The organism is Nocardia sp. NPDC057455, assembly GCF_042802775.1.
In the GTDB taxonomy this organism is placed as follows: Bacteria; Actinomycetota; Actinomycetes; order Mycobacteriales; family Mycobacteriaceae; genus Nocardia.
On the sequence record NZ_JBHVDM010000016.1, the window covers coordinates 57211 to 102716 of the forward strand.

41 protein-coding genes (1 of these 41 running past the window's edge) are annotated in these 45506 nt (G+C 69.5%); 33 read left to right on the forward strand and 8 right to left on the reverse strand.

Features of this window, described 5'->3' with window-relative positions; genetic code table 11:
• A protein-coding gene (locus ACFU5M_RS09385; protein WP_379046409.1) for an ATP-binding protein crosses the window boundary here: on the reverse strand, positions 1–470 show its beginning. It extends 2071 nt beyond the left edge of the window; only the first 470 of its 2541 coding nucleotides appear in the window; the start codon lies at positions 468–470; its stop codon lies off the left edge, out of view.
• Between the two features lie 384 nt (positions 471–854).
• Between ACFU5M_RS09385 and kdpF the strand changes: the two genes are divergently transcribed.
• From kdpF to ACFU5M_RS09405, 4 genes are read left to right on the forward strand one after another with little or no spacing between them, the layout of a single operon-like run.
• The gene (gene kdpF, locus ACFU5M_RS09390; protein ID WP_379046411.1) at positions 855–1163 is read left to right on the forward strand and encodes a K(+)-transporting ATPase subunit F; all 309 of its coding nucleotides are present in this window, start codon (positions 855–857) and stop codon (positions 1161–1163) included.
• Positions 1164–2834: a potassium-transporting ATPase subunit KdpA gene (gene kdpA, locus ACFU5M_RS09395; RefSeq protein ID WP_379046414.1), complete on the forward strand. Its 1671-nt coding sequence runs from the start codon at positions 1164–1166 to the stop codon at positions 2832–2834. It begins immediately after the preceding gene.
• A 1-nt stretch (position 2835) separates the two neighbouring features.
• Positions 2836–4992, forward strand: coding sequence for a potassium-transporting ATPase subunit KdpB (gene kdpB / locus ACFU5M_RS09400; RefSeq protein WP_379046417.1), 2157 nt, complete (start codon positions 2836–2838; stop codon positions 4990–4992).
• Position 4993: 1 nt separating this feature from the next.
• A complete protein-coding gene (locus tag ACFU5M_RS09405; RefSeq protein WP_379046420.1) occupies positions 4994–5863 on the forward strand; it encodes a potassium-transporting ATPase subunit C in 870 nt (289 codons plus the stop codon).
• 48 nt (positions 5864–5911) lie between these two features.
• Here ACFU5M_RS09405 and ACFU5M_RS09410 read toward each other — a convergent pair whose 3' ends face one another.
• The gene (locus ACFU5M_RS09410; protein WP_379046422.1) at positions 5912–6538 is read right to left on the reverse strand and encodes an MBL fold metallo-hydrolase; all 627 of its coding nucleotides are present in this window, start codon (positions 6536–6538) and stop codon (positions 5912–5914) included.
• Positions 6535–7620, reverse strand: coding sequence for an S-(hydroxymethyl)mycothiol dehydrogenase (locus ACFU5M_RS09415; protein WP_379046535.1), 1086 nt, complete (start codon positions 7618–7620; stop codon positions 6535–6537). Before ACFU5M_RS09415 ends, ACFU5M_RS09410 begins: the two co-directional genes overlap by 4 nt.
• Before the next feature lie 228 nt (positions 7621–7848).
• Here ACFU5M_RS09415 and ACFU5M_RS09420 point away from each other — a divergent pair, with 228 nt between their 5' ends.
• On the forward strand, positions 7849–8277 hold the full coding sequence (locus tag ACFU5M_RS09420) for a DUF1707 domain-containing protein (RefSeq protein ID WP_379046424.1): 429 nt from the start codon (positions 7849–7851) through the stop codon (positions 8275–8277).
• A 57-nt stretch (positions 8278–8334) separates the two neighbouring features.
• Here the strand turns inward: ACFU5M_RS09420 and ACFU5M_RS09425 are convergent, their stop codons facing one another.
• Positions 8335–9987 (reverse strand): hypothetical protein, encoded by a 1653-nt coding sequence (locus ACFU5M_RS09425; protein WP_379046426.1) that lies wholly within the window; start codon positions 9985–9987, stop codon positions 8335–8337.
• 441 nt (positions 9988–10428) lie between these two features.
• On the opposite strand from ACFU5M_RS09425, the gene smc reads away from it, so the two are divergent.
• A complete protein-coding gene (gene smc, locus ACFU5M_RS09430; protein WP_379046430.1) occupies positions 10429–14049 on the forward strand; it encodes a chromosome segregation protein SMC in 3621 nt (1206 codons plus the stop codon).
• 12 nt (positions 14050–14061) lie between these two features.
• Here the strand turns inward: smc and ACFU5M_RS09435 are convergent, their stop codons facing one another.
• Both ACFU5M_RS09435 and ACFU5M_RS09440 read right to left on the reverse strand, forming a co-directional pair.
• Positions 14062–14223, reverse strand: a complete 162-nt coding sequence (locus ACFU5M_RS09435) for a hypothetical protein (protein ID WP_379046433.1) — start codon at positions 14221–14223, stop codon at positions 14062–14064.
• Between the two features lie 43 nt (positions 14224–14266).
• Positions 14267–15184, reverse strand: coding sequence for an NmrA family NAD(P)-binding protein (locus tag ACFU5M_RS09440; protein WP_379046436.1), 918 nt, complete (start codon positions 15182–15184; stop codon positions 14267–14269).
• 169 nt (positions 15185–15353) lie between these two features.
• Between ACFU5M_RS09440 and ACFU5M_RS09445 the strand changes: the two genes are divergently transcribed.
• Complete coding sequence (locus ACFU5M_RS09445; protein ID WP_379046439.1) at positions 15354–16064, forward strand: TetR/AcrR family transcriptional regulator; 711 nt, start codon at positions 15354–15356, stop codon at positions 16062–16064.
• 130 nt (positions 16065–16194) lie between these two features.
• Here ACFU5M_RS09445 and ACFU5M_RS09450 read toward each other — a convergent pair whose 3' ends face one another.
• Positions 16195–16584 carry a DUF2237 family protein gene (locus ACFU5M_RS09450; RefSeq protein ID WP_014987060.1) on the reverse strand — a complete coding sequence of 130 codons (390 nt, stop codon included), beginning with the start codon at positions 16582–16584 and terminating at the stop codon, positions 16195–16197.
• Positions 16585–16777: 193 nt separating this feature from the next.
• Between ACFU5M_RS09450 and ftsY the strand changes: the two genes are divergently transcribed.
• From ftsY to trmD, 13 genes are all read left to right on the forward strand, one after another.
• A complete protein-coding gene (gene ftsY / locus ACFU5M_RS09455; RefSeq protein ID WP_379046442.1) occupies positions 16778–18295 on the forward strand; it encodes a signal recognition particle-docking protein FtsY in 1518 nt (505 codons plus the stop codon).
• Positions 18296–18631: 336 nt separating this feature from the next.
• A complete protein-coding gene (locus tag ACFU5M_RS09460; RefSeq protein ID WP_379046445.1) occupies positions 18632–20011 on the forward strand; it encodes an ammonium transporter in 1380 nt (459 codons plus the stop codon).
• A 4-nt stretch (positions 20012–20015) separates the two neighbouring features.
• Entirely contained in the window at positions 20016–20354 is a 339-nt protein-coding gene (locus ACFU5M_RS09465) for a P-II family nitrogen regulator (RefSeq protein ID WP_040868325.1), read from the forward strand.
• Positions 20355–20438: 84 nt separating this feature from the next.
• Positions 20439–22910 carry a [protein-PII] uridylyltransferase gene (locus ACFU5M_RS09470; RefSeq protein WP_379046449.1) on the forward strand — a complete coding sequence of 824 codons (2472 nt, stop codon included), beginning with the start codon at positions 20439–20441 and terminating at the stop codon, positions 22908–22910.
• A 120-nt stretch (positions 22911–23030) separates the two neighbouring features.
• Positions 23031–23345, forward strand: coding sequence for a hypothetical protein (locus ACFU5M_RS09475; protein WP_040868323.1), 315 nt, complete (start codon positions 23031–23033; stop codon positions 23343–23345).
• A gap of 105 nt (positions 23346–23450) precedes the next feature.
• A complete protein-coding gene (gene ffh, locus ACFU5M_RS09480; RefSeq protein ID WP_379046452.1) occupies positions 23451–25013 on the forward strand; it encodes a signal recognition particle protein in 1563 nt (520 codons plus the stop codon).
• Between the two features lie 175 nt (positions 25014–25188).
• On the forward strand, positions 25189–26283 hold the full coding sequence (locus ACFU5M_RS09485) for an amidohydrolase family protein (protein ID WP_379046455.1): 1095 nt from the start codon (positions 25189–25191) through the stop codon (positions 26281–26283).
• A gap of 54 nt (positions 26284–26337) precedes the next feature.
• Complete coding sequence (locus tag ACFU5M_RS09490) at positions 26338–27321, forward strand: LLM class F420-dependent oxidoreductase (RefSeq protein WP_379046458.1); 984 nt, start codon at positions 26338–26340, stop codon at positions 27319–27321.
• A 49-nt stretch (positions 27322–27370) separates the two neighbouring features.
• Entirely contained in the window at positions 27371–28135 is a 765-nt protein-coding gene (locus tag ACFU5M_RS09495) for a class I SAM-dependent methyltransferase (protein WP_379046461.1), read from the forward strand.
• Positions 28136–28300: 165 nt separating this feature from the next.
• On the forward strand, positions 28301–28732 hold the full coding sequence (rpsP, locus tag ACFU5M_RS09500) for a 30S ribosomal protein S16 (protein ID WP_379046464.1): 432 nt from the start codon (positions 28301–28303) through the stop codon (positions 28730–28732).
• A 94-nt stretch (positions 28733–28826) separates the two neighbouring features.
• Positions 28827–29069: an RNA-binding protein gene (locus ACFU5M_RS09505; protein ID WP_011210690.1), complete on the forward strand. Its 243-nt coding sequence runs from the start codon at positions 28827–28829 to the stop codon at positions 29067–29069.
• Complete coding sequence (rimM, locus tag ACFU5M_RS09510; protein WP_379046467.1) at positions 29070–29594, forward strand: ribosome maturation factor RimM; 525 nt, start codon at positions 29070–29072, stop codon at positions 29592–29594.
• A 73-nt stretch (positions 29595–29667) separates the two neighbouring features.
• A complete protein-coding gene (trmD, locus tag ACFU5M_RS09515) occupies positions 29668–30375 on the forward strand; it encodes a tRNA (guanosine(37)-N1)-methyltransferase TrmD (protein WP_379046471.1) in 708 nt (235 codons plus the stop codon).
• A gap of 56 nt (positions 30376–30431) precedes the next feature.
• On the opposite strand, the gene ACFU5M_RS09520 is transcribed toward trmD, so the two are convergent.
• Entirely contained in the window at positions 30432–31283 is an 852-nt protein-coding gene (locus tag ACFU5M_RS09520; protein ID WP_379046474.1) for a LuxR C-terminal-related transcriptional regulator, read from the reverse strand.
• A 99-nt stretch (positions 31284–31382) separates the two neighbouring features.
• Between ACFU5M_RS09520 and ACFU5M_RS09525 the strand changes: the two genes are divergently transcribed.
• The 13 genes from ACFU5M_RS09525 to ACFU5M_RS09585 all read left to right on the forward strand — a co-directional run bounded on the left by ACFU5M_RS09525 (position 31383) and on the right by ACFU5M_RS09585 (position 45423).
• Positions 31383–33017 (forward strand): AMP-binding protein, encoded by a 1635-nt coding sequence (locus ACFU5M_RS09525; protein WP_379046477.1) that lies wholly within the window; start codon positions 31383–31385, stop codon positions 33015–33017.
• On the forward strand, positions 33014–34672 hold the full coding sequence (locus ACFU5M_RS09530) for an AMP-binding protein (RefSeq protein ID WP_379046480.1): 1659 nt from the start codon (positions 33014–33016) through the stop codon (positions 34670–34672). Before ACFU5M_RS09525 ends, ACFU5M_RS09530 begins: the two co-directional genes overlap by 4 nt.
• Before the next feature lie 181 nt (positions 34673–34853).
• Positions 34854–37244 (forward strand): Tex family protein, encoded by a 2391-nt coding sequence (locus tag ACFU5M_RS09535; RefSeq protein WP_379046484.1) that lies wholly within the window; start codon positions 34854–34856, stop codon positions 37242–37244.
• Positions 37245–37271: 27 nt separating this feature from the next.
• Positions 37272–38183 (forward strand): hypothetical protein, encoded by a 912-nt coding sequence (locus tag ACFU5M_RS09540; RefSeq protein WP_379046487.1) that lies wholly within the window; start codon positions 37272–37274, stop codon positions 38181–38183.
• 146 nt (positions 38184–38329) lie between these two features.
• Positions 38330–38623: a hypothetical protein gene (locus tag ACFU5M_RS09545; RefSeq protein WP_379046490.1), complete on the forward strand. Its 294-nt coding sequence runs from the start codon at positions 38330–38332 to the stop codon at positions 38621–38623.
• Between the two features lie 203 nt (positions 38624–38826).
• Positions 38827–39168 carry a 50S ribosomal protein L19 gene (gene rplS / locus ACFU5M_RS09550; protein ID WP_040780792.1) on the forward strand — a complete coding sequence of 114 codons (342 nt, stop codon included), beginning with the start codon at positions 38827–38829 and terminating at the stop codon, positions 39166–39168.
• A gap of 77 nt (positions 39169–39245) precedes the next feature.
• Positions 39246–40028, forward strand: coding sequence for a signal peptidase I (lepB, locus tag ACFU5M_RS09555; protein WP_379046494.1), 783 nt, complete (start codon positions 39246–39248; stop codon positions 40026–40028).
• Between the two features lie 47 nt (positions 40029–40075).
• A complete protein-coding gene (locus ACFU5M_RS09560) occupies positions 40076–40861 on the forward strand; it encodes a ribonuclease HII (RefSeq protein ID WP_379046497.1) in 786 nt (261 codons plus the stop codon).
• Positions 40862–40907: 46 nt separating this feature from the next.
• Positions 40908–41213 carry a DUF2469 domain-containing protein gene (locus tag ACFU5M_RS09565; protein WP_011210678.1) on the forward strand — a complete coding sequence of 102 codons (306 nt, stop codon included), beginning with the start codon at positions 40908–40910 and terminating at the stop codon, positions 41211–41213.
• Positions 41214–41314: 101 nt separating this feature from the next.
• Positions 41315–41671: a YraN family protein gene (locus tag ACFU5M_RS09570; RefSeq protein WP_379046500.1), complete on the forward strand. Its 357-nt coding sequence runs from the start codon at positions 41315–41317 to the stop codon at positions 41669–41671.
• Entirely contained in the window at positions 41672–43180 is a 1509-nt protein-coding gene (locus ACFU5M_RS09575; RefSeq protein ID WP_379046503.1) for a YifB family Mg chelatase-like AAA ATPase, read from the forward strand.
• Entirely contained in the window at positions 43177–44445 is a 1269-nt protein-coding gene (gene dprA, locus ACFU5M_RS09580) for a DNA-processing protein DprA (RefSeq protein ID WP_379046506.1), read from the forward strand. Before ACFU5M_RS09575 ends, dprA begins: the two co-directional genes overlap by 4 nt.
• A 54-nt stretch (positions 44446–44499) precedes the next feature.
• Entirely contained in the window at positions 44500–45423 is a 924-nt protein-coding gene (locus ACFU5M_RS09585) for a tyrosine-type recombinase/integrase (RefSeq protein WP_379046509.1), read from the forward strand.
• Positions 45424–45506: the final 83 nt, after the last annotated feature.

Sequence of the window (45506 nt, forward strand, 5' to 3'; positions counted from 1 at the left end):
TGATCGGCTTCGCGTACCACCGCGTCGGGCACCGTCTCGCGCTGCTGGATGCCGGTGATCTGCTCCACAACATCGTTGAGGCTGTCCAGATGCTGCACGTTGACCGTGGAGATCACGTCGATGCCCGCGTCGAGCAGCTCCGCCACATCCTGCCAGCGCTTCTCGTGCTTGCCGCCGGGGGCGTTGGTGTGCGCCAGCTCGTCGACCAGCACCACCGCGGGCGCCCGCCGCAGCACCGCTTCGACGTCGAGTTCGGCGAACGTGCTGCCGCGATACTCGATCGGCTTCGGCGGTATCCGTTCGATGCCCTCGAGCAATGTCGCGGTCTTCTCCCTGCCGTGAGTTTCGACCACCCCGGCCACCACGTCGCGCCCGCGTTCCAGTCGCCGGTGCGCCTCGCCGAGCATGGCGTAGGTCTTGCCGACTCCCGGCGCGGCGCCGAGGTAGATACGCAGCTGACCGCGTTTCACGTGTTCATCATCGCGCGTCGCGCTGCTGCGGCCGAGCAAGGCTCGATCACCGCGGCGTGCTGCCACGGACACCGTGCTGCCGCGTCGCGCCGCGGGGCCGCGTCACCGCCGCGCATCCTGTGCCTCGATCACGACCGGGAAGGGCCGCGGCTCCGGCTCACGAGTTCCGAGTGCGCGGATGACCAGCGCGCAGCAGACGAATGCGACGACAAGGACGACTCCCGACATTGCGTTCCTCTCATCTCTCCCGGCCGTAGGCACCGGTCGCGCCGACATCGGTCCGCTCGGTCCGGCTCTCCACTTCTACCGCCGCTCGACCCGGCGACCTCGATCTTTACGGCGTGCTGACGGTTCACCGGCATTCCTTGACGGGTTCCTTGCGGGATGTCGCGCGGCCGTCAACGAAGCGCAAATGCCCGGCATCGGAGCATCAAGAAGTCGTCAGGAACCGGCAGGCAGGGCCGGACGGCCGCTTCACTCGCTCTGACGCGTCGTAGCCCGGCGCGCGAATGGAGGTTGTCGAGTCATGTCGGTCGTAGTGTTCATCGCGCTCACCGTGGCGGCGTTCGCGCTGCTGGGGTTGGTCCAGCGCGGGGTGGAGAAGTTGTGACCGCGAATTCGATCGGTTTGGTACTCGCTGTCGGCGTGGCGATCTATCTGATCGCGGCCCTGCTGTTTCCCGAGAGGTTCTGAGTGAGCACGACCACCGCCGGGGTCGTTTTCGTGGCGGCCCTGATCCTGGCGCTCGCGCTGGTGCACGTGCCGCTGGGCGACTACATGTACCGGGTGTACGAAGGACGTCGGCATTCTCGTGCCGAACGCATCGTCTACCGCGCGATCGGCGCGCAACCCGAAGTCGAGCAGCCGTGGCCGGTGTACGCACGCAGCGTGCTGGCCTTCTCGGCGGTCGGGATCCTGTTCCTGTTCTTCTTCCAACTCGTGCAGGGCAGGTTGCCGCTGCACCTGAACGATCCCGGCGCCGAGATGACGCCCGCGCCGGCCTGGAACACCGCGGTCAGTTTCGTGACGAACACGAACTGGCAGAACTACTCCGGTGAAACCACCCAAGGGCATCTGGTGCAGATGGCGGGGCTGGCGGTGCAGAACTTCGTCTCGGCGGCCGTTGGGATGGCCGTGGCGGTGGCGCTGGTGCGCGGGTTCGCCCGCAGGCACACCGGCGACCTCGGCAACTTCTGGGTAGACCTGGTGCGCGGCACGCTGCGCATCCTGCTGCCGATCGCGTTCGTGTTCGCGATCGTGCTGGTGGCCGGCGGTGTGATCCAGAACTTCCACCTGCACTATCAGGTAGCGCAGACACTGAACGGCACCGAGCAGACGCTCACCGGAGGGCCGGTCGCCAGCCAAGAGGTGATCAAGGAACTGGGCACCAACGGCGGCGGCTTCTACAACGCCAACTCCGCGCACCCTTTCGAGAACCCGGCTGCCTGGACCAATTGGGTGGAGATCTTCCTGCTGCTGGTGATCAGCTTTTCCCTGCCGCGCACCTTCGGCCGGATGGTGGGCAGCCGCAAGCAGGGCAACGCGATCGTCGCGGTGATGGGGACGATCGCACTGATCAGTGTCACGCTGACCAACCTGTTCCAGCTCCGGCACGACGGAACCGTGCCGACCGCGCTGGGCGCCTCGATGGAAGGCGTGGAACAGCGCTTCGGAGTATCGAATTCGGCCACCTTCGCCAGTGCGACCACACTGACCTCCACCGGCGCGGTCGACTCATCCCACGACTCCTACACCAGCCTCGGCGGCATGATGACGATGTTCGACATGCAACTGGGCGAGGTCGCGCCCGGCGGCACCGGGTCGGGCCTGTACGGCATGCTGATCCTCGCGGTGATCACGGTGTTCGTCGCAGGCCTCATGGTCGGGCGAACCCCGGAGTACCTGGGCAAGAAGATCACGCCGCGCGAGATCAAGCTCGCCGCGTCGTACTTCCTGATCAGCCCGCTGATCGTGCTGGTAGGCACGGCCGTGGCGATGGCGATGCCGGGCCAGCGCGCGAGCATGCTGAACTCAGGGCCGCACGGATTGTCGGAGGTGTTGTACGCCTTCACATCCGCCGCCAACAACAACGGCTCGGCGTTCGCGGGCCTGACCGGCAATACCGAGTGGTACAACACCGCACTCGGTCTCGCCATGCTCTTCGGCCGCTTCCTGCCGATCATCTTCGTGCTCGCGCTGGCCGGTTCGCTGGCCCGGCAGGGCACCACCCCCGCGTCGATCGGCACGCTGCCGACGCACCGGCCGCAGTTCGTCGGCATGGTCGTCGGTGTGACGGTGATCCTGGTCGCGCTCACCTTCCTGCCCGCGCTGGCGCTCGGGCCGCTCGCCGAAGGAATCTACTGACATGTCCGGTTCCGTCTCAGCTGAGAAGGTTTCCGCGCGGGCCGAGCCCGAGCGGCCGCGACGGGGCACGAGCGTCCCCAGCGGAGTGCTCGATCCGCGGATGCTGCTGACCTCGTTGCCGGACGCGGTGCGCAAGCTCGATCCGCGCACCCTCTGGCGCAACCCGGTGATGCTCATCGTCGAACTGGGCGCGGTGTGGTCGACCGTTCTCACGGTGGCGGATCCGAGCTTCTTCGCCTGGGCGATCGTCGTGTGGCTGTGGCTCACGGTGATCTTCGCGAACCTTGCCGAGGCCGTCGCGGAGGGGCGCGGCAAGGCGCAGGCCGACGCGCTGCGCAAAGCCAAGACCGACACCGTCGCGCGGCGACTGGTCGAGTGGTCGCCGGAGGCGAGGGTGGTCGAGGAACGCGTCGCGGCGCCGGAGCTGCGACGCGGCGATCACGTCGTGGTCGAGGCCGGGCAGGTGATACCGGGGGACGGCGACGTCGTGGAAGGCATCGCCTCGGTCGACGAGTCGGCGATCACCGGTGAATCCGCGCCGGTGATCAGGGAATCCGGCGGTGACCGGTCGGCGGTGACCGGCGGCACCACCGTGCTGTCGGACCGGATCGTCGTGCGGATCACCCAGGAGCCGGGGCGCAGCTTCATCGACAAGATGATCGCGCTGGTGGAGGGCGCGAGCAGGCAGAAGACCCCGAACGAGATCGCGCTGAACATCCTGCTCGCGGCGCTGACGATCATCTTCGTCTTCGCGGTCGTCACATTGCAGCCGATGGCGATCTTCAGCAAGTCGAATAATCCGGGCGTGCCGGACAGTTCGGCGTTGAACGTGCACGGCGTCACCGGCATCGTGTTGGTCTCGCTGCTGGTGTGCCTGATCCCGACGACCATCGGCGCGCTGCTCTCGGCCATCGGTATCGCGGGCATGGACCGCCTCGTGCAACGCAACGTGCTCGCCATGTCCGGTCGTGCCGTCGAGGCCGCGGGCGATGTGAACACGCTGCTGCTGGACAAGACCGGCACCATCACCCTCGGCAACCGCCAGGCCACGAACTTCGTCCCGGCGCCGGGCGTGAGCGAGGACGAATTGGCCGACGCCGCGCAGCTTTCCAGCCTGGCCGACGAGACGCCGGAGGGCCGCTCCATCGTCGTCTACGCCAAGCAGGCGCATGGGCTGCGGGAGCGGACGGCGGGCGAGTTGGCCCACGCGCGGTGGGTCGCGTTCACCGCGCAGACCCGGATGTCGGGCGTCGACCTGGACGGCCGCCGGTTGCGCAAGGGCGCGGCGGGCGCGGTCACCGACTGGGTGCGGGTCGAGGGCGGTGCGGTGCCCGACGAACTCGGCGCGACCGTCGACGGGATCTCCGCGGCCGGCGGCACGCCGCTGGTCGTGGGCCGGGTCGCCGACGGCGTCGCACGGGTGCTCGGTGTGATCCAGCTCGAGGACGTGGTGAAGCAGGGGATGCGCGAGCGATTCGACGAGATGCGTCGGATGGGTATCCGGACCGTGATGATCACCGGTGACAATCCGTTGACGGCCCAGGCGATCGCCGAGGCGGCCGGGGTCGACGACTTCCTCGCCGAGGCGACGCCGGAGGACAAGCTGGCGCTGATCAAGCGGGAACAGGACGGCGGACGGCTGGTCGCGATGACCGGTGACGGCACCAACGACGCGCCCGCGCTGGCGCAGGCCGACGTCGGCGTCGCGATGAACACCGGCACCTCCGCCGCCAAGGAGGCGGGCAACATGGTCGATCTGGACTCCGATCCGACCAAGCTGATCGAAATCGTCGAGATCGGCAAGCAGTTGCTCATCACTCGTGGTGCGCTGACCACGTTCTCCATCGCCAACGACATCGCCAAGTACTTCGCCATCATCCCGGCGTTGTTCGTGACGCTGTTCCCGGGTCTGGACCGGCTCAACGTCATGCGCCTGGCCAGTCCCCAGTCGGCGATCCTGTCGGCGGTGATCTTCAACGCCGTCGTCATCGTGGCGCTCATCCCCCTCGCGCTGCGCGGCGTGCGCTATCGGCCGTCCAGCGCGTCGAAGTTGCTCAGCCGCAATCTCACCGTCTACGGGCTCGGCGGCATCATCGCGCCGTTCCTCGGCATCAAACTCATCGACCTCGTGGTCCACTTCCTCCCCGGGATGTCCTGACATGCGCCTTTCGACCTGGATCCGACAGCATCTCGCCGCGTTGCGCGCCCTGCTCGTGCTCACGGCCATCACCGGAATCGGCTATCCGCTGGCGGTATTCGCGGTGGCGCAGCTACCCGGGCTGGACAGCAAGGCGGACGGTTCACTGCTCGAGGCGAACGGATCGATCGTGGGCTCCGCCCTCATCGGGCAATCGTTCACCGACGCCGGCGGCATGGCCCTGGCGCAGTATTTCCAGAGCCGCCCGTCGGCCGCGGGTGACGGCTACGACCCGATGTCCACGGCGGCGAGCAATCTCGGACCGGAGGACATCGTGGACACCGCGTCGCGTCCGAGCTTGCTCACCACCGTGTGCGCGCGTAGCAAGGGAGTCGGCGACCGTGAAGGGGTCGACGGCAGTCGCCCGTTCTGCACGAAAGACGGCGTGGGCGCGGTCCTCTCGGTGCTCGGCCCCCGGGGGGTCGACGGAGACGTGGCGCATCCGGTGCAGGTCGTCAGCGTCAACCAGGCCTGCCCCGCACAGCCGTTCCGCGCCACCTATCGCGGCGTGCGTGTCGAATGCGCCGCACCCGGCCAGGACTACGCCGTCGGCCGTATCGTGCCGATTCGCGGTGACGCCCCCGATGCCCCGGCGGTGCCCGCGGACGCGGTATCCGCGAGCGGCAGTGGGTTGGACCCCCATATCTCGCCGGAGTACGCGACCATTCAGGTGGCGCGCGTGGCGAAGGCACGGGGGATCACCGAGGGGCAGGTGCGCGGCCTGGTCGACGAACACACCGGCGGCCGGGCCCTGGGATTCCTGGGTGAGCCACGGGTCGATGTCCTGCGATTGAACCTGGATCTGGATCAGCGCTACCCGTACCGCGGCTGAGCCGGACCGCGGGCGGTCGCACGCGATCCACCCGCGATCCTCGAATGCTCAGTGACCGCGGGCGATCCACTCGGCCAGGAACGGTTTCTCCGCCCCGATGGTGGTGGAATCGCCGTGCCCGGTGTGCACCGCGGTTTCCTCGGGGAGCGTGAGCAGGCGGTCGCGGATCGACTCGATGATCGTGCCGAAATCGGAGAAGGAGCGACCGGTCGCGCCCGGCCCGCCCGCGAACAGCGTGTCGCCCGTGAACACCGCCGTGGCCGCGGGCAGATGGAGAGCGACCGATCCGGGGGAGTGGCCTGGCGTGTGCAGCACATGGATCTCGGTGTCCGCCACGGCGATTCGTTGACCGTCGGTGAGCGGCTGGTAGGCGGCTTCCGGATGGGTCATGCGCCACAGCGGCTCGTCGCCGGGATGCAGCAGGACCGGTGCGTTCAAGCGTTCGGCGAGTTCGGGGGCTACCGTCACGTGATCGTTGTGCCCGTGGGTGCACACGATCGCGCGGACGGCGCGGCCCGCGACCGCCGCGACGATCGGGCCTGCGTCGTGTGCGGCGTCGATGACGACCACCTCGTCGTCGTCGCCGACCAGCCAGATGTTGTTGTCCACCGCCCAGGTTCCACCGTCCAGACAGAAGTCGCCGGAGGTGACGACACGGTCGACACGGGCGCTCACCAGACCACCACCGAGCGCAGCACGTCGCCGGTGTGCATCTCGGCGAAGGCCCGCTCCACCTGGTCGAGCCCGATGCGCTCGGTGACGAAGCGGTCCAGCGGCAGTCGTCCCTGGCGGTGGAGGTCGATCAGGGTGGGAAAGTCGCGTTCCGGCAGACAGTCTCCGTACCAGGAGGATTTCAGCGCGCCGCCGCGAGAGAACAGGTCCAGCAGCGGCATCTCGATGGTCATCTCCGGGGTCGGCACGCCGACGAGGACCAACGTCCCGGCCAAATCGCGGCCGTAGAACGCCTGCTTCCAGGTCTCCGGCCGCCCGACGGCCTCGATGACGACGTCGGCGCCCCACCCGTCGGTGTACTCCTGGATTTTCTCGACCACGTCCTCGGAGGTGGCGTCGATCGTGTGGGTGGCGCCGAAGTCGGTGGCCCAGCGCAATTTCCGGGCGTCGCGGTCCACCGCGATAATCGTCCTGGCTCCGGCCAGCCGGGCCCCGGCGATCGCCGCGTCCCCGACGCCGCCGCAACCGATCACCGCGACGGTGTCGCCGATCGAGACGTTGCCGGTGTGCAACGCCGCGCCGATACCCGCCATCACGCCGCAGCCGAGCAGGCCGGCCACCGCGGGGTCGGCCGCCGGATCGACCTTGGTGCACTGGCCCTCGTGCACCAAGGTCTTGTCGGCGAACGCTCCGATGCCCAGCGCGGGGGTCAACTCGGTCCCGTCGGCGAGCGTCATCTTCTTGCTCGCGTTGCGACTGTCGAAGCAGTACCGAGGACGGCCCCGCTTGCACGCCCGGCACTCGCCGCAGACCGCGCGCCAGTTCAGGATCACGTAGTCGCCCTCCGCCACGTGGGTGACCGCGGCGCCCACGGTTTCCACCACTCCGGCCGCCTCGTGGCCGAGCAGGAATGGGAAGTCGTCGGTGATACCGCCTTCGCGATAGTGCAGATCGGTGTGGCAGACACCGCAAGCCTGCACCCGCACCACCACGTCGTGTGGTCCCGGATCGGGGATCACCACCTCGACGATCTCGACCGGTGCGCCTTTGCTGCGGGCCACGACCCCGCGCACGGTTTCCGACACCTGTTCCTCCTCCAGCGAGTTGGTCGGGACGCGAATCCGGCAGTTCGGCGGACCCACGGGCTGAACACCTGTCCATACAGTTGTTCTCGTCACCCCGAACATTACCGCCGAGAGTTCGAAAGTCCCGAGTTTCGGACGGTGATCACCCGAGGCTTGACATTCCACTTTGGAGGGTTATGCTGGGTATATATTCCACTATGGAGGGTGGAACCGTCGATAGGACCAGGCATGGACATCTCCACCGGCACCCGCGCCTCGAATGCCGAACGCGACGCCGTGGTGCGCCTGCTCGGCAGGCACATGGCAGACGGGCGGATCGATCTGCCCGAATACGACCAGCGCGTCGCCCAGGTGTACGCCACCACCGATCGCGAGGACCTGCGCTCGGTGTTGTCCGATCTGCCCGAACTCGGCAAGGAGGCTGCGGCCGCACCGGCTTTCGTACGCCCGCGCGTCCCGATCTGGCAGCGCATCGAGGGCAGCACTTGGCTCGCCGTGAGCCTGCTGGTGCTCGTCATCTGGGGCGCGGTCTCGCTGAGCGTCGGCGCCTTGACCTACTTCTGGCCGATCTGGGTGATCGGCCCGTGGGGTGCCGTCCTCGCGTTCCGTATGGTGGCCGGTTTCGAGAACGGCCGGTTCACCCACCGCGTGAGCTGAACCCCGTCTCTCGGTGCTGTCACCCGGACCATCGGGTGACAGCGCCGATTTCGTGTCCTACCACCCGCGCCGTGAAGTGGACTCCTGGGAGGAAGAAGGAGTCTCGCGGCGTGGGCGCTGATCGCCGCGATGTCTGCGGCCGGGTGGCGGTTGGTCGTAGGCCCGTTCCGGGGTTCGTTCGGACGGTGTGGGCCGGTCCCGTCGGCCGGTCCTCGGCTCGAAGTCCACAGGCGGCTGGGGTTCACGCCCTGGCTGCCGGCCGGGTCGTGAAATCTCGTCAGGGTGGCGATCCGGCTGTCCGGCGCCGTGGCGGGTGTCGTGCCGGCCGTCGGCGAGTTCCCCGTGTCGACGTCGCGGGAGGTCTGGCCGGCCGGGGGTGGGCCGGGTGGGCACTTGCGGCTCTTGCGCGCCGGTCCACCGATCGCTGTGCCGCGCCGGTTCGGGGTCGCCGCCCCGGCGGCGCGTCGGGCGCGCACCGTAGTCGTTGGAGGAAGGATCCTGCCGCCCGGCTGATTCGGCTGCCTGGTCGTGTGGTCGTCGATCGGCCCGGGCGCGGCCGGCAGGCCTGGAGTCGGCGGCGGTTCGTGGTGCGGAGCGACGCTCCGATGGGGGCTCGGAAGCTTTCGGGGCAGCCGGTGGCCGTTCGCGGACGGCCGGGAACCGGGCATGGTTGTCGTCCATCGCTTCGGCCGACCGGCCTCCGGTGCCGGATGCGTCGCCCGGCGGCTGTCGCCGGGACTTTCCCCCGCGCGGCGGCTGCGGCGGACGTCCGGGCTGGAGTACGGGTAGCTCGCGGGTGGTTTGTGCGGCGTTGACGCCCTTCTCCCGGTAGGTCGCGGGAATGTCGTGCGCGCGCAGCCATGCGCCGGGATCGTGACGCGCACCGGCGTCCAGCCAGGGGATGGTGTCCTCGAGCAGATCGAGAAGGTCGCCGGGCCCGTCGCCGAGTGCGCTGCGGAGAGCGTGGAAGACGTCGGGGTGGAACGTCCACTTCCATTCGGAGGGCGGATGCGCGCCACCGAGCCACCGGCCGTGCAAGACGAGGTCGCCGGAGCGGCCGATCTTGGCGCGCACCGTTCGCCTGCTCGATTCGATGACCAGTTCGCCCGACTCGGTGCGGGTGATCTGCTCGGTCTCGTCGTGGTCGTCGAGATCGCCGGGTTCGGCGTCGTCGTCGGGACCGACGCGGCGCATCCACTTCGTCATCGCGCTCAACGCGGGCAGCGGCAGCCGTTCGCCCGAGGCGCCGGAGCGGGCGACCCGCAATGTGCGCGCAATCCCCGCGACGAGATCGGCGCGCCCCGTCGATTCCCTGGATTCGATCTGGTCGTCGTCCCGGAGGTCGGCCAGGGGAGCCGACCGGGCGGCGGCAGCGGTGCGCCCGGCTTGTTCGCCCCTTCCGTAAGCCGTGTGTGCCCCCCGCCCGGCTCGACCCGCAAAATTCCCAGGACTGGGAGTTTCGTCCGCCTCGGCGTCATCCCACGGCGGGTCGGCGTCACGCTCCAGCGCCCGAAGCTTGATCTCGAACCAGGCCGCGGCCAAGGCGGCCGCACCGAGAGCGGCCGCGACCGCCACCTCGATCCGCACATCGCTGAGCAGCGCGCTCTTGCTGCGCTCGCAGGCGTGCAGGAACACCAGGCTGCCGAGTACCAGTCCCGTGATCCGGGCAAGGCGGAACCGCGTGCTCGTCCCTGGTGAGGGGGCAGACATCGTGGCGCGCTCCCGAACGTTCCGCTGGCGAATCAGAGGGATCGTATGTGGCCGGAGGGCGCTGCGTCAGTGCCAGTTCGAGACCACCCGGATTCGGCGGACCCACGGGCCGGGACGCGGACCGGCGATCGATCCAGCACGCGGGGGCGTCGTCGCGTCGTGGGCGACGGCCGGGAAGCATGCGGCGAGCGCGCCATTGGTCTCGGCCGGGTGCCGCGGACAGCGCTGCGCGCTGTCCGGGCAAACCTCGGGCACATCGAAATGCGCGCGAACCGGCGGCTTGTCGATAACCTACGGTTATCGCCGAACCGCCACTCGGCCGCGTGCGCCGTCGGGGGCGGGAAGCGCCCGGCACGCGACGGATACCATGACTGGTCGCCGGATGCGCTGCCTCGACCGCGCGGAACGCCGGCCGGGCAGAACACGGAAAGGTCGTCGAACTTGCACCTGAAGAGTCTGACGTTGAAGGGCTTCAAATCCTTCGCGTCCGCGACGACGCTGCGGCTGGAGCCGGGCATCACGTGCGTGGTCGGTCCGAACGGATCGGGCAAATCGAACGTCGTCGACGCGCTCACCTGGGTGATGGGCGAGCAGGGTGCGAAGGCGTTGCGGGGCGGCAAGATGCAGGACGTCATCTTCGCGGGCACGGCGGGGCGCGCGCCGCTCGGCCGCGCCGAGGTCACGCTGACCATCGACAACTCCGACGGCGCGCTGCCGATCGACTACGCCGAGGTATCCATCACCCGGCGCATGTTCCGCGACGGCGCGGGCGAATACGAGATCAACGGCAACTCCTGCCGGCTGATGGACGTGCAGGAACTGCTCAGCGACTCCGGTATCGGCCGCGAGATGCACGTCATCGTGGGGCAGGGGCAGCTGTCGGCCATCCTGGAGTCGCGCCCGGAGGACCGCCGCGCGTTCATCGAAGAGGCCGCCGGTGTGCTCAAACACCGCAAGCGCAAGGAGAAGGCGGTCCGCAAGCTGGAGGCCATGCAGGCCAACCTGGCCCGGCTCACCGACCTCACCACCGAACTGCGCCGCCAGCTCAAACCGCTGGGCAGGCAGGCCGAGGTGGCCCGCAGAGCGCAGACCGTGCAGGCCGATCTGCGCGACTCGCGGCTGCGCCTGGCCGCCGACGACCTGGTCACCCGCCGCGGGGAGCTGGCGAGCCAGCAGAGCAAGGAGGCGTACGCGCGTGAGCAGCAGATCACCGTGCACTCCGAGCTGGACGCCGCCAACGCGGCGCTGGCGCAGCAGGAATTCCAGCTGTCCCGGTTGACGCCGAGTGCCGAGGCCGCCGCGCAGATCTGGTTCCAGCTCTCCGCGCTGGCCGAGCGGGTCAACGCGACCATCCGCATCGCGGGCGACCGGGCGCGGCACCTGGACACCACCGCTCCGGTCGGCAGCGGTCGCGACCCCGAGCAGCTCGAGGCCGAGGCCGACCGTGTCGAAGCCGAGGAGGCCGAGCTGCGCGAGACGGTCGAGATGGCCGCCGAGACGCTCGAGGCGGCCAGAGACCAGCTGGCCGAACGCGAACACGCCGCCAAGGCCGCGGAGCAGGCGCATCTGGCCGCCGTGCGGGCGATCGCCGACCGGCGCGAAGGCGTGGCCCGGTTGGCGGGCAAGGTGGACACCCTGCGGGCCAGGGCGCAGTCGGTGGACGCCGAGATAGCGCGGCTCTCGGTCGCCATCGCCGACGCCCGCCATCGCGGCGAGGCCGCCCAAGCCGAATTCGACACGGTGCAGACCGAACTCGACGAACTCGACGCGGGCGAGGCCGGTCTGGACGCCCAGCACGAGCACGCGGTGCAGGCGCTGGAGCTGGCCGATCAGCGCGTCACCGAATTGCGCGAACAGGACCGCGACGCGAGCAAACGGGTCGCCTCGCTGAGCGCGCGCATCGAGGCGCTCGGGATGAACCTGGCCCGCCGTGACGGGGTGGCCTGGCTGGTGGAGCACCGCGAACAGGGCTTGCTCGGTCCGCTCTCGGCGCTGCTGCGCGTGCACGGTGGGTATGAGGCCGCCGTCGCCGCCGCGCTCGGCCCGCTGGCCGACGCCGTCGCCACCGACACCGGCGCGACCGCGCACGCCGCGATCCAGGCGCTCAAGGACGCCGACGGTGGCCGCGCCGCGGTCGTCTTCGGCGCCGACAGCGCCGAGGTGCCGCCGCCGGCCGCATTGCCCGGCGGCGCCCGCTGGCTGGTCGACGTGGTGGAGTGCCCCGACGCCATGCGCGGCGCGATCGCGGCGCTCACCGCGGGAATCGCCGTGGCCGACGATCTGCCCGCCGCCCGCGCGCTGGTCGCCGCGCGGCCCGGCCTGCGCGTGGTCACCCGCGACGGCGACCTCGCCGGAAACGGCTGGCTGCTGGGCGGTTCCGACCGGGCGCCCAGCCAGCTGGAGATCCAGGCCGACATCGATGCCGCCAAGGCCGAGCTGGTATCGGCACAGCGGCGCGCCGAGGAACTCGAGGCGGCGCTGTCCGGTGCGCTGGAGGAACAGGCCGACCGCAAGGACGCCGTCGACCAGGCGTTACTCGCCCTGCATGAATCCGACCAGGCGCTGGTGGCGATCTACGAACGGCTGGGCAGGCTCGGCCAGACCGCCCGCACGGCGCACGCGGAGAGCGAACGGCTGCTGGGCCAGCGCGACGACGCCGAGGCGAACCGGGAAGAGGCGCTGGCCGCGCTGGCCGACCTGGAGGATCGCCTGCGGCACGCGGAACTCGAACAGTCCGAGGTGGACGCCGACGGCGCGGGCGCGGCGGGTACCGAAGCCGCGGGCCGCGCGCGCGAGGAGGCGGCGGCCGCGCTGGCCGAGGCGCGCGCGATGGAGGTCGAGGCCCGGCTCGCGGTGCGCACCGCCGAGGAACGCGCGGAATCGGTGCGCGGCAAGGCGGATTCGCTGCGCCGCGCCGCCCGCGCCGAGCGGGAGAACCGCGCCCGTGCCGAACGCGCGGCAGCCGCGCGCAAGAAGGCGGCCGAGCTGGCTGCCGCCGTCGCCGAATCCGGTGCGAAGATCGCCGCCGAGCTCGAGCGGGTGGTCGCCGAGGCGGGCGCCCGCCGAGACGAGCTGGTGCGCAGGCGCTCGGAGTGCGCCGCGCAGGTCGAGCAGGTCAAAGAGCGGGTGCGTGCGCTCACCGCCCAGCTGTCCCAGCTCACCGACGCCGTGCACCGGGACGAGGTGGCCAAGGCGCAAGCGGCGCTGCGCATCGAGCAACTCGAGGCGACCATCGCCGAGCAGTTCGGCATCGCGCTGGAGGATCTGATCGCCGAGTACGGTCCGGACGTGCCGCTGCCGCCCTCGGCGCTGGAACTTCAGGAGTACGAGCAGGCCAAGGAGCGGGGCGAGCAGGTCAGCGAGCCCGCGCCGATGCCCTACGACCGGCAGACCCAGGAGCGTCGCGCCAAGCGCGCGGAGAAGGATCTGGCCACCCTCGGCAAGGTGAATCCCTTGGCGCTGGAGGAATTCGCGGCGCTGGAGGAGCGCTACAACTTCCTGGCCACCCAGCTCGAGGATGTCAAGAACGCGCGCAAGGATCTGCTCGACGTGGTCGCCGAGGTCGATGACCGCATTCTCCAGGTCTTCACCGAGGCATACGCCGACGTGGAGCGCGAGTTCGTCGGCGTGTTCGCCAAGCTGTTCCCCGGCGGCGAGGGCAGGCTGCTGCTCACCGACCCCTCGGACATGCTCACCACCGGCATCGAGGTGGAGGCCCGCCCGCCGGGCAAGAAGGTCAAGCGGTTGTCGCTGCTGTCCGGCGGGGAGAAGTCGCTGACCGCCGTCGCGTTGCTGGTGGCCATCTTCCGCGCCCGGCCGTCGCCGTTCTACGTGATGGACGAGGTCGAAGCCGCGCTCGACGACACCAACCTGCGCCGCCTGATCGGCTTGTTCGAACAGTTGCGGGAGAAGAGCCAGCTGATCGTCATCACCCACCAGAAGCCGACGATGGAGATCGCCGACGCGCTCTACGGCGTCAGCATGCGCGGCGACGGCATCACCCAGGTGATCTCCCAGCGGCTGCGCGGGGAGAATCTGGCCCCGGTCGGCGCGGCGGGCTGAGCTCCCCGGCGGTCACCCGCCGTGTGCGGGGAGGGTGACCGTGCCGGAGTCCAGGTCGACCAGCGGATCCTCACCCGAGACGCGGTCGTCGAGCTTCGCGACCGCCACCCATTCCTTGCGCTCGTGAATGTGCTTGCGCGACGGGCCGAATATCTCGTCGACTTCCGCGCCCACCGGATTGCGCCGGGAAGGACGGGTTCGAGCCGCGGTGCGCTGATTACCGAGCGGCGGTCGCCTTTTCGTCGTCCAGCAACGCTTTGAGCTGGGTCGCACCGGTTTCGGCGAGCCAGGTGTCGAACGTCCGCAGGCCGGGATGGATTCGACGGATCTCATCGACGTCGGCGCGCCAGCCGCCGGTGTGGCGCATCAAACGCCAGGTATTGCCGATTTCCGCGCCGATCGCGTCCGCCTCGGCTTCGCCGACTTCCTGGTAGCGGACCGGGTGGCCGGTGGCCGCGCTGATCGCCGCGGCGGCCTTGGGCGGGGTGAGCACGTCACCCGCGAGTTCGAGGACACGACCGTGGAATAGATCCGGATCGGCGAAAACGAGAGCGGCAATATCGCCGATATCCGCGAGGGCGATGACCTTCATCGGCCCTTCGGCCGGGAAGAGGTGCCGGTGCACGCCGTCGAAGATGCCGTCGACCGGTGACGTGCGCAGCAGGTAGTTCTCCATGAAGCGCACCGGGCGCAGCAGGGTGTAGCGGGCGCCGCTGGCGATGACGGCGTCTTCGATGTGCTTCTTGCCCGTTGCGCCCCAGGACGCGTTGTCGCCCATCGAGGCGATGCCGGTGAACACGATCTGCCCTACGCCCGCGTCGCGCGCCGCTTCGACTACCGCTCGTCCGCGCGCGGCTTCCAGATCGACATCCCAGCCCTCCGGGCTGTACGCGGCGGGCGGGACCAGGAACAGCCCGGTGACTCCGGCCAGCGCCGCGGGAAAGGTCTCCGGGGAATCGAAATCGCCGACGACGAGTTCCGCACCCGCCGCGGCAAGGTCCTGTGCGGCGGGCGCCTGCGCGTCGCGGACCAGGGCGCGCACCGCCCTGCCGTCCGCCAACAGCTTGCGGGCGGTGACGCCGCCCTGCTTGCCGGTGGCGCCGGTGACCAAGATGAGGTTGTGCTGAGGGGACATGCTCGGCCTTCTCTGCTCGATAGAATCGGGTCGGATAACCCGGATTCGGACGATACGGGTGGATTGACCCGATTGACCAGGTCGCCTCCAGGAAGGCCGTAACGAAATGACCACATCGCTCGCCCCCGATGGGCTGTCTCGCGCCGATGCCCGGCGCAATCGCGCCCTCGTGCTGGCGGCCGCGCAGCGGGCCTTCGCGGAGCAGGGCGCCTCGGTATCGCTCGCCGAGGTCGCCCGGCGCGCAGGTGTCGGCGCGGGCACCGTCTACCGCCACTTCCCGACCAAAGCCGCTCTGCTGGAAGCGGTGATGCAGCAGCGCATCGACCGGTTGGCGAAGATGGCCGCCGACCGTCTCGACGCGCCTGACCCCGGTGCCGCCTTCTTCGACCTGTGCACCGCCGTGATCGTCACGACCCCGGGTAACCAGGCGCTGTGCGAGCTGGTCCAGTCCGACGACGGCTGGCCGCGTGCGCTGTTACAGGGCGCGGGGGTCCGTTTCCACCGCGCGCTGGGGGCGCTGCTGGACGCTGCCCAGCGCGCGGGGGCGGTCCGGGCCGACATCGAACTCGACGACGTGCTGGCGATCTTCACCGGATGCGTCGCGATCCAACAACTCCGGAGGGCGCGGGGCGATGTGGACCGCACGGCGGCGATCGTTCTGGACGCGCTGCGCGCCCGGCCGGGTGAGGTGGGAGTAACGGAACAAGGCGCCCGAATCGAAAACCGTAACGAATCGGTCGAACGTAACGAAACTGGGGCGGATCCCTGTCCGGTGTGCCACGCGGCGGTGCCGCGGACCGGGACGGGCCGTCGGGCCCGGTATTGCTCGGCGGCTTGCCGCCAGAAGGCGCATCGTCGACGTGTCGCGGCGGCGCGATAGTGAGATGGCGCATTTGTGCCATCCGGTTCTCTGCTGCGTCACGGCCCGAGCGGACACCGGCCCGCGGTCCCGTGCGACGGCCGGTGGTCCTCGCGGCGCCCGCCGCGGCCCGTAGAGGGTTACCGCTCGCTCAGAGCAGGTCGCTGACGTCGTCCGGCACGTCGACGGCGTATTTGCGCAGGATGTCCATCGAGATCACTTCGAGGGCGTTCTCGTGCGTAGCGGCCAGCACCACCGGCGCGGCCACTCCGTCCTCGTGCGCGTGCAGCCACCGCACGGCCACCACGCACCACCGGTCGCCTGGCTGTAGACCGGGAAAATTGTTCTCCGGACGCGGCGTACTCAGATCGTTTCCGATGGACGCCTGATGCTCCAGGAATTCTGCCGTGACGACGGTGCACACGGTATGGCTGCCCAGATCCTCCGGCCCGGTACTGCAGCAGCCGTCCCGGTAGAAGCCGGTGAGAGGATCGGCGCCGCACTCTTCCAGCGGCCCCCCAAGCACGTTTCGATCGGTCACGTCGCCGATCCTATTGTCCCTTCGCGAGAAGTTCCGCAGGACAAGAAATCTCGGGGGCTGTGTCGGTGGCTGCCGGAGTTCGGGCACGGCCCGGGACCTGCGGTGTTCGCCGAGATCACGCCGTCGGGCCGGGGGCGCGACTCGCGCGGCGGGGGCGGCTCGGGGCCCGGCACGTGACGGTCGGTCTGCAAGGATGGTCCGCGTGAGTCCCGAAGTCTGGATCCTGATCGCCGCGGTCGCCGCACTGCTGCTCGTCGTGCTCGTCGCCGGATTCGTCCGGTACAAGCGCGGCCGCGTGTCGCTGACACCGCCCACGCAGGACAAGGAGGTGACCGACCGGTCCGGTGGTTACACCGCGTCCGGCGGATTCAACTTCAGCCGGAGCGGTACGGCGACCGAACCACAACCGGTCGAGCGCACCGACACCGAAGGACAGCCGCACGTCGGCGACGATGCCGCGATCCCGCGCGACGCGCCCAAACGCGGCATCACCAACGTTCCACTGCCGGATGCCGACGTCGCCGAGGCGCCGCCCGCGGCCGGTGCCGCCGAGACCGCCGCCGCGGCCGAACCCGAGACGGACGCTGCGACGGCGCCCCCGACCGCCGACGAGGCGGCAGCGCCGGAGAGCCCGGACACCGCCCCGGTCGCGGCGGACGAGACCGGAGTCGTGGACGCGACCGCCGAGCCGGTCACCGATGCCGCGGCCCCGGACGCCGGAGCCGCCACCGAACTCGTCGCCCCCGACACGCCCGCGGGCGTCGAGGCTCCCGCCGCGCTGGAGGAGATCGAGCCCACCGCCGGACGCCTGGTCCGGCTGCGCGGACGGCTGTCGCGCTCGCAGAACGCGGTCGGCAAGAGCCTGCTCGGCCTGCTCGGCGGCGGCGACCTGGACGACGACTCGTGGGAAGAGGTCGAGGACACTCTCGTGCTGGCCGACCTCGGCACCGCGAGCACCACGGCCGTCGTCTCCCGGCTGCGCGCGGAGATGGCGGCGCGCAGTGTGCGCACCACCGACGAGGCGCGTGCGGTACTGCGCGACGTGCTGATCGAGCAGTTGCGACCGGAGCTGGACCGCTCGGTGCGCGCGCTGCCGCACCCGGATCACCCGTCGATCCTGCTGGTGGTCGGCGTGAACGGCACCGGCAAGACCACCACCACCGGCAAGCTCGCGCGCGTACTCGTCGCCGACGGCCGCCGGGTGCTGCTCGGCGCGGCCGACACCTTCCGTGCCGCGGCCGCCGACCAGTTGCAGACCTGGGGTGAGCGGGTCGGCGCCGACACCATCCGCGGCCGCGAGGGCGCCGACCCGGCGGCGGTCGCGTTCGACGCGGTGGCGGCGGGCGTCGAGCGCGGCGTCGATGTGGTGCTGATCGACACCGCGGGGCGGCTGCACACCAAGACGGGTCTGATGGACGAACTGGGCAAGGTCAAGCGGGTCGTGGAGAAGAAAGCCGCCGTCGACGAGGTCCTCCTCGTGCTGGACGCGACCGTCGGGCAGAACGGACTGACCCAGGCCCGGGTGTTCGCCGAAGTGGTCGACATCACCGGAGTCGTGTTGACCAAGCTGGACGGGACGGCCAAGGGCGGCATCGTCTTCCAGGTCCAGCACGAACTGGGCGTGCCGGTGAAGCTGGTCGGGCTCGGCGAGGGCGCCGACGATCTGGCGCCGTTCGAGCCTGCTGCGTTCGTGGACGCGCTGCTGGGCTGAGCCTCCCGCTCCGAAAGAGGCTGCGGCCCGTGATGTTCCCGGTCACCGGTGTGCCGTGGGCCGCGAGTCGCCGGCCGCCGCGAATGCGAGGCCGGTCACACCCCGGATGTTTGCCGACTCCTCCTCCGTCCTAACGAATGTCCGATTCCCGGCGGCGGGCCTCACGCTCCCGGGAAACGCCCCGTGTACGTGACGAAACGTGGTGGCAACACAGCTGCGCCATCCGTTCACGTAGGTGAAACACGTCAGCTCTACGGATGAAACACCGAGTGAGGACCCTTCTGTTCAGGTCCATTTGCCGGAATCGGCGGGGCCCGAGATGAGGAGGACATTGAGGTGGCATTTCCACTTACCGGTGCACCGGATACCGGTGACACCGCCTGGCTGCTGGCGAGCTCGGCGCTGGTGTTGCTGATGACGCCTGGCCTTGCTTTCTTCTACGGCGGCATGGTCCGGTCGAAGAACGTGCTCAACATGATCATGATGAGCATCAGCGCCATGGGTCTGGTCGGCGTGTTGTGGTCGCTGTACGGATACTCGACGGCTTTCGGCGACAACAAATTCGGCGTGATCGGTGACCCGACGCAGTTCTTCGGCCTGAAGGGCTTGATCGGTGGCAACTCCGTCGCCGAGGTCAAGGACGCGGCAGGCGCGGTCACCACCGAAGCGGTGAACATCCCGCTCGCGGGCACGATTCCGGCGACCGTCTTCGTCGCCTTCCAGCTGATGTTCGCCATCATCACGCTCGCCCTCATCTCGGGCGCGGTCGCCGACCGCATGAAGTTCGGTGCGTGGCTGCTGTTCGCGGGCATCTGGTCCACGGTGGTCTACTTCCCGGTCGCGCATTGGGTGTTCGACTTCGACGTGAAGGACGCCGACGGCAACGTCGTGCACGAGGGCGGCTGGATCGCCAACAAACTGCTCGCGGTCGACTTCGCGGGTGGCACGGCGGTGCACATCAACGCCGGTGCGGCCGGCCTGGCCCTGGTGCTGGTGCTCGGCAAGCGCAAGGGCTGGCCGACAACCCCGTTCCGTCCGCACAACCTGCCGTTCGTCATGCTGGGCGCCGGTCTGCTGTGGTTCGGCTGGTTCGGCTTCAACGCGGGTTCCGCGGTGACCTCCGGCGGCCTCGCCGGTTCGACTTTCATCATCACGACCATCGCGACCTGTGCCGCCATGCTGGCCTGGCTGCTGGTGGAGAAGATCCGCGACGGCAAGCCCACCTCGCTCGGCGCGGCCTCGGGCATCGTGGCCGGTCTGGTCGCCATCACCCCGTCGTGTTCCTCGGTGAACGTGCTCGGCGCGCTGGCCATCGGCGCGGTCGCGGGCGCCCTGTGCGCCCTCGCGGTCGGCCTGAAGTTCAAGTTCGGCTTCGACGACTCGCTCGACGTGGTCGGCGTGCACCTCGTCGGCGGCATCGTCGGCACCCTGATGGTCGGTTTCGTCGCGGCGCCCGAGGCGGGTGCGGCCAAGACCGGTCTGTTCTACGGCGGTGGCATCGATCAACTGTGGCGGCAGGCGGTGGGCGCCGGTGTGGTACTTGCCTTCTCCTTCGTCGCGACGCTGATCATTGCCTATATCGTGAAGTTCACCATTGGGCTGCGCGTGAGCGAGGAAGCAGAGTCGGTGGGCTTGGACGAGTCCGAGCACGCGGAAACCGCCTACGACTTCGCCGCTCTGGGTAGCACGGCACGTTCGGCCGTCAAGGAGGCATGACGACATGAAACTGATCACCGCAATCGTCAAACCGTTCACGCTCGAGGACGTCAAGTCCGGGCTCGAGCAGGCGGGTGTGCTGGGCATGACCGTCAGCGAGGTCCAAGGGTACGGCCGGCAGAAGGGCCACACCGAGGTCTACCGCGGCGCGGAGTACTCCGTCGACTTCGTGCCGAAGGTCCGCGTGGAGGTCGTCGTGGACGACGCGTCCGTCGACAAGGTGGTGGAGGTCATCGTGGAGGCCTCCCGCACCGGCAAGATCGGCGACGGCAAGGTCTGGGTCACCCCCGTGGAGTCCATCATCCGGGTGCGGACCGGCGAACGCGGCACCGACGCGCTGTAGCGGGATATCGATCGAGCGGCGGCCCCGCTCCCGCCGGAGTCCCCGGTCGGGGCGGGGCCGCGCGCATGAACTGGGCGGTGGGTTGTGGGTAGTCAGTACGAGCACGACGGTGGACCGAAGGTCACCGGAGGCAACGGCAAGGTGTCCAACGCGGCGGCCGACCTGGTCCGCGCGCGAACCCAACTGCTCGACGGCGGCCAGCCGCGCAATCCCCGGCTGGACGCCGAGTCGCTGCGCCAGGCCTTGGTCGACCTCTACGAATTGTGGCTCACCAGCAAGGGCGCCGAACTGGGCATCGTCGCCGACAGCGGCTTGGCCGTGGTAGCCGTCGGAGGTCTCGGCCGTGGCGAGATGCTGCCGTACTCGGATCTGGATCTGGTGCTGCTGCACGACGACGTCGACCCCGCCCGGGTGGCCGAGGTCGCCGATCAGCTCTGGTATCCGCTGTGGGACGCGCACATCAAACTCGACCACAGTGTGCGGACCGTCCCGCAGGCGTTGCGGGTGGCCGCCGAGGACCTCATCGCCGCGCTGGGCATGCTCGAGGCCAGGCACATCGTCGGCGACCAGGACTTGAGCAATCTGCTGATCGGCGGGGTGCGCCGGGAGTGGCGCACCGGAATCCGCTCCCGCTTCGACGAGCTCATCGCCCAGGCGCAGGCCCGATGGGAGCGCAACGGCGAGATCGCCCACCGCGCCGAGCCCGATCTGAAGAACGGGCGCGGCGGCCTGCGCGACATCCAGCTGCTCGACGCGCTGGCCATCGCCCAGCTGACCGACGCCATGCCCGGCCTGGGGCCGGACGTGCCCGGCGGCGGATTGAAACAGGCGCATCGGCGCCTGCTCGACGTGCGCACCGAGCTGCACCGGGTGGCGGGCCGGGCCAGGGACCAACTGCGGGCGCAGGACGCCGACGAGATCGGCGCGGCCCTGCGTATCGGCGATCGGTTCGATCTGGCTCGCACACTGAGCGATTCGGCCCGGACGGTCAGTTACTCCGTGGACGTCGGGCTGCGCACCGCGGCCAACGCGCTCCCGCGCCGGGGCTTGGCGCGTCTGCGCCGGATGCCGGTGCGCAGGCCGCTGGACGAAGGAGTGGTCGAACACGCGGGCGAAGTCGTGCTGGCCCGGGATGCCCGCCCCCAGCGCGATCCCGGGCTCATCCTGCGCGTGGCGGCGGCGTCCGCGCAGACCGGCCTGCCGATGTCGGCGACCACCCTCAACCGGCTCTCCGAGGACGCCCCCGAGTTACGCGAGCCGTGGCCCAAGGACGCCCTCAACGACTTGCTGGTCCTGTTGGGCGCGGGCCGCGGCACCATCGACGCGGTCGAAGCGCTGGACCGGACGGGTTTGTGGGGCAGGCTGCTGCCGGAATGGGGCGCCGTGCGCGACCTGCCGCCACGCGATGTCCAGCACGTCTGGACCGTCGACCGCCATCTCATGGAGACGGTGGCATACGCGGGCGGCCTGAGCACCCGGGTGGCCCGCCCGGACCTGCTCGCACTCGGCGCGCTGCTGCACGACATCGGCAAGGGCCGGGCGGGCGATCACAGCCTCGTCGGCGCGGAACTCGCCACGCACATCGGCCGTCGTCTCGGTTTGTGGCCCTCGGACGTGCGGACGCTCAGCGCGATCGTCCGCCACCACCTGCTGCTGCCGGAAACCGCCACCCGGCGCGACCTGTCCGACCCCGAGACGGTGCGCTCCGTCGTCGACACCCTCGGCGGCGATCCGCAGCTGCTGGAACTCCTGCACACCCTGGCCGAGGCGGATTCACTGGCCACCGGCCCCGGTGTGTGGGGCGACTGGAAGGCCTCGCTGATCGGTGAGCTGGTCCGGCGCTGCCGGCTGGTCATGGCGGGCGACCAGCTGCCGACTCCGGAGCCGATCGCACCGGAACTGGTCGATCAGGCCCGAGCGGGTGGGGTACACGTGGACCTGAAGCCCGGTGAGAGCAAACACACCTACACGGTGACCGTCATCGCGCCGGACAGCTCAGGGCTGCTCTCCGCCGCCGCCGGTGTGCTCGCGCTGCATTCGCTGCGGGTGCTGTCGGCTGCGTTAGGGGTCGAAGGCGCGTCGGCGGTGGACACGTTCGTCGTCGCGCCCAAGTTCGGCGATCCGCCGGATCCGGGCTTGTTGCGCCAGGAACTGATCCGAGCCACGGCCGGCGATCTGGACGTGCCCGCGGCGCTGGCCAAACGTGAGCGGGAGGCGAGCACGATCGGCCGCAGCCGGTACGCGCGGGCTCGGCCCCGCGTGATCTGGTCGGACACCTCGACGCCCGGCCAAGTGATCCTGGAGTTGCGCGCCGAGGACCGGATCGGCCTGCTCAGCCTCCTGGCCGCCGAGCTGGCCGGTTGCGGAGCCGAGGTCCGGTGGGCGAAGGTGGTCACGATGGGGTCGGCGGTGGTCGACAGCTTCTGCTTGGATCTGGGATCCGAGGACGGCCCCGCTCGCCGGGAAGCGATCGAGAAAGCGCTTCTCGCGGTAGTTCCCAGGATTGCGCCGAAGCCACCGGAAGAGAGTGCTCCCGCCTCGGAAATTAACCGCTAGCTGCGAAATATCCGGTGATCAATCTGTTGCAGGATATTTGCTGCAACCGAACTCCCGCTCGGTTGGCGGACCATACGATCTAGGTCGTCCGGCTATCGCGAGCACGAGGGGAGCAGGTCGGTGGCAATTGAAGTCGTTTCGGCATCCACGATGACGAGTGACGAGACCACGCATATGGCGCGCTGCGTCGGCGGCGACCGCTGGGTGGTCTCCTGGCTTCCGGGTCGTACGTTGACCGGGCGACAGGCGGTGACCGCGATGACGATCGCGAGCAGGGTCGCCACCTCGCCCATCCCGAGCACGGCGGAGTGGGCGGTGCTCGACGATCTCGCCCTGGAACTGGGCTTGACCGCCAACGAGGCGGTCTTCATGGTGGCCGAGGAGAACCACGACTACCGCAAAACGGCCAAGCCACGCCGCCGCGTGCTCGACTAGCGGGCCCCGCTCGGCCCGGAAGGACGCACCGCCTGCGCGAACACGCGGGTGATCCCATTACCCTGGGAGAGAATGTGACGTCCCCCGAGATCAGGAGCGCGATCGGTGTTCGAATCCCTGTCCGACCGGCTTACCGGTGCCCTCAAGGATCTGCGCGGTAAGGGGCGTCTGTCACCGGCCGACATCGACGCCACCTGCCGCGAGATCCGCCTCGCCCTGCTGGAGGCCGACGTCGCGCTTCCCGTCGTCCGTGGCTTCATCGGACGGATCAAGGAGCGCGCCAAGGGTGCGGAGGTCAGCGCGGCGCTGAACCCGGCCCAGCAGGTCGTGAAGATCGTCAACGAGGAACTCGTCGGCATCCTCGGCGGCGAGACCAGGCGATTGAACCTGGCCAAGAACCCGCCGACGGTGGTCATGCTGGCCGGTCTGCAGGGTTCGGGTAAGACCACGCTCGCGGGCAAGCTGGCGAAATTGCTGAAGGGGCAGGGCCATCAGCCGTTGCTGGTGGCGTGTGACCTGCAGCGTCCCGGCGCCGTCACCCAGCTGCAAGTGGTCGGCGAGCGCGCGGGCGTGCCCGTCTTCGCGCCGCACCCCGGCACATCCGTCGGCGGGGGGGATAACCCGCTTGGCATCTCGGCCGCCGATCCGGTGAACGTGGCGCGCGGCGGTGTCGAGGAGGCGCGGCAGAAGCAGTACGACGTCGTCATCGTCGATACCGCGGGCCGTCTCGGCATCGATGAGGAGCTCATGCGCCAGGCGGCGGGCATCCGCGACGCCGTGCAACCGGACGAGACCTTGTTCGTGCTCGACGCGATGATCGGCCAGGACGCGGTCAACACCGCTGAGGCGTTCCGTGACGGCGTCGGCTTCACCGGCGTGGTGCTCACCAAGCTCGACGGCGACGCCCGCGGTGGTGCGGCGCTGAGCGTCCGCGAGGTCACCGGTGTGCCGATCCTGTACGCCTCGACCGGTGAGAAGCTCGAGGATTTCGACGTCTTCCACCCGGACCGCATGGCCAGCCGCATCCTCGGCATGGGCGACGTGCTCACCCTGATCGAGCAGGCCGAGCAAGTCTACGACGCCAAGCAGGCGGAAGAGGCCGCGCGCAAGATCGGCAGCGGAGAGTTGACGCTCGAGGACTTCCTCGATCAGATGCTGGCCATCCGCAAGATGGGCCCGATCGGCAACCTGCTCGGCATGCTGCCGGGTGCGGGCCAGATGAAGGACGTGCTCGCGCAGGTCGACGACAAGCAGCTCGATCGCGTGCAGGCGATCATCCGCGGCATGACCCCGGCCGAACGGGCGAATCCGAAGATCATCAACGCCTCCCGCCGCCTGCGCATCGCCAACGGTTCCGGCGTCCAGGTCTCCGACGTCAATCAGCTCGTCGACCGTTTCTTCGAGGCCAAGAAGATGATGGCGATGATGGGCCGCCAGATGGGGCTGCCCGGCAGCCGCCGCGGCAACGCGAAGAAGGGCAAGAAGGGCAAGAAGGGTGGCCGCGGCCCGACGCCGCCGAAGGTGCGCGGCGGCTTCCCGGGGATGGGCGGCATGCCCGGCATGCCCGCCGGAATGCCCGACCTGTCGAACATGCCTGCCGGTCTGGACGAGTTGCCGCCCGGGCTGGAAGGCTTCGATCTCAGCAAGCTGAAATTCCCGAAGAAGTAGGCAACTCTCCCGCCCAGGCCGTTCGCGCGGCGCTCGTCATGCCGCGCGCGGTCGCAAGCGGCAGAGCCCTCGGTTCGGATGGGCGTCGCCGCCCCACGGTCGCCTCGCGCTGGATGACTGTTCCGGAAAGCCCCCAGTAGGTTAGGGGCAGCCGGCGATATCCAGGAGGTTGCTTGTGCATTTGCGAGGTGTGGTTCTCCCCGAGGACGAGGTGCGCGATCTCTGGGTGCGGGACGGCCTGGTGTCTTTCGAACCCGTGCCGGGAGCCGAAACGCTGTGCGGCAAGGGATGGATCGTGCCGGGATTGGTCGACGCGCACTGCCACGTCGGAATCCGGTACGGCGGCGGGCACGAGGACCGCGCCGGCGCCGTCGCGCAAGCCGAGACCGAGCGCGACGCCGGGGCGCTGCTACTGCGCGACGCGGGCTCGCCGATCGACACCCGTTTCATCGACGACCACGACGAACTGCCGCGGATCATCCGCGCGGGCCGCCACATCGCCCGCCCGAAGCGCTACATCCGCGAACTGGGCATCGAGCTCGACGACGAACGCGACCTGCCGGAGATCGTCGCCGAGCAGGCCCGCCTCGGCGACGGCTGGGTCAAGATCGTCGGCGACTGGATCGATCGCTCGGTGGGCGACCTGCGCCCACTGTGGAGCGACACGATCCTGAAGGAGGCCATCGACGCCGCGCACGCCAACGGCGCGCGGGTCACCGCCCACGTCTTCGGAGAGGACGCGCTACCCGGTTTGATCAACGCCGGTATCGACTGCCTGGAGCACGGTACCGGCCTCACCGACGAAACCATCGAGATGATGGTCGAGCACGGCACCGCTCTGGTGCCCACCCTGGTGAACATCGACACCTTTCCCGACATCGCCGACAGCGCGGGCAAATTCCCCGTCTACGCCTCGCACATGCGCGATCTGCACCGGCGGGTGCGCGGCACCGTCGCCGCCGCGCACGAGGCGGGCGTGCCGATCTTCGCGGGCACCGACGCGGGCGGCTCGATCCGGCACGGGCGCGTCGCCGACGAGATCGCCGCACTCGGCGCCGCGGGCCTGTCCCGGCACGACGCGCTCGGCGCTGCCTCCTGGAATGCCCGCGAATGGCTCGGGCGGCCCGGCATCGAACCCGGCGCACCCGCGGATTTCGTCGTCTATCAGGAGGATCCGCGCAGCCATCCGGAAACGCTCGGCATGCCGTACGCCGTCGTCCTGCGCGGGCGAGTGTACGGCGAACACGGTCCGGTCACCGGCCATCGATAACTCGTCATCGTGGCTCACCCGCGCGTTCGCCGACGCGGCGTAAGGTCGGATTCCGTGACGATTCGCCTCGGATACCAGATGCCCAACTTCAGCTACGGCAAGTCGGTGCGCGAGCTCTTCCCCACGGTTGTCGCGCAGGCCCGAGAAGCCGAAGCCGCCGGTTTCGACACGGCCTTCGTGATGGACCACTTCTATCAACTGCCCGGCATCGGCACGCCCGACGAGCCGATGCTCGAGGCGTACACCGCGCTCGCCGGTCTGGCCACGGCAACGGAGCGAATCCAGTTGTCGGCGTTGGTCACCGGCAACACCTACCGAAACCCGGCCATGCTCGCCAAGACCGTCACGACGCTGGACGTGGTCAGCGGCGGCCGCGCGGTGCTCGGCATCGGCGCGGGCTGGTTCGAGCTCGAGCATCGCTCCTTCGGCTACGAATTCGGGACGTTCACCGACCGCTTCGAGCGGCTCGACGAGGCCCTGCAGATCATCCAGCCGATGCTGCGCGGGGAACGCCCCACCTTCCAGGGCAAGTGGTACCAGGCCGAGCACGCCATGAACGAGCCGCGCGTGCGCGACGACCTGCCGATCCTGCTCGGCGGCAGCGGTGAGAAGAAGACCTTCGGCCTTGCCGCTCGCTTCGCCGACCACCTCAACATCATCTGCAACGCCTCCGAGTTGCCGCGCAAGATCGAGGCGCTGCGGGCGCGCTGCGCCGAAGCGGGCCGGGACCCGCAGACCCTGGAGACCAGTTATCTGTGCTTCGTCATGATGGACGAGGACGGTGACCTGGTACGCAAGCAGCAGCGAGATTATCTGAGCCGCATGGGTATCGACTTGTCGACAATGTCGGACTCCGAGCGCGCGCAGAGTCCGGCCGACCGCCAGTTCGTCGGCACACCGGACGAGGTTGCCGAACAGCTGCGGACCCGTGTTCTCGACCAAGGCGTCGACGGCCTGATCATCAATATGGTGTTGAACGGGCACGAGGCGGGCGCGGTCGAACTCGCCGGGCGCACTTTCGCTCCACTGGTGCGCTGACGAGCGCGAACCGGGTCCGAATGCTGTTGGCGCTGGATACAATCGGCCGATGATTGCTCCTCCGTGGCGAGCGTCGTACGGTGTCGACGCGCCGTCGGTGCTGTTGTTGCTGGGAGTTCTCGCGGTCGGGTACTTCGCCGCCGCCCTGGTGGTGGCGCTGTTCCAGCAGCTGCGCCCGAGCCTGCTGCTCCTGCTCATCGGCGTCGTGCTGGCGGCGCAGTTCGGGTTGTTCCTGCACGCGACCCGTCGCGGCAAGTTCCAGGTCTGGGCGGGTCTGCTCGACGACCTCGACCTGCGTGGCGACGAACGACTACTCGACATGGGGTGCGGCCGCGGGGCGGTGCTGCTGGCCGCCGCGCGCCGCCTGCCCGCCGGGCGTGCGGTGGGGCTGGATCTGTGGTGCTCGGCCGACCACTGCGGGAACATCCCGGCAACCGCCGAGCAGAACGCGCTCGCCGAGAACGTCGCCGATCGGATCGAGCTGCGCACCGGCGACATGACCCGCATGCCCTTCCCGGACGGTGCGTTCGACGTCGTCGTCTCCAGCTTGGCGATTCACACCATCAGGACCGCCGAGGGCCGGGCCACGGCGGTCCGGGAGGCGTGCCGTGTGCTGCGCCCCGGCGGCAAGCTGGTCATCGTCGATATCGGCAAGACCCGGGACTACCGCGCCGTCGTGGCGGCGCACGGCGCGACCGCCCTCGCCCTGCGCCCCGTGGGGTGGCAGATGTGGTGGGGCGGCCCCTGGGTGCCCACCCGCGCGCTCACCGCCACCGCCGCTAGCCGCGCCGAGGGCACGCGATTTCTGGCGTGATCGTCCGGTCTGGCAGAATGGACCACCGTCCTTCCGGACAAGTGGCAGCCCGTCTCCGGTTCCGTACCGCGCGGCGGTCACACACTCGAAAGCGCAAAACCGGGCTCGCAGACCATGCGGGTCGCCGAATTGCGCCGTGACCAATCAACGAAAGGCAGATCAGCAGTGGCTGTTCGCATCAAGCTCACCCGTCTGGGCAAGATCCGCAACCCGCAGTACCGCGTCGTCGTCGCCGACGCCCGCACCCGCCGCGACGGCCGGGCCATCGAGTCCATCGGCAAGTACCACCCGAAGGAAGAGCCCTCGCTGATCCAGATCGACTCCGAGCGCGTGCAGTACTGGCTGGGCGTCGGCGCGCAGCCGACCGAGCCGGTCCTCCAGCTGCTGAAGATCACCGGCGACTGGCAGAAGTTCAAGGGCATCGAGGGCGCCGAGGGCACCCTGAAGGTCAAGCCGGCCAAGCCGTCCAAGCTGGACCTGTTCAACGCCGCGCTGGCCGCTGCCGACAACGAGCCGGTCGCCGAGGCGGTCACGCCCAAGAAGAAGGGCAAGAAGGACGCCGAAGAGGGCGCCGAGTCCGCCGAGGCCGCCGAGTAATGAACCGGCGTTACCCGTCCACTCGACACCCGTCTCGTGCCGTTCGCAGACCGGCCCGGACGACGGGTGAGTTGCGTCTCGAGGTGAGGGGACAGTGAGCGCCGTCGTGGCCGATGCCGTGGAGCACTTGGTGCGCGGCATCGTCGCCAACCCCGATGACGTCCGCGTCGAGCTGATCACCGGCCGCCGCGGGCGCACCGTGGAGGTGCACGTTCATCCCGATGACCTGGGCAAGGTGATCGGCCGCGGCGGACGTACCGCGACCGCGCTGCGCACCCTCGTCGCCGGTATCGGCGGCCGGGGCATTCGGGTCGACGTGGTCGACACCGACCAGTAGATGGAACTCGTCGTAGGACGGGTCGCCAGGGCGCACGGAGTGCGCGGCGAACTCGTCGTCGAGGTACGCACCGACGAGCCCGAGGCGCGCTTCGCGCCGGGCACGACAGTGCGCGGGCGGCTGCCCCGAGCGGCGGAGGTCCGCGAGTTCACCGTGGAGTCGGTCCGGGAGCACTCGGGCCGGCTTCTGGTGTTCCTGGCCGGCGTGACCGACCGCACCGGGGCCGACGCGCTGCGCGGCATGCTGTTCCTGGTCGACAGCGCCGACCTCCCGCCTTCCGCGGACCCGGACGAGTTCTACGACCACGAACTGGAGGGGCTGGAAGTTCGGCTCCTCGACGGCACCGTGGTCGGATCCGTGCGCGAAGTGCTGCATTCGGCCGCCGGTGAGCTACTCGACGTGCGCGCCGCCGAGGACGGGCGGGAGATCTTGATCCCGTTCGTCACCGCCATCGTGCCCACGGTGTCCCTCGCCGACGGCGTCATCGTGATCGATCCGCCCGAGGGTCTGCTCGACCCGGAATGAGGCGGCGGGAGACTCGCGCGGGCGTCGTTCGCCCGGCCGGCGAGAGTCGGCCCGGCGGCCAGAGGAGGCAGGGATGAAGATCGACGTCGTCACGATCTTCCCGGAGTATCTGGAGCCGCTGCGCACGGCGCTGCTCGGTAAGGCGATCGACAGGGGCCTGATCTCTCTCACGGTGCACGACCTGCGCCGCTGGACGCACGACGTGCACAAGTCGGTCGACGACGCCCCCTACGGGGGTGGGCCGGGCATGGTCATGAAGCCGACCGTGTGGGGTGACGCGCTCGATGAGGTCTGTCCCGACGACGCGCTGCTCGTGGTCCCCACACCGGCGGGCGTGCCGTTCACGCAGGCGACCGCGCACCGCTGGGCCGCCGAGGAGCATCTCGTCTTCGCCTGCGGCCGCTACGAGGGCATCGACCAGCGTGTCTTCGACGACGCCGCGCGCCGCGTGCGGGTGGCGGAGGTCAGCATCGGCGACTATGTGCTGATCGGCGGCGAGGCGGCGGTGCTGGTGATGACCGAGGCCGTGGTCCGGCTGCTGCCCGGCGTGCTCGGCAATCAACAGTCCCATGAAGAGGATTCTTTCTCCGACGGGTTGCTCGAAGGCCCCAGTTACACCCGCCCGGTCTCCTGGCGCGGCCTCGACGTCCCGCCGATCCTGCTGTCCGGTGACCACGCGAAGGTGGCCGCCTGGCGGCGCGAACAGGCCCTCGACCGGACTCGCGAACGTCGCCCCGACCTGCTGACGGACCAGGACACGGTGCGCGGACCGGGGCGATAGACCGAAACCGCCTACTTGTCGCTTCGGTGCTCCGAATGCCGGTGGACTATCACGCCTCACGGTAGTAAGCCGTGGCGGCGGGCCGCTACGACCGCCTCGTGCCGGGAGTGGGCGTCGAGTTTGACCATCGCATTGCGCAAGTAACTCTTCACGGTTTCCGGTCTGATCGAAAGCCGTTGCGCGGCTTCCTGATTGGTGCAGCCCAGGGCGATCTGGGAGAGCACGTCGAGCTCGCGGCGGGACAGTGCGGGACGGTCGGGATGCGGCTCGCCGGTCAGGACCCGGGTGAGTCGTTCGCACACCGCGTGCAGGCGTCCGCGCAGCCGGTCGTCCTCGGCCGAGCGCGCCATGCCGCGGAGTTCGGCGTGGATGTCGCGCAGTTCCTCGGTGATGGCCGGGGCCGCCGCGGCCGACGGTGCGGCCAGTTCCAGCATGCGCAGCCTGCGGTCGACCTCGTCGCGCACGGCGATCTCGGCGGCCAGGCGGCGACCGGCCTGGACGACGAGATCCGCGGTGCGGTCGCCCAGCGGGCTCGCGCCACGGGTGGCGGCATAGAGCACCGCGCGGGAGCGCCGGTCCACCACCACGGGCACGGCGAGCACGGAGCGGATGCCCTCACCGGAGACCGGCCCGTCGTAGTCGTGGGTGATCGAGGAGGCGCGACGATAGTCGGTGACCGCGGCGGGCCGTCCGGAATCCATCACCCGGCCGCCCAGCCCCGAGGTTCGCACCACGGCCAGGCCGCGCAGGCCGTTGGTCAGCGTGCCGACGAATTCCGACAGCAGCAACGCGTCGCCGTGCACTTCGCCGGCGAACGCGACCGGCACGCCCGCCGTGCTCGCCACCCAGCGGATCTCGGCGCGCAGAGCGTCGCTGTCGCGCGGACGCAGCAGGGCGGTGTGGGTCACGAGACTCACCCCTTTTCGGGGGTAGTGGACAGCGGGATGTGACCCACATCCTATTGCACACCCGGGTAGCGCTGGATCACAGAACGAGGAGAACCGAAGATGGGCACCGACCTGAATCAGCGGGTGCGCGAACTGCTGGACTGTTACGACCGCGCCGACGCGTCGGCGGCGGACCTGCTGTGCGATCGGCACCCGGCCGACCGGGTCGCCTTCACAATCGTCGAAGCGGACTTGTCCTCGATCGACCTCACCTACGGCGAACTGCGCGAACGCTCCGCCCGCTGCGCCGCCGCACTCGCCGAACTGGGCGTCGGACCCGGCCATCGGGTCGCCACGCTGATGGCGAAGTCGGCGGATCTGGTGGTCGCTCTGCTCGGCATCTGGCGCCGTGGCGCGGTGCACGTTCCACTGTTCACCGCCTTCGCGCCGCCCGCCATCGCCCTGCGGTTGAACGCCGCCCGCGCCTCGGTCGTCATCGCCGATGCCGACCAGGCGCCGAAGCTGGCGCCCGGGCCGGATCTGCCCGCGGACCCGCCCTGGCGGCTGATCGTCGCCGGAGCGCAGATTCCCGAGGGGGCCCTGCGGATGGACGAACTACTCGAGACCCATTCGGCGACCCACCCGAACGCCCGCCCGGTCGCGGTGGGCGGCGACGGATTGCTGGTCCAGCTGTTCACCAGCGGCACGACGGGCACGCCCAAAGGCGTCCCGATTCCGCTGCGCGCGCTCGCCTCCTTCCACGCGTACCAGGAATTCGCGCTGGACGTCCGGCCCGATGACGTCTTCTGGAACGCCGCCGATCCGGGCTGGGCCTACGGCCTCTACTACGCCATCCTCGGCCCGCTGGCCACCGGCGTCCGCAGTCTCCTGCTGCACGCGGGCTTCTCCGCCGCGCTCACCTGGCAGGTGCTGGAAACCTTCGGCGTCACGAACTTCGCGGCCGCCCCGACGGTCTATCGCGCGCTGCGCGCCGACAGCGCCACCCAGCCGGTGCGTTCCCGGCTGCGCCGCGCGTCCTCGGCGGGGGAGCCGCTGACACCCGAGGTCGTCGCCTGGTCGGCCGAGTATCTGGGTATCGCGGTGCGCGACCACTACGGCCAGACCGAGCACGGGATGGTCATCTGCAACGCCTGGCACGAAGTCCTCGACACCGAGACTCCCGCGGGATCGATGGGTCGTTCGTTGCCGGGATGGACCTGCGCCGTGCTCGCCGACGACGCCGACACCGTAGCGCCCGCCGGCGAATTGGGTCGCGTCGCGATCGACACCGAACGCAGCCCGCTGCTGTGGTTCCTCGGCTACCTCGACGCCCCGGAACGCACCGCGCAGCGCTACACCGCCGACGGCCGCTGGTACCTGACCGGCGACGCGGGCTCGCAGGACGCCGACGGCTTCTTCCGTTTCTCCGCCCGCGACGACGACGTGATCATCATGGCGGGCTACCGCATCGGCCCGTTCGAGGTGGAGAGCGTGCTGGTGCTGCACGAGCGGGTCGCGGAGGCGGCCGTGGTCGGCATGCCGGACGAACTGCGCGGCGAAGTGCTCGAGGCGTTCGTCGTACTGCGCGAGGGCGCCGTCGGCGGTCCCGAGCTGGAAGCCGAATTGCAGAGTCTGGTGAAGAGGAAGTTCGCCGCGCACGCCTACCCGCGCAAGGTCCACTTCGTGCCCGGCCTGCCGAAGACGCCCAGTGGCAAGGTGCAGCGATTCGTGCTGCGGCAGGGTGGTGCCCGGTGACACAGGCGCCTTTGCTCAGTTACGCCAACGGCATCTCCGACGTCCCGCTGCTCGGTGACACCATCGGCGGCAATCTCGATCGCACAGTGGCGGCGTTCCCGGATCGGGAAGCGCTGGTGGACCGGCCGACCGGGCGGCGCTGGACCTACCGCGCGCTCGGCGCCGCGGTCGACGCCCTCGCCTGCGGTCTCGCGGACCACGGCATCGGCAAGGGGGACCGGGTCGGCATCTGGGCGCCGAACTGCGCGGAATGGTTCCTCGTGCAGTACGCCACGGCGAAGATCGGCGCGATCCTGGTCAACATCAATCCGGCCTACCGCACCAGCGAACTGGAGTACGTACTGCGCCAGGCGCAAGTGCGGATGCTCGTCGCGGCCGAGCGGTTCAAGTCCTCGGACTACGTCGCCATGATCGAGCAGGTCCGGCCGAGCTGTCCGGCGCTGGCGCAGGTGCTCGTCCTGGGCACACCCGAGTGGGACGCGCTGACCGGCACCGAGATCGACCCGGATCGGCTCGCCGCGCTGGGCGCGCTGCTGTCGGCCGACGACCCGATCAACATCCAGTACACCTCGGGCACAACCGGTTTCCCGAAGGGTGCCACGCTCAGCCACCACAACATCCTGAACAACGGCTATTTCGTCGGCGAGCTGTGCGGATACACCGAACAGGACCGGATCTGCGTCCCGACCCCCTTCTACCACTGTTTCGGGATGGTCATGGGCAATCTCGCGAGCACGAGCCACGGTGCGGCGGTCGTGATCCCGGCGCCGTCGTTCGATCCTGAGGCGGCATTGGCCGCGGTCGAGGCGGAGCGCTGCACCTCGCTCTACGGCGTGCCGACGATGTTCATCGACATGCTCGCCGTACTGGAATCGGCCACCGTGGAGTTGTCCACGCTGCGCACCGGGATCATGGCGGGCTCGCCGTGTCCGGTCGAGGTGATGAAGCGGGTGATCGACCGGATGGGCATGCACGAGGTGTGCATCTGTTACGGCATGACGGAGACCTCTCCGGTCTCTACCCAGACCCGGCGCGACGACGGCATCGACCGGCGCACCGCCACGGTCGGCCGGGTCGGGCCGCACTTGGAGGTCAAGATCGTCGATCCCGCAACGGGTCTTACGGTGCCGCGCGGCGAGCCCGGTGAACTGTGCACCCGCGGCTACTCGGTGATGCTCGGGTACTGGAACGATCCGGACAAGACCGCCGAGGTCATCGATGCCGCCCGGTGGATGCACACCGGCGACATCGGCGAGATGGACGACTCGGGCTATCTGGCCGTCACCGGCCGTATCAAGGACATGGTCATCCGCGGCGGCGAGAACATCTACCCACGTGAGATCGAGGAATTCCTCTACACCCATCCCGACATCCTGGACGCGCAGGTGATCGGCGTACCGGATCCGAAGTACGGCGAGGAGCTGATGGCCTGGGTCCGGATGCGCGAGGGCGCACCGCCGTTGGACGCCGCGGCCGTGCGCGAGTTCGCCACCGGCAAGCTGGCGCACTTCAAGATCCCCCGCTACGTGCACGTGGTCGCGGAATTCCCGATGACGGTCACCGGCAAGATCCGCAAGGCCGAGATGCGGGAAGTAGCCCGAGCGATCCTCGCGTCTCCGAAGGAAACCTCGTCGAATTCGACCAGCGACTTCTGATCTCCGGAGAACGGGTAACTCACCGGGTACGTCCGGAAATCGGCTCGCCGTGCCACCGCAGGCCCGCCGCGGAACGGCCGGGCACCCATGACCGGCGAAAGACGTGGAGAGGCGGGGGAGCGGTAGTGTCTCCGACGTGACGACAGCGCCCGAGACTGCCAGTGCAGAGTCAACACCCGCCGTGCCACGCTCCGACGCCGCGGGCCCAGCCAGCGTGAACCGTCGTATCGCCGAGGAACTCGCGGTGCGGGAGACCCAGGTGCGCGCCGCCGTCGAGCTCCTCGACGCGGGCTCGACGGTGCCGTTCATCGCCCGGTACCGCAAGGAGGTCACCGAAGGGCTGGACGACGCGCAGCTGCGCTTGCTCGACGAGCGTCTGCACTACCTGCGGGAACTCGACGAGCGCCGGGCCGCGATCATCGAATCGATTCGTGGCCAGGGCAAACTCGACGACGCCCTGCACCGGCAGGTCCAGCTCGCCGAGACCAAGGCCCGGCTCGAGGACATCTACCTGCCGTACAAGCCGAAGCGGCGCACGAAGGCGCAGATCGCGCGCGAGGCCGGGCACGAGCCGGTGGCCGACGCACTGATCGGGGATCCGAACACCGATCCGGCGCAGTACACCGCCGAGCAGCTCGACGGCGCGCGCGCCATCCTGGTGGAACGCTTCGCCGAGGACGCCGACCTCGTCGGCGAGCTGCGTGAACTGATGTGGAACCGCGGACAGGTCACCTCGACCGTGCGCGCAGGCAAGGAGGAGGCGGGCGCGAAGTTCGCCGACTACTTCGAGTTCAGCGAGCCGTTCGACAAGCTGCCCTCCCACCGCATCCTCGCGCTGCTGCGCGGGGAGAAAGAGGAGGTGCTCACGCTGCACCTCGAGCCGGACACCGAGCAGCCGCAGCCGAGCGAACGCACCATCTACGAGGGCCGCATCGCCGCCCGCTTCGGCATCGCCGACCGCGGCCGGCCCGCCGACTCCTGGCTGCTGGACACCGTGCGCTGGGCGTGGCGCACCAAGCTGCAGGTCAGCCTCGGCATCGACACCAGGATGCGGCTGCGGCAGGCGGCGGAGAAGGACGCGGTCGACGTGTTCGCCGCGAATCTGCGCGATCTGCTGCTCGCCGCCCCCGCGGGCACCCGCACGACCATGGGTCTGGATCCCGGCTACCGCACCGGTGTGAAGGTCGCGGTGGTCGACGCCACCGGCAAGGTGGTCGCCACCGAGGTGATCTACCCGCACAAACCGCAGGGCCAGACCGAGAAGTCGCTGGCCGTGCTGGGCGCGCTGGTCGCCCGCTTCGGCGTGGAGCTCATCGCCATCGGCAACGGCACCGCCTCGCGCGAGACCGATGCTCTTGCCGCCGAGCTGATCTCGCGCATCCCGGAGAACAAGCCCACCAAGATCGTGGTCTCCGAGGCAGGCGCCTCGGTCTACTCCGCCTCCGCCTACGCCTCGCAGGAACTTCCCGAACTGGACGTCTCGCTGCGCGGCGCGGTGTCGATCGCGCGGCGGCTGCAGGACCCGCTGGCCGAGCTGGTGAAGATCGATCCGAAATCCATCGGCGTCGGCCAGTACCAGCACGACGTGTCCGAATCGCTGCTGGCCCGCTCGCTGGGCGCGGTGGTCGAGGACGCGGTGAACGCGGTGGGCGTCGACGTGAACACCGCCTCGGTGCCGCTGCTGTCGAGGGTCTCCGGCATCGCCGGGTCGGTGGCGGAAAGCATTGTGTCGCACCGGGATCAGAACGGCCCGTTCCGTAGCAGGACCGCGCTGCTCGACGTTCCGCGCCTGGGTCCGAAGGCGTTCGAGCAGTGCGCGGGCTTCCTGCGCATCCGTGGCGGCGACGACCCGCTGGACACCTCCGCTGTGCACCCCGAGGCGTATCCCGTGGTGCGGCGCATTCTGGAATCGACCGGTCGCGGCGTCGCGGAGGTCATCGGCAACACCACGGTGCTGCGTTCGCTGCGCGCCGGTGATTTCACCGACGAGCGCTTCGGTGTCCCGACCGTCACCGACATCATCGCCGAACTGGAGAAGCCGGGCCGGGACCCGCGCCCGGAGTTCAAGACCGCCGAGTTCGCCGCGGGCGTGGAGAAGGTCGCCGACCTCGAACCGGGCATGGTGCTCGAAGGCGTGGTGACGAATGTGGCCGCGTTCGGCGCGTTCGTCGACGTGGGCGTGCACCAGGACGGACTGGTGCACGTCTCGGCCATGTCGCACAACTTCGTCAAGGACCCGCGCGAAGTGGTCAAGTCCGGCGACGTGGTCAAGGTGAAGGTGCTCGAGGTGGACGTGGCGCGCCAGCGCATCGGCCTGTCCCTGCGCCTGGACGACGAGCCCGGCACACCCGCCAAAGGCGGCGACAACCGTCAGCGCGGCCAGGGCGGCCAGGGCGGCCAGGGCGGCCGGACCGGCGGCGGCGAACAGCGGCAGCGGCAGAATGGCCAGAACAGGCAGCAGGGCCAAAACCGCAATCAAGGCCAGGGGCGCGGAGGCAATCAGCGCCGGAACGCGCCCGCGCCGAGCGGCTCGATGGCGGACGCGCTGCGCCGGGCGGGTTTCGGCCAGTAGTTCGATGCGCGGGAGGGAGTAGCGGCCATGCGACGGTGGCTCCACGAGGACGTGATCGCCCAAGGGCGGCTGCCGTTGCTGTGCTTCCTCCTCGGGTTCATCGTCGGATTCCTGTTCATCCGCGTCAGCGTCCGGCTGATCCGTGCGCGGGTGCGCTGGTGGCCGGGCAATCTTCGGGCCGGTGACACGCACATCCACCACATGGTGTTCGGGGTGATCCTGGTGCTCGCCTCCGGCGTCGGCATGGTCGCCCAATACCAGAGCGCCGGCATGACCACCGCCGGCATCCTGGCCGCGCTCTTCGGTGTGGGCGCGGCGCTGGTGCTCGACGAATTCGCGCTGATCTTCTATCTACGCGACGTGTATTGGGAGAAGCAGGGACGCACGTCGGTGGACGCGGTGTTCGTCGCGCTCGCCGTGACGGGATTGCTGCTGCTCGGCTTCCACCCGCTGTGGATGCTGGACATCAACGATTTCCGGCGCGATCCGAGCGCCGAGGTCCGCGCTTTCGTCGTCGTGTTCGCGGTGATCAACCTCGCGCTCGCGGCGATCGTGATCGCCAAGGGCAAGATCTGGACCGGCCTGTTCGGCATGTTCTTCCTGCCGCTGCTGTTCGTCGGCGCACTGCGACTGAGCCGCCCGGGCGCACCCTGGGCGCGCTGGCGATACGCCGACCGCAGGCGCATGATGTACCGGGCCATTGTCCGGGAACGGCGCTATCGCCGCCCGGTCATCCGCGCCAAGATCTTCGTGCAGGACTTGGTCGCGGGGAAACCGGACGTCGAGCACGTCCGCACGGCGGCGGAGGCCGAACTCACCCGCAAGGTCGTGCCCGCTCCGCCCGCCCCGCACCGGCACCATTCGCCCTGGCATGCCGACCATGGTTCGCGGCAGACGCCGCCTGCCCAGGACGCGATCTCCGGAGAACAGAACCACTGAGCGGTGCCGTGGTCAGGACGGCTTGCCGCGCCATCAGAACAATGCAAAAGGTCATCCGGTCCGCTGGCGCGTCTTCGACAAACGCGGACGGATTCGGATGTTGTTATTCGTATGACCAAAACTATGCGTATACATATACTGTGATTATGTTGGATCCCATCAGCCTCGCGGTCGGTGCCGGCTTGGTCGGTGTCGGCTGGGTATGTGGTCGGTTCGGGCGTCGGCGGCGAGCCGGGTCGGGGAAAAGGCTCACCGCGCGCTGCGGGTGCGGCCACGACCTGGCATTGCACGACCGTGCCACCGGTACCTGTCATGCCGAGATCTCTCGTAAGGGCACGCACGGCCTGCGGGAGTGGGTCGGCTGCCACTGTCGCCGCTACACCGGACCGACCCCGCTGGAGGAAGTGTTCGCGTCGCCGATCCTCCCGCCGGAGGCCTGAACGGGCAGGAGAGACGCACGGCCGGTCGTGCCGCCGCGCCTCCACCCGGGCCGATTTCTTCCACGGCGCCCCGGTCTGGCACAATGCTCAGGTTGCCCTGGGTGGTTGTCGGCCCGGCGCACCCCCTAATTCGGAGCATGAACCGGCCGAGCACTTCGAGTGCCGCCAGGGTCCTCTGTTCGCGCGAAACCATAAGGATGGAAATGAACACCCTTGACTTCGTCGACGAAAAGTCGCTGCGTAGCGACGTCCCCGAGTTCCGCCCGGGTGACACGCTGAACGTGCACGTGAAGGTCATCGAAGGCTCGAAGGAGCGCATCCAGGTCTTCAAGGGCGTCGTGATCCGCCGCCAGGGTGGTGGCATCCGCGAGACCTTCACGGTCCGCAAGGTGTCGTTCGGTGTCGGCGTGGAGCGCACCTTCCCGGTGCACAGCCCGAACATCGACCACATCGATGTCGTGACCCGCGGTGACGTCCGCCGCGCCAAGCTCTACTACCTGCGCGAGTTGCGCGGCAAGGCCGCCAAGATCAAGGAAAAGCGCTGAGTTAGCTTTTCGGCACAGCAGATCTTCCTCAGCCCGGCATCGGACCTCGGTTTCGCTGCCGGGCTAATCTGTTCGGCGTGGCAGACGAAAGTGGGTCGGTGTCGGTGTCCGAATCGGGCGACGAGAATTCGCGGGCAGGTCGCGCCAAGCGGCGACCGAAGAAGAAGCAGCGGCCGTTCTGGCAGGAACTGCCGATCCTCATCGTGATCGCCGCGGTGATCGCCGCGTTGATGGTCACGTTCGTCGGTCGGCCTTACGTGATCCCGTCGGAGTCGATGGAAACCACCTTGCACGGCTGCGCCGGTTGCACCGGTGACCGCATCTACGTGCAGAAGCTGAGCTACTACTGGGGTGATCCGCAGCCGGGCGACGTGGTCGTTTTCGTCGGCCCGCCCTCGTGGAACACCACCTACAAGTCGATCCGCTCGGACAATGCCGCCGTCCGTGGCGTGCAGAACTTCTTCTCGTTCTTCGGCTTGGTGCCGCCGGACGAGAACGATCTGGTGAAGCGCGTGATCGCGGTCGGCGGCCAGACCGTGGAGTGCTGCGACGCGCAGGGCCGGGTCATCGTGGACGGCACGCCCCTGGACGAGCCGTACGCTCGCTACCTCGCCCCGTACGTGCCGGGCCAGCCCTACGGCCCCGGCGGCGGACGCGAGTTCAAGCCCGTGAAGGTGCCCGAGGGGCATCTGTGGGTGATGGGCGACAACCGCAATCAGTCCGCCGACTCCCGCGCCCATATCACCGACGAACTGCAGGGCACCGTCCCCGTCGACAATGTCCGTGGCAAGGCGGTGTTCAAGATCTGGCCGCCCGGCCGGATCGGGCCGGTGCGCGCGGAGAATCCGCAGCAGAACTGATCGCTCGGGCGCAGGATAATTGGACGGTGGGGCAAGGTGGAGTGCCGGTGGGTAACGGTTGGCCGCCGCGTGTGGTGATGCGCAGGGCGGGAGGATTGCGCACGCTCGAGGCGGCGTTGATCCGCAGTGGTCTAGGGCCTGTCGCCGGGGTCGACGAAGCGGGGCGCGGTCCCTGCGCGGGACCGCTGGTGGTGGCGGCATGCCTGCTCGCTCCGAAGGCATATGACAAGCTGGCCGGCCTCGACGACTCCAAGAAGCTCACCGAGGCCACTCGCGAACAGCTGTATCCGGTGATCGTGCGGCTGGCGCTGGCCTACCGGGTCGTCGTCATCCCGGCCTGGGAGATCGACTCGATCGGCATCCACGTCGCCAATATCGAGGGCATGCGCCGTGCCGTGGCCGGGCTCGGACGCACACCTGGCTACGTGCTGACCGATGGATTCCGGGTGCCCGGTATCCCGGTGCCCTCGTTGCCGGTGATCGGGGGCGACGCCGCGGCGGCCTGTATCGCGGCGGCCAGCATCCTGGCCAAGGTCACCAGGGACCGCATCATGGTCGAATTGGACCAGCGATTCCCCGGCTACGGCTTCGCCGCGCACAAGGGCTACAACACGCCCGAGCACACCGCCGCGTTGCACCGCCTCGGGCCCAGCAGCGAGCACCGTCGCTCCTGGCGCAATGTGCGCGAGGCGGCTGGGTTGCGCCCGGTCGCGGCGGCGGCCGATATCGCGGACGCCATGCTCGCCGAGGGCCTGGACGAAGCGCTGTCCGAGCAGTTTCCGAACGGGCGTACGGCTGGCCGAGTGGCTACCGACGCAGCGCATGCGCGATGATGTCACCACACGACGCGATGCGGCGAGAAGGAGGACGTCCCACCCGATGAGTGCCGAGGACCTCGAGAAGTACGAAACCGAGATGGAGCTCTCGCTGTATCGCGAGTACAAGGACATCGTCGGTCAGTTTTCGTACGTGGTGGAGACCGAGCGCCGCTTCTACCTGGCCAACTCCGTGGAGCTGCGGCCGCAGAACGCGGATGGCGAGGTGTATTTCGAAGTGCGGATGAGCGATGCGTGGGTCTGGGACATGTACCGCCCGGCCCGCTTCGTCAAGCACGTCCGGGTCATCACCTTCAAGGACGTCAACATCGAAGAGCTGGAGAAGCCGGACCTGCGCTTGCCCGAGTGAGCGGGCCTGGAGTTCTGCACAGCCGCTCGCTTATCAACAGGTTTTCCGATTCCCCAGGTCGGCGGCGCTGACCTGATCCGGCACCGGCGCACGCTGGCGGGGTGACGGACAAACAGGCGCTCGGCGCGCACGGGGAGGAACTGGCGGCGGAGTTTCTGCGCGCCGCCGGGATGGAAATCATCGCCAGGAACTGGCGCTGCCGATACGGCGAACTCGATCTGATCGCCAGAGACGGGGATGTGACCGCGTTCGTCGAGGTCAAAACGCGTTCGGGTCTGGGTTACGGCACCCCGGCCGAGTCGGTTACCTTCGCCAAGCGGCAGCGGATCCGACGGCTGGCGCTGCTGTGGCTGGCCGAGCAGGACGGACCGTGGCGGCGCATCCGGTTCGACGTGGTGTCGGTGCTGGCGATGCGGGGTCGGACGCCGGTCATCGATCATCTCGAGGCGGTGTTCTGAATGGCCCTCGGCCGGGCGCATTCGGTCGCGGTCACCGGCGTGGACGGCCTGCTCGTCGAGATCGAGGCCGATATCGGGCAGGGCCTGCCATCGGTCCACCTGGTCGGGCTTCCCGACACCGCGTTGCAGGAATCGCGCGACCGGGTCCGCTCCGCGGTGGCGAATTCCGGAGAGAAGTGGCCCGACGGCCGGGTGGTTCTCGCGCTGTCGCCCGCGACCCTGCCGAAACTGGGCAGCGTCTACGATTTGGCGCTCGCGGTCGCGGTCCTGGATGCCTCCGGCTCGGTACCCTCCGAACGGCTCGCGAAGACGGTGCTGCTCGGCGAACTCGCGCTGGACGGGCGGGTGCGACGAGTGCGCGGCATCCTGCCCGCCGTCCTCGCGGCGCGCACGGCAGGCTGGTCGACCGTCGTGGTGCCCGCGGTGACCATGGCCGAGGCCGGACTGGTCGAGGGCATCGAGGTTCTGGGAGCGCGCAATCTGCGCGGCGTCGTGGCGTGGTTGCGCGGGGAAGGCGTGCTCGACCAGCCGGACGGGGACCTGCCGGATCCGGTACGCCACGGCGGCGATCTGAGCGAGGTGGTGGGGCAGGACGAAGCCCGCTGGGCATTGGAGGTGGCCGCGGCGGGCGGGCACCATCTCCTGCTCACCGGACCGCCTGGCATCGGTAAAACGATGCTGGCTCAACGTCTTCCGAGCCTGCTGCCACCGCTTACGGAGACCGAGGCGCTGGAGGTGACGGCGATTCACTCGATGGCGGGCACGCTCGCCGGCGACCACCCGTTGGTCACCGCGCCACCGTTCGTCGCGCCCCATCATTCGACCTCGGTGACCGCGATGATCGGCGGTGGTTCGGGGACCGCCCGCCCCGGCGCGGTCAGCCGGGCCCACCGCGGCGTGCTCTTTCTCGACGAATGTGCCGAACTCGGCACGAAGGTGCTGGAGGCGATGCGGACGCCGCTGGAAGAAGGCGAAGTGCGCATCGCCCGGCGCGACGGTGTGGCACGCTACCCGGCCCGCTTCCAGCTCGTGCTGGCGGCCAATCCCTGCCCTTGCGCCCCGGCCCGCGACGTCGACTGCATTTGCGCCCCGCTGGCTCGCCGCCGCTACCTCGGCAAACTATCCGGCCCGCTGATGGACCGGATCGACATCTGGGTGCGGATGCACGGGCAGTCCGGCGCGGCGTTCGGCACCGATGCGGCCGAGAGCAGCGAGGTCGTCCGCGGCCGAGTCACCGCGGCGCGCCGCGCCACCGCCGAGCGCTGGCGCGAGTACGGATGGCTCACCAACGCCGAGGTTCCCGGCCACATACTGCGCCAGCGGTTCCGGCTGCCGCGCGAATCGCTCGCTCCCGTCGAGGCCGCCCTGCGTCTGGGCCGCATGTCCGCGCGCGGCGCAGACCGGGCCATCCGGGTCGCCTGGACGATCTGCGATCTGCGCGGCGGCGAGCTGCCCTCGGCACAGGACGTTCTGGCAGCACTGAACTTCCGTCAGCGGGGCGCGGAATGAGCGCGCCGGAGCCGACCGAGGGCGCGACGGTGGAGGTGTTTGCGGCGTCGCGTATGCCTGCCGTGGTCGATCCGCCTGTAGCGGCGGATACGCCTGGGGCCCCCGCGGCCGGTTTCGGCGCAGTGGCCGGGGAATCCGACGAGCGGCGGCTCGCGTGGGTGTACCTGTCGCGGGTGGTGCAGGGGCCGTGCGCGCCGCTGTCGGCGCTCATCGAGTCGGTGGGGGTGGTCGAGGCGGCGCGTGCCGTGCGGGAGCGCGCGCTGCCCGAACCGCTACGCGGGCCCACGGCGCTGCGGCGCGATATCGACATGGCGGCGCGGGATCTGGAGACCATCGACCGGATCGGCGGACGGGTGGTGACACCGGACGATCCGGAATGGCCCGCCTGGCGCATGCTCGGACTCGCCCAGCTCGAACCGGGGCGGGATCGGGACGGCGCCCTACCACTGGTGCTGTGGGTGCGCGGCCCACGATCTGTGCTGGAATCCAGCGAACGCGCTGTGGCGGTGGTCGGTGCGCGGTGTAGCACCGGGTACGGCAACCGGGTGACGGAGGAGATCGCGGGCGACCTCGCCGGGCAGGGATGGACCATTGTCTCCGGGGCGGCGTTCGGGATAGACGCCATGGCGCACCGGGCGGCGCTGGCGGTGGAAGGTCTCACGATCGCCGTGCTGGCCTGCGGCATCGACCGGCCTTACCCGGCGCAGCACGCGCGCCTGCTGGCCGACCTCGCCGAATCGGGCTTGGTGGTCAGCGAATACCCGCTCGGTGTCACCGCGCAGAAGCACCAGTTCCTCGCCCGGAACCGCTTGATCGCCGCCTTGGCCGACGGCGTGCTCGTCATCGAGGCCGGTCTGCGCAGCGGCGCGCGCAACACGGTCAAATGGGCACGCCGTCTCGGCCGTCCCGCCCTGGCTGTGCCCGGCCCGGTGACCTCGGCCGCTTCGGTCGGCTGCCACCGCATGATCCGCGACGGCGAAGCCATCCTGGTAACCAGGGCGGAGGAAGTCGTCGACGAGGCGGGGCCGTTGCGGCTATCGATTTCAGGGGCGCAGACAAGCGGCGGTCCGGAGGACCGGCTGACCGAAGACGAAGCAATGGTCTTCGCCACGCTGCCGAGGATCGGCTCGCGGTTGCCACTGGAGGTGTCCCGGCAGTGCGGATTGCCCCTTCCGATGGTTCGTGCGACATTGTCCGCCCTGGAATTGACGGGTCTGGTGACCAGTGACGAAAGCGGTTGGCACCGAACGGCGCGTCGCCGATGAGCGGAATCGGCGCGGTCGCTTGCCTTCCGGACCGCGGGTCGGGACGGTGGAAGCATGGAGGAACTGCCCGAAGATCTGGAAGCGCTGCTACTGGAGTACGGCAGGCATCTGCGGCTCGGGCGCAACCGGTCGGAGCACACCGTGCGCGCGTACCTGGGCGACGCGCGGTCCCTGCTGGAGCATCTGTACACGCGGTCGGCCGATTCGGCGATCCGCGAGCTGGACCTGCTGTTGCTGCGTTCGTGGCTGGCGCAGCAAGCCGCGGCGGGCGCGGCGCGAACGACCGTGGCCCGAAGGGCGTCGTCGGCGCGCACGTTCAGCGCCTGGCTCACCCGGACCGGCCGGTTGCCCGCCGATCCCGGGCTGCGGTTGGGTTCGCCGAAGGCGCATCGCGTCCTTCCCGCGGTACTCGGCAGGCAACAGGCGCTGGGCGCCATGGACGCCGCGGAATCGGGCGCCGCGCAGCGCGACCCGATGGCGCTGCGAGACCGGGCGATCGTGGAATTGCTGTATGCCACCGGCATCCGGGTCAGCGAGCTGTGCGGGCTGGACATCGAGGACGTGGACCGCGAACGGCGGGTGGTGCGGGTGCTCGGCAAGGGCAACAAGGAGCGTTCCGCGCCGTTCGGCGCACCCGCCGACGAGGCGGTCGGCAATTGGCTGCGCTATGGACGCCCCGACTTCGCCACCGCCGAGTCCGGCCGGGCGCTGCTGCTCGGCCGCCGTGGCAGGCGTCTGGATCAGCGCCAGGCCAGAACCGTTGTGCACGAGGTGGTCTCGGCCATCCCCGGCGCACCGGACCTCGGTCCGCACGGTCTGCGGCACACCGCCGCGACCCACCTCCTCGAAGGCGGGGCCGACCTGCGTGTGGTCCAGGAACTCCTCGGCCACGCCAGCATGGCCACCACTCAGCTCTACACCCATGTCTCCATCGAGCGGCTCAAGAAAGTGCACGACCAGGCCCACCCCCGGGCATGATGGCTCATCGTGGTCGTGGTGGCAGGAACGCCGCATCGGTGACCCGGAATTCTTCGCACGGCGACACGCGGCCTGTTCCGGGC

Coding starts and splice junctions, on each gene's coding strand:
- kdpF (WP_379046411.1), top strand. CDS start 855: ATGTCGCGCGGCCGTCAACGAAGCGCAAATGCCCGGCATCGGAGCATC.
- kdpB (WP_379046417.1), top strand. CDS start 2,836: ATGTCCGGTTCCGTCTCAGCTGAGAAGGTTTCCGCGCGGGCCGAGCCC.
- ACFU5M_RS09405 (WP_379046420.1), top strand. CDS start 4,994: ATGCGCCTTTCGACCTGGATCCGACAGCATCTCGCCGCGTTGCGCGCC.
- ACFU5M_RS09420 (WP_379046424.1), top strand. CDS start 7,849: ATGGACATCTCCACCGGCACCCGCGCCTCGAATGCCGAACGCGACGCC.
- ACFU5M_RS09425 (WP_379046426.1), bottom strand. CDS start 9,987: ATGTCTGCCCCCTCACCAGGGACGAGCACGCGGTTCCGCCTTGCCCGG.
- ACFU5M_RS09440 (WP_379046436.1), bottom strand. CDS start 15,184: ATGTCCCCTCAGCACAACCTCATCTTGGTCACCGGCGCCACCGGCAAG.
- ftsY (WP_379046442.1), top strand. CDS start 16,778: ATGGTCCGCGTGAGTCCCGAAGTCTGGATCCTGATCGCCGCGGTCGCC.
- ACFU5M_RS09465 (WP_040868325.1), top strand. CDS start 20,016: ATGAAACTGATCACCGCAATCGTCAAACCGTTCACGCTCGAGGACGTC.
- ACFU5M_RS09495 (WP_379046461.1), top strand. CDS start 27,371: ATGATTGCTCCTCCGTGGCGAGCGTCGTACGGTGTCGACGCGCCGTCG.
- rimM (WP_379046467.1), top strand. CDS start 29,070: ATGGAACTCGTCGTAGGACGGGTCGCCAGGGCGCACGGAGTGCGCGGC.
- trmD (WP_379046471.1), top strand. CDS start 29,668: ATGAAGATCGACGTCGTCACGATCTTCCCGGAGTATCTGGAGCCGCTG.
- ACFU5M_RS09525 (WP_379046477.1), top strand. CDS start 31,383: ATGGGCACCGACCTGAATCAGCGGGTGCGCGAACTGCTGGACTGTTAC.
- ACFU5M_RS09540 (WP_379046487.1), top strand. CDS start 37,272: ATGCGACGGTGGCTCCACGAGGACGTGATCGCCCAAGGGCGGCTGCCG.
- ACFU5M_RS09545 (WP_379046490.1), top strand. CDS start 38,330: ATGTTGGATCCCATCAGCCTCGCGGTCGGTGCCGGCTTGGTCGGTGTC.
- rplS (WP_040780792.1), top strand. CDS start 38,827: ATGAACACCCTTGACTTCGTCGACGAAAAGTCGCTGCGTAGCGACGTC.
- ACFU5M_RS09565 (WP_011210678.1), top strand. CDS start 40,908: ATGAGTGCCGAGGACCTCGAGAAGTACGAAACCGAGATGGAGCTCTCG.
- ACFU5M_RS09575 (WP_379046503.1), top strand. CDS start 41,672: ATGGCCCTCGGCCGGGCGCATTCGGTCGCGGTCACCGGCGTGGACGGC.
- dprA (WP_379046506.1), top strand. CDS start 43,177: ATGAGCGCGCCGGAGCCGACCGAGGGCGCGACGGTGGAGGTGTTTGCG.
- ACFU5M_RS09585 (WP_379046509.1), top strand. CDS start 44,500: ATGGAGGAACTGCCCGAAGATCTGGAAGCGCTGCTACTGGAGTACGGC.